Raw genomic sequence first — 57,671 nt, 5'->3', positions numbered from 1 at the left:
GGAAAAAGCGCACGGGGATTACTCTACGAATATGGCGATGCAGCTTGCGCGCGTGGCGAAAAAGGCACCTCGCCAGATTGCGGAGCAGCTGATCGAGAACTTCGATAAAAGCAAGGCATCCATCGAGAAAATCGAAATCGCCGGACCAGGATTCATCAACTTTTACATGGATAACAGCTATTTGACGGACTTGATTCCGGCAATCCTTGAAGCAGGGGACAATTATGGTGAATCGAATGTAGGAAACGGACAGAAGATCCAGGTCGAGTTCGTTTCTGCCAACCCGACTGGCGACCTTCACCTTGGCCATGCGCGCGGCGCGGCTGTCGGTGATTCACTGTGCAATGTGCTTGCCAAGGCTGGATACGATGTATCCCGTGAATATTACATCAACGACGCTGGAAACCAGATTAACAATTTGGCTCTTTCTGTTGAGGCACGTTACTTCCAGGCGCTTGGCATGGACAAGCCGATGCCTGAGGATGGCTATCATGGTGCTGATATCATCGGGATCGGGAAAACCCTAGCTGAAGAGTACGGCGATAAGTATGTGAATGTTCCTGATCAGGAGCGCTTCGATGCTTTCCGTGAGTACGGCTTGAAATACGAAATGGAAAAGCTGAAGCAAGACCTTGAGAACTTCCGTGTTCCGTTCGATGTTTGGTACTCAGAAACTTCTCTATATCAAAATGGAAAAATTGACGTGGCACTTGATGCATTGCGTGCGAATGGCCATATCTATGAAGAGGATGGCGCAACATGGTTCCGTTCATCTGAACTTGGTGATGACAAAGATCGCGTACTGATCAAGCAGGATGGCTCTTATACGTATTTGCTGCCGGACATTGCCTACCATAAAGACAAGCTTGAGCGTGGCTTTGAAAAGCTGATCAATATTTGGGGAGCGGACCACCACGGTTATATCCCTCGCATGAAGGCAGCGATTGAGGCGCTTGGCTACGGACGTGACGCGCTTGAAGTCGAAATCATCCAGCTCGTTCACCTGTACAAGAACGGCGAGAAGATGAAGATGAGCAAGCGTACAGGAAAGGCTGTCACAATGCGTGACCTGATTGATGAAGTTGGCCTGGATGCAGTTCGTTACTTCTTCGCGATGAGAAGCGCGGATACTCACATGGACTTCGACCTTGATCTGGCGGTTTCCCAGTCCAATGAAAACCCAGTATTCTACGCACAGTATGCACATGCCCGTATTAACAGCATCCTGCGTTCTGCAGCAGAGCAAGGCTTGATTTTCGACATCGAGGCAGATTTCAAGCATATCCAGTCCGAGAAGGAAATCGACCTGCTGAAAAAGCTTGGCGAATTCCCGCTGGCGGTTGCAGAAGCAGCACAGAAGCGCATGCCACATCGAATCTCTAACTACATTTTCGAATTGGCTTCCGTATTCCACAGCTTCTACAACGCTGAAAAAGTATTGGATCTGGACAATAAAGAAAGAACAGGGGCACGCCTGTCGCTGATCAAGACAGCGCAGATCACTTTAAAGAATGCGCTTGAGTTGATTGGGGTTTCGGCTCCGGAGAAGATGTAAAAAACTTAGGCATAAGCTCCTCAAACAAGGGGCTTATGCTTTTTTATAATAGAATCGTCATTAACCCGGAAAGAGCAAGGAAGAGAAATAAAGTTCCTGGTCCTCCTAGTAAAACGATGATGAGGACAACTTCAAATACCTTGTTAAGTTTAAAAGCAAAATAACTTCTCCCGGCTATTTTTTCCTTACACAGGAACCAAAGTGTTTTTAAGCTTACTAATCCCAGGAATAAATACAGTCCGATTAACAAGAAGTCTATTAAAATTTCAAAGCCTGAAATGATAATGGGATTCCATCCTTTTTTTACAAAAAGTTCTCCTCCCCCTCCTCCTTTAATCCAGCCAATTAATAAACCAACAATGGCAATGGGAATAACAAAAGCCAGGTTATATAAAATGTCGCTTATTCTTTCCCGGAATGTACGTGCTGGGCCTGGGTCCTTAGCTGTTTTTACCACGCTATAATTCCCTCCTAAAATCAGGGTAATAATCTAATATTACCATTTTTTTCATTCAGTGCGCTTTGACTTATGTAAAACACACTAAAAAAGGAAATAAATACCTGTAAATACTCTGATTTTTTATATTTCCAATAATTTGTTAATAGCTTACTATATCAATATATTCAACATATTGGGAGTTGGGGGAAATTAATATTTTACACAAAGAATATGTCTGTCCTGACTGCAGTTCAGCTATCCCGTTCAATAAAGGCTACATTTCATGGTGCGATTGCGGATATAACATGGATCACTCACCATCAGAAAAGACGGACTCAAAATTAAGTGCTTTATATGAAAAACTGGGAAATAAACGGGGTCAAAGAGTTTTTCAAGAACTGGTTTCCCAACAGGAATTTCGGCAGGGGATATCTTTTTCAAAAAGCTTAGCTTTCATGGCAGCCACAATTGTGCACTTAATTAGCATCAATTTATTTTTACTGGGTTTATACTTGCTTATTTTTCAAAACGATCATTTCATGTTCATAGGTGCAGGGCTAATTCTTTTGGGTATAGCCTGGCTGGCCAGGCCAAGAGTACCAAAGCTGGACAAAGATGAGCATTTGATTTCCCGTCAGGAATTTCCGTTTTTATTCGAGGCTGTGGACCAATTAGCTGATGCTATGCAGGTAAAAAGGATTGATGGAATCATTATTGATGATGAATTCAATGCATCAGTAGCACAAATTGGCTGGAGAAGAAGGAAAATCATTAAGATAGGGTTGCCGTTATTTTCTATTTTGGAGCAGGAAGAGCAGCTGGCAATTCTTGCGCATGAATTTGGCCATATATCAAATGGGGATTTAACCAGATCATTTTATATTGGAACAGCCTTATATACGCTGCAGACATGGTATGAGCTTTTATATCCTGTGCCAACCGATGAATATGACAGCATGGGCTTTTTTGAAATACCTGTATATTATATTATGGCATTTCTCTCATTAATCCCTTACTCACTATTCTTATTACTAGTACACCTGTTATTTGACGATTCCCAGAAGGGTGAGTATTTAGCCGATGAAAGGGCTGCAAAAGCAGCAGGCTATAAATCGTTAATCTCGTCAATGGAAAAATTCCAATACGCTGATACCTTTTACCTAAAGGTAAGGGAAATAGCGGTGCGGAAAAACACAATCAATTTATTTCATGCTGTTCATGAACAAATAAAAGTCATGCCAGACCGTGAGAAAGAGCGGCTCTCCCGGCTTGCACAACTTGAGACATCTAAACTGGATTCGACTCACCCGCCAACAGCCTACCGCATCAAGCTGCTTGAAAACTTGAAAGCTTCTCCTTCTTCTATAGCTGTAGGCAAGGGTACTTTAGCAATGATGCAGAAAGAACTTGAAACGCAGCAAACCAGGATTCAAGAGGAAGTAATCGAAAATTACCGGTATGTTTTGAATATGTATTAATAAAGGCTGCTGGATGGTCCAGCAGCCTTCAGCTTATTTCCACTCCAATACAGCTCCGCCAATCCGTTTCACACCGCGGATTTTAGCCAAATCCTCAACGAGTTTAAGCGCTGCTTTATCTTTTGCTTTAGCTTCAATCATGAAATCGACGTCCTGGCCGATTCCCCGCAAGATTTCTATCAATGGCAGGATGAATTCTGGGTCAACATAATCGGCGTGTGATCGATAAGCTTTTTCAGATTTAGGAGAGGAGATATGAATCTTAGGCTTCAATCCAGTCCGTTCCCAGGTTGCGAAGCCGTCCGGGAGTAATTTTTCCAAAGACTCATCACAAAGATTCGCCATGTGGTGGTGATAATCGAACATGAAGGGGACCTCTTCTTTCAAACAGGCAGTGAGTGTTTCTACTGCATTGTACGTTTTATCATCATTTTCAAGCGTGGTGATTTTTTTGATATGCTCTGGCAGTTTGGCGAAGTTTTCATGAAAGCGCAATATCGTTTCTTCTTTGTTACCGTATGCCCCGCCAATATGGATGTTGATGAGCGCTTCGGTTTCCAGTCCCATTGCTTCGAGCATGCCATAATGATATTCCATATCGATGATTGCATTAGCCGTCACTTCCTCCCTCAGAGAAGTGAACAGCGTGTATTGATTTGGATGAAAACTTGTCCGGATTCCATGGTTTTTCACCAATGCACCGATTTCGAGCCATTTGTCGCGGAACGGCGTGACATAATCCCACTTGACCTCCGGGTGGGTCGCCAGCGGCGCAATCGAGCTTGAGAAACGATACAAAGGTATATCGTGGGCGATATTGTAATGAATCATTCTTTCTGTATTCACAAGGTTCTGGTAGGTTACGGAAAGCAGCTTTTCACGCCGTTCGTCTTCAGGCAGCTGTCCATAACGGGCGAATGTAAGTGCCTTGGATGGAGAAGCATCCCACAGGCTGATGGCGGTGGATACATAGCCCAACCGAATAATCATAGCGACACTCCTTTATTGTCGAGCAGGCCGGGGTATCATAAAAAATAGGAAATGGTACTCGCGGCTTTTTCTTTCAGGAAGGAACGGTTAAAGTCATCCAAAGCGGCCTTCCTTGAGTTCAAGATATCTTCTGTCAGGATTAGCTTAATTTTTTTGATAAAATCATCATCATAAATCAGGCAGTTCAATTCATAATTCAAAAACATGCTTCTTTTATCAAAATTGGCGGTACCAACGTCACAAACCTCATCATCCACGAGGAGGACCTTGGCATGGTAAAAGCCATTCAAAAACTGGTAGACTTCGGCTCCATCCTTGATCAGAGTCCTCAGATAAGGATAGGACGCTTCTTTAACAAGGGCATGGTCGGAAACGAGCGGAACAAGGACCGTAACTGAAACACCTCTTTTAATCGCATCCCGCAATAAGTTGAATACCCTTTTGCTCGGAATGAAGTAAGGCGTCCCGATAAAAATCGAGGTCTTCGCATTGCTGATCAGATCTGACATCATTTCCTCAAGCAGGATGCCTTCGGTAGGAACGATCTGATGCCGAATAGCTCCTTTTTTTAGCGCAGGGAAATAGCCTATGTTTTGCAGCAGATTGACTTTTGCCGCTGCATGCCAATCCTCAAGGAACTCTGACTGCAGATCACTGACTCCTTCACCCGTCATTTTCAGATGGTAATCGCGCCAAGGAGAAAGTTTCGGATCATGATTGTTGTATTCTTCGCCGATATTAAAGCCGCCAAGATAGGCGGTGTTGCCGTCAATCACGGTGATTTTCCGGTGATTGCGCACCTGAGAAGAATAAAACAGGAAAGGCAATTTAGGCATTTGGGAATAGGCGAACTCCACTCCGGCAGCCTTCAGCGAGTTAATTGTCTTTCGCTTCAATCCGCTGCCGACCCAGTCGACCATAAGGCGCACCTCGACCCCGTCTTTACCCTTTTGTTTTAAAATGTTGAGAAATTCCTGGCTGATTTTATCATCCTGGACGATGTAAAACAAAATATGAATGTGCTGCTTTGCATTTTTTAGTTCCGAAAAAAGGTCATCGAACAATTTAGGACCTTCCGCAAAAATGGCAAGGTTGCTTTCCCGGACCGGCAGTGTATTCGTTTTGGCGCTTGCCAGATGCTTCTTTCTGCCGAACATGAAATCAACGTAGACCCAGAGGACAAGGCCAGCTATTATTGCAATCAAAATCCATCCAAAATCCATAGCGATCCGGCTCCCTCAAAAGTATTTCCTTTATTTTTGCCGAAATCGCTTCATATATGTTAAGTTCCTGTAAAAGAGGAAGTGTAAACAATTTTCAGAAATGAAAGGAAATGAGTTGACTGAATGCTCATTCATTATATAATGTAGTTAAAGGTATATTCAGAAAATTTGTTTGGTTAAAAAATTTTCATCCAAAAATCAGCATCGAAAGGGGTAAATGATTTTTATGAACGGTCTGCTATGGATTAATCTTATCGCGTTCTTACTTGTAACCACTTACGCTGTCAGCTTGTTTGTTTACGTGGTAAAGACGAGAATCGAGTACATCAAGCTCGGCAAGAAATCAGAGTTTGATGATGATATCAAGGATCGCTGGAGAAGAATCCTTGTCCATGTATTTGGCCAGAAAAGGCTATTGAAGGACAAGAAAAGCGGTGCGATACACGTTATGTTTTTCTATGGATTTCTTCTTGTCCAGTTCGGGGCAATTGATTTTATCTGGAAGGGAATCAAGCCTGGCTCTCATTTGCCATTAGGTCCATTATATCCAGGTTTCACGTTTTTTCAGGAGCTCGTTACGCTGACAATTCTAGTAGCGGTAGTATGGGCTTTTTACCGCCGTTATGTTGAAAAGCTTGTCCGCCTGAAGCGCGGCTTCAAGAATGGGCTTGTTCTACTATTCATCGGCGGATTGATGCTATCTGTATTGCTCGGAAACGGAATGAGCATGATCTGGCACGGCCATGAAGGAACATGGACTGAACCGGTCGCATCTCTTATTGCGGCAGCATTCAGCGGAATTCCTGAGGCAGCAGCCATCACGATTTTCTATATCGTATGGTGGATTCACCTCTTGTTCTTGCTTGCATTCCTGGTATACGTACCGCAATCCAAGCATGCTCACTTGATTGCTGGACCAGCCAATGTTTATTTAACAAGGGTTGATGCACCAGGGAAGATTACAAAGATCGATTTTGAAGATGAAACACAGGAAACATTCGGTGCCGGTAAAATCACTGATTTCAATTATGAGCAGATGATCGACTTCTATGCTTGTGTAGAATGCGGTCGCTGTACGAATATGTGCCCGGCAACAGGGACTGGGAAAATGCTGTCGCCAATGGACCTGATTGTAAAACTGCGTGATCATCTGACGCTTCACGGTGCCGCTGTCACTTCCAAGCAGCCTTGGGTTCCGACATTTGCCTTTTCCAACACAAAGGGCAACCAGATCGCTTTAGCGGCAGCGGGCCAGGGTGCAAATGAAGCTGCAGCAGGCCTTGCATACAGTCCGAGCATGATCGGCGATGTCATCACAGAAGAAGAGATCTGGGCATGTACTACTTGCCGTAACTGTGAAGACCAGTGTCCGGTTATGAACGAGCACGTTGACAAAATCATCGACCTCCGTCGTTATCTAGTTTTGACTGAAGGTAAGATGGACGCTGACGCACAGCGCGCGATGACAAATATTGAGCGCCAGGGCAACCCTTGGGGCTTGAACCGTAAGGAAAAAGAAAACTGGCGCGAGCTTCGCGATGATGTAGTCATTCCTACGGTAAAAGAAATGAAAAAGGCAGACGAAGAATTCGAATACTTATTCTGGGTTGGTGCGATGGGTTCATTTGACAACCGCAGCCAGAAGATCGCCCTTTCGTTTGCTAAGTTATTGAACGAAGCAGGCGTCAAGTTCGCGATCCTTGGAAACAAGGAAAAGAACTCCGGCGATACACCACGCCGCCTTGGTAACGAGTTCCTATTCCAGGAACTTGCGACAAAGAATATCGAAGAATTCGAGAAAAATGAAGTGAAGAAGATCGTGACAATCGACCCTCACGCATACAATATCTTTAAGAACGAGTATCCTGATTTCGGCTTTGAAAGTGAGGTTTACCACCATACTGAGCTTCTTGCACAATTAGTGAAAGAAGGAAAGCTGGTTCCGAAGCATGCAGTGAACGAAACGATCACTTTCCATGATTCCTGCTACCTTGGACGCTATAACGAAGTATATGACGCACCGCGTGATATCCTTAAGGCGATTCCTGGTGTGGATCTGAAGGAAATGGAACGTAACCGTGATACAGCAATGTGCTGTGGCGCTGGCGGCGGCTTGATGTGGATGGAAGAAGAAACAGGACACAGAATCAATGTTTCCCGTACAGAACAGGCACTTGCAGTAAACCCATCCGTCATCAGTTCCGGGTGCCCATACTGCCTGACAATGCTCTCTGATGGAACGAAAGCGAAGGAAGTAGAAGAAAACGTCGATACACTAGACGTTGCTGAACTACTTGAAAAATCCGTTTTCGGTGAAATCAAACCGCTTGTATCTTAATACAAATTAATACTTAAAACATGAATAGTAGAAGTTGACTCACAGTAAAAATTCGACATAAGACAGAATTTTTAGCAAAGTGTTTCAATTTCTACTATTTTTAAAGTAAAATGAATAGTATGATAAAGCGCTTACATTATTCTTCAGCAAGAAACGACCTTAGAACCTCACAGAATCAAATGCTTGCTTATTTTTTAGGACCAGTTTCGAGCGAGCGTTCAGTCAATCAAAAAAGACTGGATTGAGATTTATTTTTCATTTTCAAAATTAATAGATTGAAAGGGAGAGATGACAATGGGGAAGACAGTCATTTTAGCAGGAGCCAGAACACCATTTGGCAAGCTTGGCGGAGCTTTGAGCGGATTCACGGCTAGCCAGCTTGGAGGAATTGCGGTAAAAGAAGCAATGGCACGCGCGGAAGTAAAGCCAGAAGAAATCGGTGAGGTCATTCTTGGCACAGTATTGCAGGGAGGCCAGGGACAGCTTCCTTCACGCCAGGCTGCAAGAGAAGCTGGAATCCCGTGGGAAGTTAAAACGGAAACAATCAATAAGGTTTGTGCATCAGGCATGCGCAGCTTGACACTCGGAGACCAAATCATCCGCGCAGGAGATGAGGAAGTAATTGTTGCCGGCGGAATGGAGTCAATGAGCAACGCTCCATATATTCTTCCGAAAGCACGCTGGGGCTTCAGAATGGGCGACGGCCAGGTGAAGGATTTGATGATCCATGATGGATTAACTTGCAGTTTCAAGGGAGTCCACATGGGCACTTACGGTAATGAAGTAGCGAAAGAATATGAAATCAGCCGCGAGGAGCAGGATGAATGGTCATACCGCAGCCACCAGAAGGCGATTGAAGCGATAGAATCAGGCAAGCTTGCTGAGGAAATCGTTCAAGTTGAAGTGCCACAGCGCAAGGGCGACCCAATTTTGGTCCAGCATGATGAAGCACCAAGGAAGGATACATCAGTAGAAAAGCTAGCTAAGTTAGGCCCAGTTTTCAACTCAGATGGCACGATTACTGCCGGTAACGCACCGGGAATCAATGACGGCGCGGCGGCCCTCGTGCTGATGAGTGAAGAGCGCGCACAGCGTGAAGGCAGGACACCGCAGGCAGTCATCCTTGGGCATGCAGCCATTGCAACAGAAGCGAAGGACTTCCCGAAGACACCTGGAATTGTAATCAATGAATTGTTGAAAAAGACCGGCAAGTCGCTGGATGAAATTGATCTTTTTGAAATCAACGAAGCTTTTGCTGCAGTCGCATTAACAAGCGGGCGCATTGCGAACCTTGATCCGGAAAAAGTCAATGTGAACGGCGGTGCGGTTGCCCTTGGCCATCCTATCGGAGCCAGCGGGGCACGCATCATCCTTACTTTGATGCATGAACTCAAGCGCCGCGGCGGCGGGGTCGGCATTGCGGCAATCTGCTCGGGCGGAGGCCAGGGAGACGCAGTGATGATTGAGGTTCCTAAGCAATAAGGATAGACGGGAGGGCAAGACATATTGCCCTCCATAGAAATAAATTTTATAGGAGGAGATAAAATGAGTGTGAAAAAAATCATGGTAATTGGCGCAGGACAAATGGGCTCAGGTATCGCCCAGGTATGCGCGCAGGCAGGATACGATGTGTTTTTGAATGACCTGAAGCCAGAATTTGTTGAACGCGGTCTTTCAGGCATCAAGAAAAACCTCGGCCGCCAGGTAGACAAAGGGCGAATGACAGCTGAACAGCTTGATGTGATTGTCGGCAGAATTACTTCCTCTTCAGACCTGGAGGATGCCAAAAATGCAGACCTCATTATTGAAGCAGCGGTTGAAAATATGGACATCAAGGCAAAAATCTTTGCCCAGCTTGATGAAATTGCACCTGAACATGCAATCCTTGCTTCCAATACATCTTCATTACCGATTACCGAAATCGCTGCAGCGACAAAACGCCCGGAAAAAGTCATTGGCATGCACTTCATGAATCCGGTGCCGGTCATGAAGCTTGTTGAAATCATCCGTGGGCTTGCGACTGCCGATGAAGTTTATCAAACAATCGAAGACATCACTAAAACATTGGAAAAAGTTCCTGTTGAAGTGAACGACTTCCCAGGCTTCGTTTCTAACCGTATTTTGATGCCGATGATCAATGAAGCAATCTACACCTTGTACGAGGGAGTAGCAACCAAGGAAGCGATTGACGATGTTATGAAGTTAGGCATGAACCACCCAATGGGACCGCTGACTCTTGCAGACTTCATTGGCCTTGATACTTGCCTCTACATTATGGAAACACTTCACGAAGGCTTTGGCGATGACAAATACCGCCCTTGCCCACTATTAAGGAAATATGTAAAAGCAGGCTGGTTAGGCAAAAAATCAGGCCGTGGTTTCTACACATACGAGTAATTATTTTTCGTTAATCCGTCCTTGCAAAAATTTTTGTCTGGACGTGGGGAGGGTTAAGAATGAATCTGAGATTTACAGAAGAGCAGGAAATGATGCGCAAAATGGTGCGGGATTTTGCACAAACCGAAATCGCTCCATTTGTTGAAAAAATGGAAGAGGGCGAGTTCCCGAGGGAGATTTTAAGGAAGATGGGCGAGCTTGGCCTGATGGGAATCCCGGTTCCCGAAGAGTATGGCGGATCGGAGATGGATTTCATCTCCTACATCATCGCGATCCATGAAATATCGAAGGTCAGCGCCACGGTTGGCGTCATCCTTTCTGTCCATACTTCAGTCGGTACGAACCCGATCTTGTATTTTGGAACAGAAGAGCAGAAGGGAAAATATGTGCCTAAGCTTGCTGCAGGTGAATATCTCGGTGCATTCTGTCTGACAGAACCAAGTGCCGGCTCTGATGCTGCAAGCCTGAAAACACGAGCGGTCAAGAAAGATGGACACTATGTGTTGAACGGCTCGAAGGTGTTCATCACCAACGGCGGCGAAGCGGATGTGTATATTGTTTTCGCTTCTACTAATCCGGAAGCTGGTACGAAAGGCGTTTCCGCTTTTATCGTCGAGAAAGACACACCGGGCTTCATCGTTGGCAAAGATGAGCACAAAATGGGACTTTACGGTTCACGCACGGTACAGCTGACATTTGAAGACATGAAGGTACCAGAAGAAAACCTGCTTGGTCAGGAAGGCGAAGGGTTCAAAATCGCAATGAGCAACCTTGACTCTGGACGCATCGGCATCGCGGCACAGGCCCTCGGTATTGCAGAAGCTGCATTGGAAGCAGCGACTGACTATGCAAAAGAAAGAGTCCAGTTCGGCAAGCCAATCGCTGCCCAGCAAGGCGTCGGATTCAAGCTAGCAGACATGGCAACATCCGTCGAAGCTGCAAAACTATTAATCTATCGAGCTGCCCAGTTACGCTCAGAGGGCCAAAAGTGCGGAATCGAAGCCTCCATGGCAAAGCTTTTCACATCACGCACAGCAGTAGAAGTCACCACAGAAGCCATCCAGGTATTCGGCGGCTACGGCTATACAAAAGAATACCCAGTCGAACGCTACTTCCGCGACGCAAAAGTAACTGAAATTTACGAGGGTACGAGCGAGATACAGAAGATCGTTATTAGTAAGCAGTTGTAAGGTCTGTATTATGACAGGTTTGGCAGAGGAATCCGAAAAGCTGTCAAGAAAAGGCCGGAATCGTGACAGGTTAGGTAGTGAAGGCCGAAAAGCTGTCAAGAAAAGCCCGTAATTATGACAGGTTTGGCAGAGGAATCCGAAAAGCTGTCAAGAAAAGGCCGGAATCGTGACAGGTTAGCCTGTGAAAGCCGAAAAGCTGTCAAGAAAAGCCCGGAATCGTGACAGGTTAGGCTGTGAAAGCCGAAAAGTTGTCAAGAAAAGCTCGGAATTGTGACAGGTTGGGCTGTGAACGCAGAAAAGCTGTCAAGAAAAACCCGGAATCGTGACAGGTTGGACAGTGGAAGCACAAAAGCTGTCAAGAAAAGCCTGTAATTATGACAGGTTGGACAGTGAAAGCCGAAAAGCTGTCAAGAAAAGTCCGGAATAGGTTTGGCAGCGGAAGCCGAAAATCTGTTAATAAAATTATCTTTTTCCAGGTTTTAAAACCAATCATCAATCTACACACAAGATGGATGTAACTTCAAACTAAATAATCCAATTAAACAGTAACGGAGGAAACAAAAATGAATTTTCGATTATCCGAAGAACATGAAATGATTCGAAAAATGGTCCGTGATTTTGCGAGGAATGAAGTGGCTCCAACAGCTGCAGAGCGTGATGAAGAGGAACGCTTTGACCGCGAGATTTTTGATAAGATGGCTGAACTTGGCCTGACTGGAATTCCATGGCCGGAAGAGTACGGCGGTATTGGCTCTGACTATCTTGCATACTGCATCGCGGTTGAGGAATTATCCCGTGTTTGTGCGTCCACTGGCGTAATGCTGTCAGCACATACATCACTAGCAGGCTGGCCGATCTACAAGTTCGGAAACGAAGAGCAGAAGCAAAAATACTTGCGTCCAATGGCTGAAGGAAAAAGCATTGGCGCATACGGCCTGACTGAGCCAGGAAGCGGTTCAGATGCGGGTGCGATGAGAACGACTGCAAAGGAAGATGGCGACCACTACGTGCTTAATGGTTCAAAAATTTTCATCACAAATGGCGGTGTAGCGGATATCTATGTTGTGTTCGCATTGACTGATCCAGAAAGCAAGCATAAGGGAACGACAGCGTTCATCGTGGAGAGCGACTTCGCTGGATTCTCTGTCGGCAAGAAGGAGAAAAAGCTCGGAATCCGTTCATCTCCTACAACGGAAATCATCTTTGAAGATTGCCGCGTGCCAAAGGAAAACATCCTTGGTGAAGTTGGCGAAGGATTCAAAATTGCAATGATGACGCTTGATGGCGGTCGTAATGGAATCGCGGCACAAGCAGTCGGAATCGCGCAGGGTGCTCTTGATGCGGCTGTCGATTATGCAAAAGAACGCCAGCAGTTCGGCAAGCCAATCGCTGCAAACCAGGGTATCGGCTTCAAGCTTGCTGATATGGCAACATCTGTTGAGGCTTCAAGACTATTAACCTACCAGGCGGCATGGCTTGAGTCTGAAGGTCTTCCATACGGCAAGGAGTCTGCGATGTCCAAATTATTCGCTGGCGATACGGCGATGAAGGTGACAACTGAGGCTGTACAAGTATTCGGCGGCTACGGATACACGAAGGATTATCCAGTGGAACGCTTCATGCGCGACGCGAAAATTACGCAAATCTATGAAGGAACACAGGAAATCCAGCGTCTTGTTATCTCCAGGATGCTGACGAAATAACAAGGCGGGTAGATGTTGATGAAAAAGCGAGAAGTGCAGGCGTCGGTAAAAGATGAGCGACTTGTGAAAAAAAGGCGCGACCAGATGATAAAAGGGGCCGTTACCCTTTTCAAGCAGAAGGGCTTCCACCGCACGACGACCAGAGAGATTGCCCGGGCTTCAGGCTTTAGCATCGGCACCCTTTATGAATATATCCGCACGAAGGAAGATGTGCTCTATCTTGTCTGTGATAGCATCTATGACGAGGTTCGCGATCGCCTTCAGGAAAATCTCGACACCAATCAGGGGACGCTTGAGAGCCTGAAGGTAGGGATTGCGAATTACTTCAAGGTTATGGACGACCTGCAAGACGAAGTGCTCGTCATGTATCAGGAAGTGAAGTCGCTGACAAAGGATGCCCTACCTTACGTGCTGAAAAAAGAGATTGAAATGGTGGGAATGTTTGAGGATGTCATCCAGCGCTGCGTCGAAAACGGCGAGCTTGATTTGGATGAAAAACATGTGAAGATCATTGCCCATGATATTTTCGTCCAGGGGCAGATGTGGGGATTCCGCCGCTGGGCGCTGCAAAAACTGTATACACTCGAAGAGTATACGGAACTGCAAACCGAACTGCTTTTTAAGGGGATCAAGGGGTCGGAAATGAAATTAGGAACAGGGGGAACAAAATGAGTATGCAGGAAACATATAAGCCAAAAAATCATATTCGCTTTGTGACAGCTTCAAGCTTGTTTGACGGCCATGATGCCTCAATCAATATTATGCGCAGGATTATCCAGTCATTGGGTGGCGAGGTCATCCACCTAGGACACAACCGCTCCGTTGAGGAGGTCGTCAATGCCGCGATCCAGGAGGATGCACAGGGAATTGCAATCTCTTCCTATCAGGGCGGGCACGTTGAATATTTTAAGTATATGTATGACTTGCTGAAGGAAAAAGGCGCTTCCCATATCCGCATTTATGGCGGTGGCGGTGGTGTCATCATTCCTCGGGAAATAAAAGAGCTTCATGAATACGGAATTGCGAGGATTTTTTCTCCAGAAGACGGCAGGAAATATGGCCTTAACGGCATGATCGAGCAGATGATCAAAGAATGTGATTTCCCAACCGTAACTCCAGAAGGCGTCGAGGAGATCGAAAAGCTTGAGGCTGGAGACCCGAATGCCGTTGCTAAGCTAATCACGCTTGCCGAGCAGCATGTCGGTTCGGAAAAAGAAACAGCAGCAGCTGTTGAAACACTGTTGGAAAAAGTAAAGACATTGTCAAAATCCGTTCCGGTTGTCGGTATAACTGGTACCGGCGGAGCAGGGAAAAGCTCATTGACAGACGAACTGATCAGGAGATTCATCAATGAAATTCCTGAAAAGCGGGTAGCGATTTTGTCAGTAGATCCGACAAAACAAAAAACAGGCGGCGCACTTCTCGGCGACCGTATCCGCATGAACGCGATCTTCTCTCCACGCGTTTATATGCGAAGCCTGGCAACAAGACAATCTAGGTCCGAACTGTCGCTGGCAATTAAAGATGCGATTGATGTTGTCAAAGCAGCAGGCTTCGACCTCGTCATCGTCGAAACAAGCGGAATCGGACAGGGCAATGCGGGAATCACTGATGTTTGCGATGTTTCAATGTACGTGATGACGAGCGAATTCGGCGCGCCGTCACAGCTTGAGAAAATTGACATGATTGATTACGCTGATTTGATTGTGATCAATAAATTTGAGCGCAAAGGCTCTGAGGATGCAAAGCGCCAGGTACAGAAGCAGTACCAGCGCAGCCATCTGTTCTGGGACAAAGAACTCGACGAAATGCCTGTCTACGGCACGATCGCCAGCCAGTTCAATGACCCGGGCACGAACGCGTTATTTGCAGCCTTGGTCAATAAAATCAATGAAAAAGCAGGGACGGATTGGACGACATCTTTCTCTACTAATGCAGTGGTTGAAAAACAGAATGTCATCATCCCGAATGACCGCCGCTATTACCTGCGTGAAATCTCCGAAACGGTCCGCGGCTATCATAAGCTTGCTGCGGAGCAGGCAGACCTTGCGCGCAGATTGTTCCAGTTGGAAGGAACAATCGAGGTGGTTAAAGAACGTGAAACAAACAGCGAAGTGCTATCTTCTCTTCAGGTGTTAAAGGAAGAAGTAGAGAAAAAGCTGACGCCAGAATCGAAACATATTATCGAAAACTGGGAAGCGTTGAAGGAAAAGTACAGTGCAGACCAGTTCGTAACGAAAATCCGCGATAAGGAAATTGTCACTGAGCTAAGAACTAAGAGTCTTTCAGGTTTGAGCATCCCAAAAGTGGCATTGCCAAAGTACAAGGATTACGGCGAGATTTTGCGCTGGGTATACCTTGAGAACGTACCAGGAAGCTTCCCTTATACAGCGGGCGTTTTCCCATTCAAGCGTGAAGGCGAGGATCCAAAGCGCCAGTTTGCTGGTGAAGGGACTCCTGAACGCACAAACCGCCGCTTCCATTACCTGTCCAAAGACGACACTGCAAAGCGTTTGAGCACAGCCTTTGACTCTGTTACTTTATATGGCGAAGATCCTGATTACCGTCCAGATATTTACGGTAAGGTCGGGGAGAGCGGCGTCAGCGTATGTTCGCTTGATGACATGAAAAAGCTTTATGCAGGCTTTGACCTTTGCCATCCATCAACATCTGTTTCGATGACAATCAACGGACCGGCACCGATCATCCTGGCGATGTTCATGAACACAGCAGTTGAACAGCAGGTAGAAAAGAAAGAACAAGAGCTTGGCCGCAAATTGAATGAAGAAGAATTTTCACAAGTGAAGGAAATGACTCTCCAGACAGTCCGCGGTACAGTCCAGGCAGATATTTTAAAAGAAGACCAGGGTCAGAATACTTGTATCTTCTCAACCGAATTCGCACTAAGAATGATGGGCGACATCCAGCAATATTTTATTGATGAGAAGGTCCGAAACTACTATTCTGTTTCGATTTCCGGCTATCATATTGCCGAAGCAGGAGCAAACCCGATTTCCCAGCTGGCCTTCACGCTGTCAAATGGCTTCACGTATGTTGAATACTATTTGAGCAGAGGCATGAACATCGATGATTTTGCACCGAACCTGAGCTTCTTCTTCTCGAACGGCCTTGATCCTGAGTATTCCGTGATTGGCCGCGTTGCCCGCCGCATCTGGGCGACAGTCATGAAAAACAAGTACGGCGCAAATGAGCGAAGCCAGAAGCTAAAGTATCATATCCAGACATCTGGCCGTTCACTGCACGCGCAGGAAATCGACTTCAACGATATCCGTACTACGCTTCAGGCTTTGATGGCATTGCACGATAACTGCAACTCGCTTCATACAAATGCTTATGACGAAGCCATCACAACGCCGACGGAAGAATCTGTTCGCCGCGCGATGGCCATCCAGATGATCATCACGAAGGAGCACGGATTGACAAAGAACGAGAATCCGCTTCAAGGCGCATTCATCATTGAAGAGCTGACAGATTTAGTAGAAGAAGCAGTCCTTCAGGAATTTGAGCGGATCAATGACCGCGGCGGCGTGCTTGGTGCAATGGAAACACAGTACCAGCGCGGAAAAATCCAGGATGAGTCGATGTACTACGAGATGAAGAAGCATTCAGGAGAGCTGCCGATCATCGGTGTGAACACCTACCTGAATCCAAACCCTCCATCCGAGGAAGAAATCGACAAGATGGAGCTTGCACGTGCGACGAAAGAAGAAAAAGAAACCCAGATCCGTAACCTTGAATCCTTCAAAGGCAAAAACAAGGATCAATCCGAAGAAGCACTTCAGCGCCTGAAAGAAACAGCAGTCAGCGGCGGCAATATTTTTGCAGAGTTGATGGAAACCGTCAAATATGCGAGCCTTGGCCAAATTACCCGGGCGCTATATGAAGTAGGCGGCCAGTTCCGCAGGAATATGTAGGGTATCAATTTTTCAAAATTGTAGTAAGTATTGTTTAAAAACAAAAGCGATGGTGTATACAGGTAGGACGTGGCATTAGAGCTTTTGGCAATGGATCTAGATTGGGCAAGGTGGCTTGTAGGAAAACTATGAGCCATCTTGCATTTTGTTATGCGCTTTTCGTAAAATAGCATTAGCCTATTAATAATCATTAATAGATCCAGCTTCTATGAAGAGAGCACGAATATGAGATGAGATTTGGGTCAAAAGCAACTTTTATAGAACTTTTCATATCTTTTACCAAATAATCTTATATAATCTAGATATCAGCTAATACATACGACCTACTTCAGGATGTGAAATTTGTGAGATCGGTGTTATTAACGGCAGGGGCTGTTATGGCAGCTGCAGCCATGTATTATCTATACCAGCGACAGCTCGGGGCGATATCTTTTTTCATTCTTTCGATTGTCTTCTTTTTCATGGCTTATACCCAGCTTAAAAAGAGAAAAAGGACTGGCAGCAGGAAAGGTGATAACGAAAGCGAAAAAAGGCGAGAAAAGGACAGATAAAACTGGCATAAAGGTTTAGAATTTGTTTATAATGTAGAATATGCATTCTGGGATATTTTCCTTGTTTTCGGACGCAAGGCCGGGTAAGGCCTGGAATAGAGAAAGGAAGTGCGGAGATTGAGTTTAAAACAATACTCAAAAGAAGAGCTTCAAGAAATGTCAATGATTGAAGTTGCCTTTGAAATTTTAAAAGAGAAAAAGCAGGCTGTTACATTTCAAGACCTTATGACGGAGATCAAGAAGGTCATGAAATTGGACGAGGCCGAAGTAACTGAAAAAATGGTTCAGTTCTATACAGATATAAACATAGATGGACGTTTCATGTCCCAGAGCGAAAGCCGTTGGGGACTGCGCGTTTGGTATCCTGTTGACCAAATGGAAGAAGATAATGTCACGACAGTCAAGCCGAAGAAGAAGAAAGCCAAGAAGGCTGTCGATGAGGATGACCTCGATCTTGACGAATTCGATGAAATCGATGAGGAAGATCTTGACTTCGATGATGACATCGACGAATTTGATGAAGATGACGACGATGATCTCGATGATGACGATGATGATGAAGACTTCGATGAGGATATTGAAGACACTGATGACTTCGAAGACGAAGATGAGTTATTAGAAGACGAAGAAGAAGATCTTCCACTCGAAGACGAAGATGCGGAAGAGGACGAAGAACAGTAATTAACAGCTTGACTTTTACCAGGACCGGCTGTAGAATACTTTTTGGGCTCCTTAAAAAAGGACGATTATGTAAAACATTTACAAAACGCTCCCCATACTCTGTATGTGGGGCGTTTTTTTTATTTTGTCCAGATAGCTGAAAAACCCCTAATGGAATAGGTTTGCATGCGGTAATGCAGGCCGATGAAACAGTTAAAAAATTTATTAATAAATCAATTAAACAGGTACATATTGTACAAACTGTTTGATGAGGGGGATTACACAAATGGCAAAGTATATTTTTGTAACAGGCGGCGTAGTTTCGTCATTAGGTAAGGGGATCACGGCAGCATCTCTTGGAAGATTGCTGAAAAACAGGGGCATGGACGTAACGATCCAGAAATTCGATCCATATATCAACGTGGACCCAGGGACTATGAGCCCTTACCAGCATGGTGAAGTATTCGTTACAGACGATGGAGCTGAAACGGATTTGGATCTTGGCCACTACGAGCGCTTCATCGATATTAACCTAAATAAGTACTCAAACGTGACCACAGGAAAAATCTACTCGACTGTCTTGAAAAAAGAACGCCGCGGTGACTACCTTGGCGGAACAGTTCAGGTTATTCCGCATATCACGAATGAAATCAAAGACCGTGTATTCCGTGCTGGCAAAGAAACGGGAGCAGACGTGGTCATCACCGAAATCGGCGGTACAGTAGGGGACATCGAATCATTGCCTTTCCTTGAAGCAATCCGTCAGATTAAGAACGATGTTGGTCGTGACAATGTCATGTATATCCACTGTACGTTAGTTCCTTACATCAAGGCTGCAGGCGAAATGAAGACGAAGCCAACCCAGCACAGCGTAAAAGAACTTCGCAGCCTCGGCATCCAGCCAAACATCATCGTTCTTCGTACAGAAATGCCGATTTCACAAGACATGAAAGACAAGATTGCTCTTTTCTGTGACATCGATAAGGAAGCGGTAATCGAAGCGGCAGATGCGGATACATTATATTCAATCCCACTTGCCCTGCAGGACCAGAAGATGGATCAGCTAGTTTGCGATCACTTCAAGCTAGATTGCGGCGAAGCGGACATGACAGAATGGAATGCGCTAGTTGAAAAAGTAACGCATCTTTCAGGTAAAACGAGAATTGCTCTTGTTGGTAAATATGTTGAGCTTCAAGACGCTTACATTTCAGTAGTTGAATCATTGAAGCATGCTGGATACGCATTTGACAGTGATATCGAAATCAAGTGGGTCAACTCTGAGGAAGTTACAGAAGAAAATGTCGTTGAATTGCTGAATGACGTAGACGGAATCCTGGTTCCAGGCGGATTCGGTGACCGCGGTATCGAAGGGAAAATTCTTGCGACCAAATACGCTCGTGAGAACAAAGTGCCGTTCTTCGGTATTTGCCTGGGCATGCAGCTTGCATCCGTTGAATTTGCACGCCACGTACTTGGCTTGAAAGACGCTCACTCTGCGGAAATCATGCCAAGCACGCCATACCCGATCATCGACCTTCTACCAGAACAGAAAGATATCGAAGATCTAGGCGGAACTCTACGTCTTGGACTATATCCATGTAAGCTTGGTGAAGATACAAAAGCCTTCGCTGCGTACAACGACGATTTGATCTATGAGCGCCACCGCCACCGCTACGAGTTCAACAATGAATACCGCCAGGCAATGGAAAAAGAAGGATTCATTTTCTCTGGGACTAGCCCCGATGGCCGTTTGGTGGAAATCATCGAGCTTAAAGATCACCCATGGTTCCTTGCATCTCAGTTCCACCCGGAATTCACATCAAGACCAACACGCCCGCAGCCATTATTTAGGGACTTCATTGAAGCATCAATCAAGTCAAGTAAGTAATAGGCGGGAAAATAGCAAAAAGCCGGTAAAAAATCACCGGCTTTTTTGCGTTTATATGGATTTTTTAAGAGAGCCAGTTCAGTTAGTACTCCTCTAAAATTTCCTCTATCGTGAACTTCAAGCCGAAGAAAATGTATAATGCGACGATGGAAGTAGGATAGCCGACTCTGTTGCCCATTTCATCAGGCAGAAGTCCTTTTTTCAATCTTAAATCGATGTGTACGTCAGCCAGAGTATTCAGGCCTGCGGCTTCATTTTCACCGCGGACCGTGGAGATAGCCACGAATGGAATCCCTTTTTCCTGCAAATCACGCGCTGCTCCGACAGCCTCTTCGTCATCTGCATAACGGCTTACAACCAGAACTCGGTCAGCAGCCTCAAGTTCCACGTCCTCTGTGAAAATCGCCGCAGATTGCAATGGTTCCTCACCATAAACCGCTTCAAGGGCTACAGCCTGCATCTCCTTCGTACCGAAAATATAAACAGTTCCCTCGCCAGCTGCAGCCTGTGCAAGCAGACGCGCTCCGTCCTCTATCGAAAATTCTTCTTTTTCCTGAAGTCTGTTGAACAAACCTGTCAGCTGTGTCGAAAACATTTTTAACATAACAGCACCTCCGTTTTTGCCAATACTGATTATAAGGTACTACAATGGAAATGAAAAAGCATCTGTCGAAAAATAAGTTTGAAAATATGGGAGGAATTTCAAGCTTTTTAACGAATTGTGTAAATGGGGATAAGACGAAACCATTTCCTGTATAAACACATTTAACAATATACTACATTTATTAGGGGGAAGAGGCGGCATGAAAGAAAAAATACTAATTGTAGACGACCAGTTTGGCATCAGAATTCTACTTAATGAAGTGCTGCAAAAAGAAGGTTATCAAACGTATCAAGCTGCAAATGGCGTCCAGGCCCTGGATATCGTTAAAAAGCATCCACCAGATCTAGTTCTTTTGGACATGAAGATCCCTGGTATGGATGGAATTGAAATTTTAAAAAGAATGAAAGTAATCGACCCTGATATCCGCGTCATCATCATGACCGCTTACGGCGAGCTTGATATGATTCAGGAAGCCATGGATCTGGGTGCGCTGACCCACTTCGCAAAACCATTCGATATTGATGACATTCGTGCAGCAGTTAAAAAATATTCGCAAACCGTTTCTTAAATTAAAAACAGCTTACATAGAAATGTCCTCTCGAATTTTCGGAGGGCATTTCCTTTTAAAAAGCAGGTAAAAACTGAGTTTACAGACTAGTTAAATTATTGGTAACGCTTGCTTTATAGCATTTTTATGACACTTTTAAAAACAAGGCTTGAACAATGGTAATTCTGATTTTCTTTTGGTATGATACTTATGAATTCCACAGGATCATTCGTTTTGATGAATGCCATCTCGGGTACATAATCAAAAGCAGAGAAGGAAAACCTTTAAAATGGTAGCATTGTCAAAATGAAAATTGATCATAACGAAGGAGGAAAAAATATGCCTTTAGTTTCAATGACTGAAATGCTGAAAAAAGCGAATGCGGAAGGCTACGCTGTTGGGCAATTTAACTTAAATAACCTTGAATTTACTCAAGCGATCCTTCAGGCTGCAGAAGCTGAAAAATCGCCAGTTATCCTTGGTGTTTCCGAAGGCGCTGCACGTTACATGGGCGGCTTCAAAACAGTAGTGAAAATGGTAGAAGGATTGATGGAGGACTACAAAACAACAGTTCCTGTCGCAATTCACTTAGACCATGGTTCAAGCTACGAAAAATGTAAAGAAGCTATCGATGCAGGTTTCACATCTGTTATGATCGATGCTTCACACGGTCCTTTCGAAGAGAATGTTTCAACAACTTCAAAGGTTGTAGAATACGCTCATTCAAAAGGTGTTTCTGTCGAAGCTGAATTAGGAGTAGTCGGAGGACAGGAAGATGATGTCGTTGCTGATGGCGTTATCTATGCTGATCCTAAAGAGTGTGAAGAACTTGTTCAACGCACTGGCATCGACTGCCTGGCTCCTGCACTTGGATCTGTACACGGCCCTTACAAAGGCGAACCAAACCTTGGTTTCAAGGAAATGGAAGAAATCAACAAGACTGCTGGCGTACCATTAGTATTGCACGGCGGAACTGGAATCCCTACAAAAGACATCCAGAAAGCTATTTCTTTCGGTACTGCTAAAGTAAACGTAAATACTGAAAACCAAATCGCTTCTGCTAAAGCAGTTCGTGAAACTCTTGCTGCAAAGCCTGAAGAATACGATCCACGTAAATACCTAGGACCAGCTCGCGACGCGATCAAGGAAACTGTCATCGGCAAAATTCGCGAATTTGGTTCTTCTAATAAAGCGTAATAGCATTAAAATTTTGTTATAATTAAAACCGCCTTACAATAAGGCGGTTTTTGTCCATTTATATCAGACTGAAAATTTTGTCGACTGGAGGCGTTTACAAATGAAGTTTTTTATCGATACTGCGAATATGGAAGAAATTCGTGAGGCCTATACACTGGGAATTTTATCAGGGGTTACAACGAATCCTTCACTAGTAGCAAAAGAAAAGAATGTAAAGTTTGAAGACCGCTTGAAGGAAATCACTGAATTAGTTCCTGGTTCCGTCAGCGCAGAAGTCATCGCACTAGATGCAGAAGGCATGATCAAAGAAGGGAAAGAGCTTGCTGCAATCGCTCCAAACATCACGATCAAAGTTCCGATGACCCCAGAAGGGTTGAAGGCCGTTTCGGTATTCTCAAAAGAGGGAATCAAGACGAATGTAACATTGGTCTTCAGTGCGAACCAGGCTTTACTTGCAGCCAGAGCAGGAGCTACATACGTTTCCCCATTCCTGGGCCGCCTGGATGATATCGGCCATAACGGACTCGACCTGATTTCAACGATTGCCGAAATCTTCACCATCCACGGAATCGACACAGAAATCATCGCCGCGTCCATCCGCCATCCACAACACGTAACAGACGCAGCACTAAGAGGAGCACACATCGCAACAGTACCATTCAAAGTAATCCAGCAAATGTTCAACCACCCACTAACAGACAAAGGAATCGAAGCATTCCTGAAAGACTGGGAATCACGCGGACAGTAATTTTTCCTTCTTTTAAGGAATGGGAAAAGCAAATTAATGATTTAAATCCAGTTGATTGAAGTGGAAGGCGCGCAGACTCCTCCGAAAATGCTAACGCATTTCCATCGTGCGTGGGCGAACTCGGATGAAGCCTATTCAAAGTCCTGCGGGATCAGCGGGACAGGTGAGACCCCGCAAGCGCTTTAGCGCTGAGGAGGCTCCCCGAGCTGCCCTAGGAAGAATTCGCTCATGAAAAAGCCGGCAGTTGGGCTTTTTCATAATTCTTCCCGCGGAAAGCGAAGCGCCTGGAACGGAAATCAACGACTAATTTCGGAGAGTCATTAATTTAAAATAATAGCTCTGAGATTCAGACGTCAGTGGGATTTACACAGAGATGGTCTCGGCAAACTGAGACCATCTTTATTAGGAAGTTTTACCCAATTTAAACTTTTTTGCATTTTATTACATGAATTTGGGAATATCGTGTAAACTAAAGGAATAGAAAACTCCCGGAATCTGAGTATTTTTAATGGAAAAATGTTCCTTATCGATTTCGGTAATTTAAATCTAAGTAGAGCCTATATCGGTCTTAGCTGTAATTGTTTGCAACTCCAGCTTGACCTTAATACATCACGGCTTAGAAGGGAGTCAAAAATGGAAAAGCTTAAGATTGCAGGCGGCTATCCTTTAAAAGGGACTGTTCGGGTCAGCGGTGCAAAAAACAGCGCAGTGGCCTTGATCCCAGCAACGATTTTAGCTGAATCGCCTGTGACCATTGAAGGTTTGCCGGATATTTCCGACGTTCATATGCTCAAGGACTTAATGGAGGAGATCGGCGGTTCTGTTGAATTCTCGAACAATGAAATGACGGTAGATCCGTCTTCCATGATTTCCATGCCTTTGCCGAATGGAAAAGTGAAAAAGCTGCGAGCTTCATACTATTTAATGGGAGCGATGCTGGGCCGTTTCAAAAAGGCTGTCATCGGACTGCCGGGCGGCTGCCATTTGGGCCCAAGGCCGATCGACCAGCATATAAAAGGATTCGAAGCGCTTGGCGCAAGCGTGACAAACGAACAAGGCGCGATTTACCTGCGTGCCGATGAGCTTCGCGGTGCCAGGATTTATCTTGACGTCGTAAGCGTTGGAGCAACAATCAACATCATGCTTGCCGCGGTCCGTGCAAAAGGGCGCACAATCATTGAAAATGCGGCAAAAGAGCCGGAAATCATTGATGTAGCGACCTTGCTCACAAATATGGGAGCGAAAATCAAAGGCGCAGGAACGGATGTCATCCGGATCGATGGCGTCGACGAGCTTCACGGCTGCCGTCACACGATCATTCCTGACCGCATCGAAGCAGGGACGTACCTTATTCTTGGTGCTGCCATTGGTGAAGGTGTAACAATAGATAATGTGATTCCGCAGCATATTGAGTCACTTGTGGCCAAGCTGAAGGAAATGGGTGCTCATATTGAAGCAAGTGACGAGCAAATTTATGTCGCACCAACTGAACGATACAAAGCAATCGATATTAAGACACTTGTTTACCCTGGTTTCCCAACCGATTTACAGCAGCCATTCACAGCGCTGCTGACAAGGGCAGAGGGCTCAAGTGTCGTGACAGATACGATTTATGGCGCCCGCTTCAAGCATATCGACGAGCTTAGAAGAATGAATGCCAATATTAAAGTCGAAGGCAGATCGGCAATCATCAGCGGTCCTGTCAAGCTGCAGGGAGCTAAAGTAAAGGCTAGTGACCTACGCGCCGGAGCTGCGCTTGTCATAGCCGGGCTGATGGCGGAAGGCGTCACCGAAATCACTGGTGTCGACCATATCGACCGCGGCTACAGCCATATTGTTGAAAAGCTAAATGGACTAGGTGCCACAATTTGGCGTGAAGATATGACATCTGAAGAGCAAGAAGAAGTGAAAAAATCATAAAAAGTATAGTACAATAGAGCTGTACAATACAAATAGTGGTGCTAATGCATATCAGAATCGCGAAATAGTATAACTTATTCAACTATCGATCAGCCAAGTATGGCAGTATCAAAGTTTCGCATCTTAAGTGGATCCGGAGACATAATCGACTAACGAGGAGAAAGTTGATTTGTGGTAACAGATTGGTTGAGAGGAACGCATTTTCGATAGGCATTAGCATCTTTCATGATTAGGGGATGATCATATGGAACGTAGCTTAACGATGGAACTGGTCCGCGTGACAGAGGCGGCGGCGCTTGCTTCAGCCCGCTGGATGGGACGCGGTAAAAAAGACGAAGCTGACGATGCTGCAACGTCGGCAATGAGAGATGTGTTTGACACCATCCCGATGAAAGGTACAGTCGTTATCGGTGAAGGGGAAATGGACGAAGCGCCGATGCTGTATATCGGTGAAAAGCTTGGGACAGGCTATGGCCCGCGTTTGGATGTCGCTGTCGATCCTTTGGAAGGAACGAACATTGTCGCATCTGGCGGCTGGAATGCCCTTGCAGTCCTTGCTGTGGCAGATAACGGTAATCTGCTTCACGCACCGGACATGTACATGGATAAACTTGCGGTAGGTCCTGAGGCTGTAGGAATGGTCGATATCAATGCTTCTGTTCTTGATAATCTGAAGGCCGTAGCAAAAGCGAAGAACAAGGATATTGAAGATGTTGTGGCTACGGTATTGAATCGTCCTCGCCATGAACATATCATTGCCCAGCTTCGTGAAGCAGGTGCAAGGATTAAATTGATCAATGACGGCGATGTAGCTGGCGCGATCAATACAGCGTTTGATACTACCGGCGTGGATATCCTGTTCGGTTCAGGCGGAGCACCTGAGGGTGTAATTGCAGCAGTAGCTCTGAAAAGCCTCGGCGGCGAAATCCAGGGTAGATTGCTACCGCAAAATGACGCAGAACTCGAGCGCTGCAAAAAAATGGGCATCGATGTCAATAAAGTCCTTCTTATGGAAGATTTCGTCCGCGGTGACGATGCAATTTTCGCTGCAACAGGCGTAACCGATGGTGAGTTGCTTAAAGGAGTCCAATTCAAAGGCTCTTACGGCTCAACCCATTCAGTCGTCATGCGTGCAAAATCAGGCACAGTCCGCTTCATTGAAGGACAGCACAGCCTAAAGAAAAAGCCGCACCTGGTAATGAAATAATACTTTTTTTATAAAAATTGAGTAAACCCTTACAAACATGCTCCCTTCACCGCATTCTATAGGTAAAGGGAGCTAATAAATAAAATGATTGATTATTTTTCCTATTTAAGGGTAAAATGAAAATTGTTTTAATAATCTTGTTGATTTAGATTAGGCACAAATAAGTTGTACACCTTCATTAATTCCTTCTTACAACCTTCAAAGGAAACTCATTTCTTCTTTTTCCATCCATACGCATTTATTCTTAATACATTTTTTTATGGGGGAAATCGAAATATTTTAAGGCGTGGTGACATTATGGAAGTAAATATTTCAAGCTTAGAAAATATGAAATTAAAAGAGCTTTATGAACTGGCAAAGGAATATAAAGTCTCTTACTACAGCAAATTATCGAAAAAAGAACTTATTTTTGCAATTCTTAAAGCTCGTGCGGAACAACAGGGTTATTTTTTCATGGAAGGTGTCCTGGAAATAATCCAGTCTGAAGGCTTTGGCTTCCTGCGCCCAATCAATTACTCGCCAAGCTCTGAGGATATCTATATCTCGGCTTCGCAGATCCGCCGTTTCGATTTAAGGAATGGGGATAAAGTATCGGGAAAGGTCCGTCCTCCTAAAGAGAACGAACGTTACTTCGGTTTGCTCCAGGTAGAGGCAGTCAATGGTGATGACCCTGAATCGGCGAAAGAAAGGGTTCACTTCCCGGGTTTGACTCCATTATATCCTGACCGCATGATGAAACTGGAGACAACCCATAAACATGTATCAACAAGAATCATGGATGTTATCGCTCCAGTCGGATTTGGCCAGCGCGGCCTGATCGTTGCACCGCCTAAGGCTGGTAAGACGATGCTTTTAAAAGAAATCGCCAACAGCATCACGACGAATCATCCTGAAGCAGAACTGATCGTGCTGTTGATCGATGAACGTCCGGAAGAGGTAACAGATATCGAACGTTCCGTTGCCGGTGATGTTGTCAGCTCAACTTTTGATGAAGTGCCTGAAAACCACATCAAGGTTGCCGAGCTTGTGCTTGAGCGTGCGATGCGCCTTGTTGAACATAAGCGTGATGTCATCATCCTGATGGACAGCATCACTCGTCTGGCTCGTGCGTACAACCTTGTCATCCCGCCAAGCGGACGTACATTGTCAGGTGGTATTGATCCTGCGGCATTCCACCGTCCGAAGCGCTTCTTCGGTGCTGCCCGTAATATCGAAGAAGGCGGCAGCTTGACGATCCTTGCGACTGCGCTTGTTGATACAGGATCACGTATGGATGATGTCATCTATGAAGAGTTCAAGGGTACAGGAAACATGGAACTACATCTTGACCGTTCACTTGCTGAAAGAAGAATCTTCCCTGCGATCGATATTCGCAGATCTGGAACTCGTAAAGAAGAACTTCTTATTCCCAAAGACCATCTGGACAAGCTATGGGCAATCCGCAAATCGATGTCGGATTCACCAGATTTCGCTGAAAAATTCCTGCGCAAGCTAAGGCTGTCCAAGTCAAATGAAGACTTCTTCGCCGTTCTTGGCGAGGAAATGAAGAGCAATAACAAGCGATCTTAATTCCAAATTATGGTTGTAAAATCTAACTTGAAATATACAGTTGGACTTGTTATAATGAGTGCAGTGTGTTTTTCCAATAACGGCCTAAGCCGTTGATTATAACTCTGTTTCGGATATGATTCAGGGCGGAAGGAGATGAAAAGAATGAAATCAGGAATTCATCCAAACTACAAAACAGTTAAGGTGACTTGCGCATGCGGAAACGAATTCGAAACTGGTTCTGTTAAGAACGAGATTCGCGTTGAAACTTGCTCTGAGTGCCACCCATTCTATACTGGACGTCAGAAGTTTGCTGAAGCTGGCGGACGTGTTGACCGCTTCAACAAGAAATACGGTCTTAAAAACAACCAGTAATAGTAATATAAGAAACGACCAAACAGGCAAGAAGCTTTGCGACTTGCCTGTTTTTTATTTTGCATTTTTTAAAAAAATTGCCTCTGTTTTGGGTACATAAATTTATTTTTGTGAACTTTATTAATGTGTCTGGATTCAGCATCTTTTTTTGTTATAATGGAAAAAGCTGAAAAAAGTGTCGAACTTTTAACCAGGCTTTTTTCGTACCTTTATGGCATGAAGAAGCCGTAAAAATACGAAAAAAGCTTACCTAGTAAGGTTATATGTATTAACCTTTGCTAGAAGTCTAGCTACAGCGCCTAGCCCCTCGAGTTGCTTCGGTCCGCCCAATGAAGTCAAAGAACGACTTCACCTGTCGGCCCTCCAGCGCTTGTCGGGGCTGAACAAGGCGCTTTCGCTATCTATTTTTCCAGCGAGGAAGGAGAGGCCGACCATGTACGTTATGAAACAAAGCGGTTGGATTGAATTGATCTGCGGCAGCATGTTTTCCGGTAAATCCGAAGAATTGATCCGCCGCGTGCGCAGAACTCAATTTGCCAAGCAAAAAATTGCTGTATTCAAGCCTGCGATTGATAACCGCTACAGCGAAGAATCGGTTGTATCACACAACGGAACTGCAGTTACTGCAAAGCCTATTGCCAACTCTATTGATATTTTCAAGCATATCAACCCTGAAATTGATGTCATTGCCATTGATGAAGTGCAATTTTTTGACAATGAAATCCTGCAGGTGATCCAGCATCTTGCAGACAGCGGCTACCGCGTCATCGTTGCAGGACTTGACCAGGATTTCCGCGGAGAGCCATTCGGCCAGATGCCTGCGTTGATGGCCGTTGCAGAAAATGTGACCAAGCTTCAGGCTGTGTGTGCGGTATGTGGCTCGCCATCTAGCCGAACACAGCGTTTGATCAACGGCAAGCCAGCCTCTTATGATGATCCAGTCATTCTCGTTGGTGCGTCCGAATCGTACGAGCCACGATGCAGACACCATCATGAAGTTCCAAAATCACCAAATGAGCTTAAGATCGAGAAAACGACTGAAAGCTTAACATAATGTAGTTGAATCCTCCCGAGTGCGGGGGGATTTTTTTGTTGTCTTGCAGGGTTAACAATTCCCTGATATTGGATGAACGTGCAATTACGTCATATAATGGTGCAATTATGACAATGGACGGTGCAATTAATGCTTCCTAACGTGCAATTATTACTCTTGAATGTGCAATTGGAGGGGCTGAGTAAGAGAATAATTTTTCCAGTTGCTGATTTTTCTTGAAAAATGTTGATTTAGAAGCTCAACAATACTGTTTCGATGCATTTCAACAGCTTTTTGGGGCAACCTAACAGCGGGAGGTGCCATAATTTGAAAAAATTACTCATGTTGTTTGTGCTTGCGATGGTTATAGTTTCAGGATGTGGCCAGGATAATACAGATTCAGTCTATGATAAGGATGAAGACCAGGCTGGCGTGGACCTGAATAGGGATCATGACGGTGTCCGCGAAGGAGATGGCCCCAATTTCACGAGGGATCAGGATGACGGCATGACAATGACCGATCAAAACCCGAATTTGCTGAATACCGATAACGAAAACCACCATAGTTTTTCCCAGGATGTCCAAAAAGCAAAGGACGTCATTTCTGATGCTGGCTATGAACCGGGCTCCATCTGGATCAACGGCGGCGAAATGAACGTAACCGCACAACTTCAAGGGCGCGTAACCAGAAAAGACCGTGAAAACGCCCAAAAGACATTGCAGGAAAAGCTGTCAAGAGCATTGCCACGCTATGATATTAATGTTGATATTGAATAAAGTTTTTGCAGCTCCACAGCATGCTCATTAAAGGGCATGCTATTTTTCTTTATACATACGATGTCTGCACCAGTCGCTTGCGAAAAGATTGTTAAGCTTATTGAGTCTATCTACAGCGCTAATCGGGGCTGAACAAGGCGCTTCCGCTTTTCTATTCACAATGGCTTTGACTGAGGGTGTCACCTATACTATAATTAGAATGTTATGCTATGTAATCATACTTATTGAATTAACGAGCCTGTTGCGGAAATACACAGGTGAAAATAGAGTAAATAAAACTTTTTTAATCCATTTTAGAGGATATTAAAATAGAGGTGAGTGTCCGTGTTTGATCGTCTTCAAGCAGTTGAGGATCGTTATGAAAGATTGAATGAGCTATTGAGTGACCCGGAAGTTGTCAATGATTCCAAAAAGCTACGCGAGTATTCAAAGGAGCAGTCTGACATCCAGGAAACAGTCATGGCTTATCGTGAATATAAGGAAATTAAAGAACAGCTGACAGAAGCAAAAGCGATGCTCGAGGATAAGCTTGATGCTGACATGCGCGAGATGGTAAAGGAAGAAATTTCTGAGCTTGAGCCACAAATCGAAGAGCTTGAAGCTCGCATCAAGCTTCTGCTTATCCCTAAAGACCCTAATGATGACAAAAACGTTATCATGGAAATCCGTGGCGCTGCAGGCGGCGATGAAGCTGCACTGTTTGCCGGGGACCTTTACAGGATGTACAGCCGTTATGCTGAATCACAGGGCTGGAAAACAGAAGTCATTGATGCCAGCACGACAGGCGTAGGCGGTTTTAAAGAAATCATCTTTATGATCAATGGTAATGGCGCTTATTCTAAAATGAAGTTCGAAAACGGCGCACACCGTGTACAGCGTGTTCCGGAAACAGAATCTGGCGGCCGCATCCATACTTCCACAGCTACTGTTGCATGTCTTCCTGAAGCTGAGGAAGTAGAAGTCGAGCTGCACGATAAAGATATCCGCTTTGATGCATTTGCATCCAGTGGTGCCGGCGGACAGTCTGTTAACACGACAATGTCAGCTGTACGTCTGACGCATATTCCTACTGGAATTGTTGTATCGTGCCAGGATGAAAAATCACAGCATAAAAACAAAGACAAGGCGATGAAAGTACTTCGGGCCCGTGTTTATGACAAGTTCCAGCAGGAAGCACAGGCGGAGTATGACCAGGTCCGTAAATCAGCTGTAGGTACAGGAGACCGCTCAGAGCGGATTCGTACGTACAACTTCCCGCAAAACCGCGTGACCGATCACCGTATCGGCCTGACGATCCAAAAGCTTGACCAGATCCTACAGGGCAAGATGGATGAGATCGTCGAAGCGCTAATTATGGAAGATCAATCTCAAAGACTTGAGAGTGCGAACAATGATTAATGTGAAAATATTTGAAGCCCTCAATTGGGCTTCTTCTTTTTTAAAAGAACATAATCGTGAGGAGTTTGCCGGTGAGCTTATGCTGCGGCACCATTCTGGCCTGTCCCGTACATCAATGCTTGCGATGATGCGCGACGATCTTGATGGCGAGGTGTGGATCGAGTTTCAGGCTGCTGTAAAAAGGCATGCAGATGGCGAGCCAATACAATATATCATTGGCTCAGAGGAGTTTTACGGCCGCCGCTTCAACGTAAATGAGCATGTGCTGATTCCCCGGCCGGAAACGGAAGAACTTGTTTATGGAACCCTGCAGCGACTGGATAGGCTTTTTGCGGAGAGTGATCAAATAGACCTTGTTGATGTCGGCACCGGGAGCGGTGCAATATCGATAACGTTGAAGTTGGAAAAATCGGCTCTAAAGGTGACAGCTACCGACCTATCTGATGATGCCCTTGAGATGGCGCGGAAAAATGCCAGCGAGCTTGGCGCGGAAATCGAATTTATTCAGGGCGACCTTTTGCAGCCGCTTATTTTACAGGGCAAAAAGGTTGATGCCGTCATTTCCAACCCTCCATATATCCCGGTTGCTGATCAAGAGTGGATGTCCGATATCGTGACGGAACACGAGCCTCATATGGCGCTTTTTGCAGGCGAAGATGGACTGGACCTGTATCGGCGGTTCATGGAGGAACTTCCAATGGTATTGAAGGAGAAGGCATTGGTCGGCTTTGAAATCGGCGCTGGCCAGGGCGAAGCAGTACGTTCGCTTCTGGAAAAAACCTTCCCGCATGCCAAGGTAGAAGTTGTTTTTGATATTAATGGCAAGGACCGGATGGTGTTTGCGGAAATGGACTCCTAAAAAAGGGGTCCAATTTTTTTCAAAATTACTAGTTTAAGAATCTATCAATCTGTCCACACTGTGACTAGTGAAGGGACGGTGCGAAAGATGATGATGAAAAAATCAGCAGCTATTTTATACATATTCTTATTATGTGCAGGTACTATTTTAAGTTTATATACACCAAAAAACGAAGTGACCGCGAAGGAAGCGATGGTCATCCCGAACGAGGCGATTCGCCTGAGGATCCTTGCTGACAGCGATCTGGAAAAGGACCAGAATATCAAACGCCTGATCCGCGACGAAGTGAATAAAGAGATCACGAAATGGGTCCAGGAGCTGACTTCAATCGAGGCTGCTCGGGAAGTCATCAAATCCAAGCTCCCAGAAATCCAGGCAATCGCTGAAAGAGTTGTCGCAGCTGAAGGTTCTAATCATTCTGTCAAAACTGAGTTTGACAAAGTGCAATTTCCTACTAAATTATATGGTCAGCTTCTCTATCCGGCAGGCGAGTACGAAGCGATCTTGATCACGATTGGTGAAGGCGAAGGCGCGAACTGGTGGTGCGTCCTGTACCCGCCACTATGCTTCCTTGATTTCTCAAACGGAGAAGCAACAAGCGAAGGCTTCGATGAAAACGACGACAAAGGCGATGTAAAAGCTGACGCTGAAGACGAGTCGGCCGATTCCAAGCTTGATGATGAAGAAAAAAGCAAAAAAGGCAAAAAAACAGTGTATGAAGGCGGCGAAGAAGAAGAAGTTGAGGTAACATTCTTCCTCGTCGAGATTTGGAATCGGATTTTCGGATAAAATAAGCCCCTGCACAGGTTGCAGGGGCTGTTTTTAGCTTAAAAATGGAATTATATTAGCGAATTTAAAGATAATTCGACCACATTTTAAATTATTCTGGCGGATATTTAAATAATTCAACCACATTTTGAATTAATTCGACCACTTTATCGAATAATTCGACCAACTGAGGATTATCCGCTCATGTTTGAGCTTCTATCGAGATGCTTGCGATTAATACGCTGCGATTAAATATTCTGCGCAAATCTTTCATCCGGAATCTTGTTGAGCATCACATAAAGTGTGACTGGCTCTGATCCAGTGTTTTTATAGGAAAGCTCTTCTGTTCCGCTCACATGCACGGTTTCGTTCGTTGCAGCTACTACTTCTTCACCGTCAATGGTAAAAGTGCCTTCGCCTTGCATCGTTAAAATGAACACTTCTGTACCTGGATGCGTGTGCTTTGGCAGCTCCTGGCCTGGCATGAAGTTCAGCAAAAACACTGTGCTTTCACCTTTTTTAAATATGATCCTCTTTGTAAAACGTTCCTCGCTGAATTCCTGGTATTGTGTTAATGACTGTTTTTCCATCATAAATTCCTCCTTATTGTCTGTTAATCATAATGGGTGCAATCTGGCTCAAACGCTCGAACAGGGCCTTTCCACCCTCAGTTTCGATTAAACCTGTTTCCGTAAGTGTTTCGTGCATCAGCTTCAGCCATGCCTGGGCGCGCACCGGTGTGATTTCGAATGGCATATGTCTCACTCTCATATTAGGCGGTCCAAATTCGTCGCTGTAAAGCGCGCCTCCGCCGGTCAGCTGCGTGAGGAACATCCACTGCTTCCGCTTGATTTCATCTATATCACCTTCGAACAACGGGCTGAGCTCCTCATTTTCATAAACCTTTGGATAAAATGTATCAACAATCTTGCGGATTGATTCATCTCCGCCAATCCGGTCATATATTGTTTTTATTTCCATGCCGTTCCCCCTTTTGAGAAAGGTTTTCAATTACTTGATTTTATTATACCCACATAAAATAAGCAGGATAGTGACTTAAATCACTCACTTATGAATTTTTCACTATGAGAAGCTAGGAAACATTAGCTAGCTTGTCTTAAGAAATACTTGGTAAAGAAGGAAAAATGACTGTGGGAATTTCCAAAAATATTACATTGTAGGAACAAGCATATTACATTCCCTTGATACTAGTTTTAGGTTAGGAGATTTCGGATATTCAAGGTAGTGTAACATCAAAACTTAGATTTCAAGGAGGATGAGTAAAATGGCTAAAAACAATAATAATGATAAGATGTCACGTGAAGAACGAGGACGCATGGGTGGCGAAGCTACAAGCCAAAACCATGGCAGCGATTTCTATCAGGAAATCGGCCGTAAAGGCGGCGAAGCAACTTCCAACAATCACGATCAAGATTTCTATCAGGAAATTGGCCGCAAAGGCGGAGAGGCTACTGCTGAGAGCCATGACAGCGAATTCTACCAGGAAATCGGAAAAAAAGGTGGCGAATCAACCTCTGAAAGCCACGACAAGAACTTCTATCAGGAGATCGGCCGCAAAGGCGGAGAAGCGACTTCTGAAAATCATGACCGCAGCTTCTATGAAGAAATCGGTGAAAAAGGCGGCAATGCCCGCAACAACAATAACAAATAATATGGCTTAGAAAGCCAGGATTTAAAAGGTGCACGGCAGCTTTCATTTAATGAAGGCTGCCGTGTTTTCTTTTTCTTTTTAAGTTCTACTTTTTCATATCTCTCATATTTATTTACTAGAATCTTATTTTTGAGGTGATAGATATGACATGGAAAATCAGAAGTGCGAATCTAGAGGATCTGCCAAAGTTGGAGGCATTTTTAACAGAAGCAGGAGTAAGCCCTGAAGGATTGAATGACTCCATCCAAAACTTTTCTTTGATGGAAAGTCAGCAAGGAGAGCTTAAGGCGTGCCTTGGAGTAGAACCGGTGGATAAAGCAGGACTGCTTCGCTCGTTTGTCGTTTCCCCGCAAATTGGCCAGCCTGATTTGATGCTTCTTTTTAAACGGGCATTCCTGACCGCGAAAACCCAGGATTTGGACGAGCTTTACCTCGTTACTAACAAGATGAGCGCGGTCTCATTTTTCTCAAGTCTTGGTTTTGAGCTGGTTAACCAATCAGAGCTTCCAGATTCTCTTCTTGAAAAAAGCCATTTAAAACAAGTTCTAACTGTGGATAACTCCGCAATTATGAAAATAATTCTGTGAATTGTGGATTAATCCACAAAGTTATCCACGGTTTCGTTAAAATTATACACAATTTGTGGATAAAAACTTGTGTTCGCATGATTCTTCTTTTATACTTTCATAGAAATATACTAGTTTAGCGAGAATTAAAAGGTGGATGTACATGCAAACACAAATGTGGACAGTGGATAAGAATGTGGATAATTTAAAAACATATCCACATATCATCGAAGCTGCACAAAAACTGAAGCAAAATGAAGTAGTAGCTTTTCCGACAGAAACGGTTTATGGCCTCGGCGGCAACGCAGAAAATGATGAAGCCGTCTTGAAAATATTCGAAGCAAAAGGAAGACCTGGGGATAACCCGTTGATCGTGCATATTGCAAATCGTGAGCAGATTCATTCTTTTGTAAAAAAAATCCCTGATCAGGCAGCGGTTTTAATGGATGCCTTTTGGCCGGGACCATTGACGATTATCCTTGAAAAGAAAGAGGGTGCGCTTTCTGAAAAAGCAACTGCTGGGTTGTCCACAGTTGCCGTCAGGATGCCCGACCATCCGATAGCACTGGCGATTATCGAAGCATCCGGTTTGCCTCTGGCAGCCCCGAGCGCAAACCTGTCAGGCAAGCCGAGCCCGACGACTGCGAATCACGTTGCCGATGATTTGACGGGACGGATTTCCGGAATTGTCGATGGCGGAGCGACCGGAGTAGGCCTTGAATCAACAGTTGTTGATTGCACTGGTGAAATTCCTGCGATTTTAAGACCGGGCGGCGTAACAAAGGAACAACTCGAGGAAGTAGTTGGTGTAGTCACCGTCGATCCAGCCCTGAAAGATTCAAACCAGGCGCCAAAATCCCCGGGAATGAAATATCGTCACTATGCACCGAATGCACCATTTTATCTTGTTGAGGGAACTAGAGAAGAAATCCAGCAGCTTGTGAATGAAAAGCGGATGGAAAGCCTGAAAGTCGGCGTGATGACAACGAAGGAAAACCTTGAGTTTTATGATGCTGATATTGTGATACCCTGTGGCGAAAGAGCAAGACTCGAAACAGTCGCCGAAGCGCTCTATGATACACTCCGGGCCTTCAATAATGAAAATCTCGATATCATTTTCGGCGAAGTTTTTCCAGAACAAGGCGTAGGCCAGGCAATCATGAACCGGCTGTCAAAAGCCTCAGGACTTCCGATTATTGAAAAATAATATTTTACAGAGAAGCGCTTCAGTTGTTGGAGCGCTTTTTTTAGATTGAAGAACATTCTTAGTTTGAGAAAGACACTAGTTGAACTGAATTTAATTCCAGCTGAAGCAAATGACACTCCCTGAAAATATTCTTGTGGACAAAACTTCAAATCATTTCGAAACCTGAAAATTCCATACTTCTAAATCCCTTTGGACGTGCATATGCTGAATTAGCAAGTCCGAGGGGGCGAAGACATGACAGCAATAGCCGGCGAATTATTCACACTTATGTTGATGGCATTCGCGTTGGGAATGGATGCCTTTTCCGTTGGTCTCGGGATGGGCATGTTCAGACTGACGAAAAGGCATATATTTAAAATTGGCGTCACGATTGGTTTATTCCATGTGTGGATGCCGCTGCTTGGAATGGTGGCTGGGAGATTTTTGTCCGAGCAGTTCGGGGCAATAGCTGGATATATTGGCGGCCTGCTCTTGATCGTGCTGGGTGTCCAGATGATCTGGGCAAGCTTCAAGGAAGATGAGACAAGCGTGATTACCCCGGTTGGCAAGGGTTTATTTATTTTTGCCCTCAGCGTCAGCCTTGACAGTTTTTCAGTAGGACTGACACTTGGCATTTACGGCGCAAGGACACTCCTTGTACTGATTTGTTTCGGTGCAGCGGCAATGGTCCTTACGTGGGCGGGCCTCCTGGTTGGAAAAAGAGTGCAGGGTTGGCTTGGTACATACAGTGAGGCATTGGGTGGCAGTATCTTGCTCGCTTTCGGGCTGAAATTGCTTCTTCCTCTATAAAACTTTTTTAAGCACCTGCTCGTCAGGTGTATTTTTTATATAAAACTTTCATGCACCTGTCAGATGTTTTTTTTATATAGAACTTCCATGCGACAGCTCGTCAGGTGCATTTTTTATATAAAACTTTCATGCAACAGCTCGTCAGGTGCATTTTTTTTATAAAACTATTATGCACCTGCCAGGCAGGTGTATTTTTTCCTGTCTAGCAAAAATGAAAATGCTGAAAAATTATCATATAATGGATGAAAAGTTATTCACAGGAGGGACAAGCATGGCGCGGATCTTATTTGTATGCACCGGAAACACATGCCGCAGCCCGATGGCGGAAGCGATTTTAAAAAGCAAACAGCTGCCAGGAGTCGAGGTAAAATCGGCAGGAGTATATGCCCCGAATGGTGCGGAGGCTTCTGTCAACGCGAAGACCGTGCTCGAGGAAAACGATATCAGCCATGATCATCGCTCCTCGACGTTAACAAGGGAAGATATTGACTGGGCAACCCTTGTTCTGACGATGACACAGAGTCATAAAGGCTTAATCTTGAGCAATTATCCAGACGCTGCGGATAAAACTTTTACATTAAAAGAATTTGCTGATGAAAAGGGAAACCTGGATGTGGCAGACCCATTTGGCGGCAATGAACATATTTATCGAGAAGCTTTTAAAGAAATTCAAAAAAGTATCGAAAGAATCTTAGATAAAATCCGATAATACTCTTGAGGAAGTTTTTATTAATTTTCAGGGGGATTATCAGTGGGGTCTAAACGCAGCTACAAAATGGGATTAAGAAAGAAAATGGTCATGCTGACGACTGTGTTGGCGATCATCACTTATTCAACAAGCGCATTTTTTATTTATTTCCTTTATCCTTTTGTTCAAAATTTTTTAGAGATCAATTCGGTCGTTTATACGGTTGCCGTTCTAGCTATGGGGATTTTCTGGTCAGGCCTGCTTGCATATATGGCTGCCGGTTTGATTATCAAGCCGATGCAAAAGCTCGAGCAGTCTGCAATAAAAGCAGCGCAGGGCGAAATTGGCGAGGATGCGGAAGTTTCGAAATCAGATGACGAGATTCGCTCTTTGGGACTGGCTTTCAATAATATGCTCGCAAACCTGCGTGAAATGGTCAGCCAGATTGATAGTAACTTCAAAGAAACAAATGAAAAAGTCATCCAGATTTCCGGGCAATCAGCGCAAGCATCTGAGCAGGCGTCCATCATCTCGACAACGATCAAGGAAATTGCCGCTGGAGCGGATTCTTCGGCATTATCTACACAGACAACAGCTGAGTCTGTAGATGAAGTCATCCGAATTGCCGAGGATGTTCAGGAAAAAGCAAGGACATCTGAATTAATTTCAGTCGAAATGGTCAAAGACTTGCAGGAATCAAAGAATGCGATCCATTCACTGATTTCCGGCATCGAGACACTGGCAAATGACAACCGTGAATCACTTGGTACGGTAAAGCGATTGGAAGAGAACGCGACGAAAGTAGAGCAAATTATCCAGCTTGTTGGCGATATCGCTGCGCAAACGAATTTGCTCGCATTGAACGCATCGATTGAAGCAGCACGGGCTGGAGAGCACGGAAAAGGCTTTGCAGTCGTTGCTGAAGAAGTCAGGAAGCTTGCTGACCAGAGTGCTGGCGCGGTCCAAGGTATTTCAGAACTGATCCAGAACATCCAGTCTGAAGTCCAGAATGTGGTCGGCCAGATCAGCAGACAGGTTGAAACGGCGAACGGAGAAGCGAAAAAAGGCGAGAAAACGAACCAGGTTATCGACGCGATGACCTCAACGATTCATGAGATGGCAGACGTCATCCATACGATCGCCGCCCTTGTCGAAACACAAATGGAAACGATCCAGCACACATCAACCCAATCGCAGGAAATGGCAGCAATCGCAGAAGAAACATCCGCCGGAGCGATCAGCGTAGCATCAGCGGCTGAACAGCAGGCAGAAGTTATTTCTAATGTAGAAGACCTTGCTGTGGAATTGAAGAATCAAGCTGAAAAATTAAAAGGTACGATTACGAAGTTTTCGTTATAATTGTTGGACCACAGCTGGATGATGCTGTGGTTTTTAATTTTTTTACTGGAAAAAATGAAGCGGAATTTCCAGTTTGCTATAAAAACCAGAATTTCGCTATTAAAATGAAAAATTCGCTATAAAAAATGATTTTTCGCTATAAAATTTCAAATTTCGCTATTAAAAAGTTATTTTCGCTATAAAAACTAATTCCTTGCCAGAATTTATGGGACATAAGTGGCGGGATGGCAAAATATGACCCGTTTTCTTTATAAATTGAAGCGAATATGAGAAAATAACGGTAGATTTGATCGCCCCGCAAGCCGGGAATACATAGGAGGATTTTACAATGAAAGTTGCTATTGCTTCAGACCATGGCGGAGTGAATATCCGAGAAGAAATTAAGAGTTTGATGGACGAAATGAATATCCAGTACGAAGATTTCGGCTGCGAATGCGGTACATCTGTTGACTATCCGGACTATGCCCTTCCGGTTGCTGAGAAAGTGGCGAACGGAGAGTTCGATAAAGGAATCTTGATCTGCGGAACGGGCATTGGCATGAGCATTGCCGCAAACAAGGTAAAAGGCATTCGCTGCGCGCTCGTGCATGACCTATTCAGCGCAAAAGCGACACGCCAGCACAATGACAGCAATGTCCTTGCAATGGGCGAACGAGTAATCGGACCGGGACTGGCGCGAGAAATCGCAGCAGTTTGGCTTTCAGAAGAATATGAAGGCGGCCGCCACGAAAACCGCGTCGGTAAAATTAAGGAGTATGAAAATAAATAACTTCCAACCTAAGGACTATCAAATACCAATGTAATGGAGGCGTTACAACTGTCTATCGAACAATGGAAAGCAGAATTGAACTCCATCCTTACTGAATTTAATGAACAGGTGCAGCTAAAAAAAGGCCAGCTGCTGGTCGTCGGCTGCAGCACGAGTGAAATCATTGGCAAGCGGATAGGCACAGCTGGTACAGATGAGGTTGCGGAAATGGTCTTCAGCCAGCTCCGTGAACTGCAGGGGAAAACTGGCGTCCAGCTGGCCTTCCAGTGCTGCGAGCATTTGAACCGCGCGATTGTCGTCGATAGGGAAACAGCAGAACAGAAGCAGCTGGAAGAAGTGACGGTCATCCCGGTGAGGAACGCGGGCGGCGCGATGGCAGCTTACGCATATAAAAATCTCAAGGATCCTGTGGTTGTCGAGTTCATCAAGGCTGACGCAGGCATCGATATCGGCGACACGCTGATCGGCATGCAAATGAAACATGTTGCAGTACCAGTGCGTGTTCAGCAAAAAAGCATCGGTCATGCGCATGTTACTCTGGCGAAGACGAGGCCGAAGCTGATCGGCGGCGCCCGCGCCGTTTACGAGCAAACGATAGAAAACGAGTCTTGCTGACAAAATTGGGAAACTAGGTTTTACTGACAGAGGAAAGGCAATGAAGGAAATTGCAGCCCTGATATTCAGATCTACGTTTACCTTCAGCCTTTCCTTTCATTATAATATCGGCTAAAATAAGAATGAATTTTCTAATAAATGAACAAGGGAATACATAAAAGAGGGGGAACTTAAGTGAAGCACTTGTCACAGCAGGACAGCCAGCTATACGCTGCAATGCAGGATGAATTGAAACGTCAGCGTACGAAAATTGAATTGATCGCATCAGAGAACTTTGTCAGCGAAGCGGTAATGGAGGCACAGGGGTCTGTACTTACGAATAAGTACGCAGAAGGCTATCCGGGCCGCCGCTATTATGGCGGATGCGAATATGTTGATGTTGCAGAAAATATTGCGCGCGACCGCGCGAAGGAAATCTTCGGCGCAGAGCATGTCAATGTCCAGCCGCACTCAGGAGCGCAGGCCAATATGGCTGTTTATTTCACGATTCTTGAGCAAGGAGACACTGTGCTTGGGATGAATCTTTCCCACGGTGGCCACTTGACTCACGGAAGTCCGGTAAACTTCAGTGGCGTCCAGTATAATTTCGTTGAGTATGGAGTTGACGAAGATACACATAGGATCAACTATGATGTCGTTCTTGAAAAAGCTCGCGAGCACAAGCCGAAGCTGATCGTTGCCGGTGCAAGTGCCTACCCGAGAGCGATCGATTTCAAGCGTTTCCGTGAAATCGCTGATGAAGTGGGCGCTTATTTGATGGTCGATATGGCGCATATCGCTGGTCTTGTCGCAGCTGGCCTCCACCAGAATCCGGTGCCGTATGCTGACTTTGTTACAACGACAACTCATAAAACTCTTCGCGGCCCGCGCGGCGGAATGATTCTCTGCAAAGAAGAATTCGCGAAGAAAATCGATAAATCTATCTTCCCTGGAATTCAGGGCGGCCCGCTTATGCACGTCATTGCTGCGAAAGCAGTAGCATTTGGCGAAGCGCTCCAGGATTCTTTCAAAGAATACGCACAAAATATCATTTCGAATGCAAACCGTCTTGCAGAAGGCTTGAATAAGGAAGGCATCGACCTTGTATCTGGCGGTACAGACAACCATTTGCTATTGGTTGACCTACGTTCACTTGGCCTGACTGGAAAAATCGCAGAAAAGGTGCTTGATGATATCGGTATCACCGTTAATAAAAACACGATTCCATTCGATCCAGAAAGCCCATTTGTAACAAGCGGAATCCGCATTGGTACAGCTGCAGTTACAAGCCGTGGCTTCGGGCATGAAGAAATGGACGAAATCGCTTCAATCATTGCCTTCACATTGAAAAATCACGAAGACGAGGCGAAGCTGGAAGAAGCAAGCAAACGCGTCGAAGATTTGACAAGCAAGTTCGAACTATATCCTGAGAGATAAGATTTTACCCGGCGGCCCTCCATGAATGAGGGCCGCTTTTTCAGGAAAAAATGATTACGCTGTAGCGGTTGCTTGTATAGAGGTTTTTCTGTAAAATTATACGAAGTGTGATTCAACAGATCTTACATATAACAGACAGGTGTTCACAACTCATTTACCTTTAAAAGGAGCGATACACATGGCAAAAGTATACGTATTTGACCATCCATTGATCCAGCATAAACTTACTTATATCCGCGAAAAAAGCACAGGCACGAAGGAATTCCGCGAGCTTGTAGATGAAGTAGCAACGCTGATGGCGTTCGAAATCACGCGTGACATGCCGCTTGAGGAAATTGAAATTGAAACACCAGTCGAAAAGACAAAATCAAAAGTTCTTTCAGGCAAGAAGCTTGGCATCATCCCGATTCTTCGTGCAGGTATCGGAATGGTCGATGGCATACTGAAGCTGATCCCGGCTGCGAAGGTCGGACATATCGGACTTTACCGTGATCCAGAAACATTATTGCCGGTTGAATACTATGTAAAACTTCCAAGTGACGTCGAAGAGCGCGATTTTATCGTTGTTGACCCAATGCTTGCGACAGGCGGATCTGCAGTCGAAGCGATCAACTCTCTTAAAAAGCGCGGCGCGAAGCATATCAAATTCATGTGTTTGATTGCAGCACCAGAAGGGGTAGAAACGGTAAAAGAAGCACACCCTGATGTAGATATTTATATCGCTGCACTCGATGAAAAGCTGAATGACCACGGATATATCGTACCTGGACTAGGAGACGCAGGAGATCGTTTATTCGGGACAAAATAAGATTTAGCTGAGGTACCTCTTTAAATAGGGGTGCTTTTTTTAATTATGGGATTAGAATTATTCTAGTTCGCGGAATTAAAGCATGTTTTCGCGGAATTATGGAACTTTTTCGCGGAATTCAATACTTTTTTCGAGGAATTGCTCAGCGTTTTCGCGGAATAAATGTAATCTGAATACAAAACTCCCTTAAATGAAACGCTAAGTTAAAAAGGGAGGGGCTATTTTTCATGAAAAAGCGTAATTTCTTCTTAATTCTTCTATCAATAGCAATCCTCACTGCATTCAAACCGCAAAAACTGGAGCTCCCGCCGATTCCTCAAGAAGATCCGCAGACTGAAAAAGTTGCTATCGTGCTGACGGAGCAGCCTGTGGAAGAACAGCAAATCAAAAATCAGTTAAAAAACCTAAAAAACACAAAGCTCCGCCGCATCTTCACGCATGCGGTCAATGGATATTCCGTTAAGGGTCCTAACTCTGAGCTTCAACAGCTTGAAAAATCTAATGACATCCAACTATTATCCGAAGTAAACACGTACAAGGTGGAGAACTCAGCCCATCTGCCAAATCGATACAAACCAAGCGAAAGCTTTATCGATAATTTTGAATTGATTGGAACGGAAGCAGTCCGCGGAATTCTTGATAAAAAAGGCAATCGCCTGACGGGGAAGGGTGTGACGATCGGGGTAATCGACACGGGGATCGATTATGAGCATCCTGACTTGCGGAGAAGTTTTTCCGGGGGGCATGACCTGGTCGATGGCGATGATGATCCGATGGAAACGAAGGGGGCCGGCTTTAGAAGCACCCTGCACGGAACGCATGTGGCAGGTGTCATCGCGGCAAATGGAAGAATGCGAGGGATGGCTCCCGATGCGAAAATTGTTGCCTACCGTGCGCTGGGCCCAGGCGGAAGCGGAACTACTGAACAGGTCATAGCTGCTATAGATGAAGCGATAAAAGACAAAGTGGATATCCTGAATCTTTCGCTCGGAAATGATGTGAATGGTCCGGACCTTCCTATCAGCCTGGCGCTCAATAAGGCAGTGGATGAAGGGATCGTCGCTGTTACTTCATCCGGGAATTCGGGTCCGAACCGGTGGACTGTAGGGTCACCTGGCACAGCTTCAAAGGCCATCTCAGTAGGGGCCTCGACACCTCCAATGCAGGTGCCGTATCTCAACGCCACGGGATTATCTGAAGAAATAAGGCTTGAACTTTTACAGGGCTCGGACAGTTGGAAAATTACCCAAAGTGAACAGCTTGTTTTTGCAGGACTTGGAACGATAGAAGAAATGAAAGGTGTAAGGGATAAGCTCGTGCTAGTCGAACGGGGTAAGCTTACCTTTACCGAAAAAGCGAAGAATGCACTTGAAGCGGGTGCGATCGGCGTGATTATCTATAACAACACAAAGGGAACATTCTTTGGAAACCTAGAAGAGAACTTGCCTATCCCAGTGGCCGCGATTAGTAAAGAAGCAGGATTGGCGCTAAAAAAACATCTCAATAAAAACTCGATGCTGATTCGCATGAATTTAATAGAAGAAAAAGATATACTTGCTGACTTCAGTTCCCGCGGTCCGGTGACTGTCACATGGGAAATCAAGCCAGACATCGTCGCTCCCGGCGTTGCGATTAACAGTACGATTCCCGGGGGCTACCTCCCGCTTCAGGGTACGAGCATGGCCGCCCCCCATATTGCAGGAGCAGCAGCACTGATCAAGCAGGCCCATCCAGATTGGTCCCCGGCTGAAATCAAGGCGGCAATAATGAATACTGCCAAGGATATTAGCGACCGTGACGGCAAGAGGTACCGGACATTCGAGCAGGGAGCAGGAAGGATCCAGCTGGAGGCAGCGATCAATACGGAGAGCCTGGTCATTCCAGGGTCGCTTCAATTCGGAAAATTCCAGCTTGCCGATAATATGCATCGCCATAGTGCAAAGCTTACAGTCAAAAATACAGGTTCAGCCACTAAAACTTATTCATTTTCCATTCCAAAAAAAGAGCAGGGAATAGAATGGGAGCTTCCAATGAGCTTTTCGCTGAAACCGAATGAAGCGAAAAACTTGGAGCTAGCGATGCAAGCCTCTCCGGATTTGTTAAAAGATAAAATCCATGATGGCAGCCTCGTTATGGATGATGGGAAAAACAAGATAAGGATTCCATACTTGTATGTTCTGGAAGAACCGGATTACCCACGGGTGATGGGCTTCGACTTCGCGCCGGCAGATAACGGTAAGGCTTATCGCTATGAAGTCTATTTGCCGGGAGGAGCAGACGAATTTGGCATCGCACTTTTTGATCCGGATCAATACCGCTTCGTCGGATTCCTTGATTGGGGAAGAAAGCTGGAAAAGGGAATGGTAGGAAAGGAAATACCTTTGGAAAAATTGCCGAAAGAAGGCCTGTACCTTGCCAAGGTATTCGCAAAGAAAAAAGGGCGAGAGAGCACGATAGACGCGATGATTTTTATAGGTAAAAATACAAGGACGGGAGAGCACGATTGAAGCAGTAGTTTATAAATAATGCAAGGGCCGGAAAGGTAATTCCTTTCCGGCCCTATATTATTCTCAATAAACTATTTGTGTTCTCCCAGTATCTCTGTCACACCTCAAAAACGGCATTAATGGAAAAAAACACTGAGAAAATTCAGGCAAAAATAAGCTTTTATAATATAATACTAACATAGGGTTATTGGTATATATTTTAAGTGAAAACTTTGTGAATTTTTTCACCGCTATGGATTGACATTGACAATAGCCTATTGTATGCTTACAAAGGGCATAAAATGATAAGGTTTTCAATGTTGATATGCAAGCTTTTTTTGTGAAAATATTGTTTTTTCGAAAAATGATTTTTCACCCCCTGAAGCTCCCATTCTCAAAAGTGAGGATGCGTTTTTTATGCGCCGAAACAACCGCCACCCTTTTCAAGCGATGGCACTCATGTCCGCTATACTATCTCAACTGGTAGGCTCCATTTTAATTGGCATTTTTTCCGGAAGATGGCTGGACCAAAATCTTGGTACAGAGCCACTTTTCTTAATATTCGGATTGCTGATCGGATTGGCGGCAGGTGTTTATGCCATGCTCCGCCTCATCCAACACTTCTTTTCGGGAGACTAGCCATCTATGGAAATTCAGGACTTGTTTATTCGCCAGCGCAAATACATATTCACCTTGTTGTCTTTATACGTACTCGGGTACGGCTTTACAAGCTATCAATCTGTTTTTGCAGGGTTGATCTTTGGTACAAGCCTGAGCCTTTTTAATTTATGGCTCCTTGCGAGGAAAATGAACAACTTCGGGGATTCGGTTGTACAGGGGAAGAAGGTGCGCTCGCTCGGCTCGTTGTCGAGACTTGCTACCGGAGCACTTGCTGTAATCGTTGCGATGGAATACCCGGATCGCATAAACCTTATGTTTACAATTTTGGGATTAATGACAGCTTACATTGTCATTATGATAGATTTTTTTGTCCAGTCTTTTCAATCACGTAAATAGCGGGGAAGAGAGGTGAATAATTGATGCATCATGAAGCTCCTTTAGTTCCATTTTTAGGACTTTATTTTAACCTGGCAAACATGCTGATGATTACAGTAGCAAGTGCTATCGTCTTCATCATTGCAGTACTTTCCACTCGTAAGCTTGCGATGAAGCCGACAGGAATCCAGAATTTCATGGAATGGATCATGGATTTCGTAAAAGGAATCATCAACAGCACGATGGACTGGAAAGATGGAGGAAGGTTCCATGTACTAGGAATCACATTGCTAATGTATGTGTTTGTTTCCAACATGCTGGGACTGCCGTTCTCTGTCGTATACGACAACTACTTATGGTGGAAATCACCGACAGCTGATCCAGTCATCACACTGACTCTTGCAGTCTTGGTAGTAGGGCTTTCCCATTATTATGGCGTCAAGCTTAAAGGGACAGCTGAATACGGCAAGGAATTCTTTAAGCCATTTTGGTTCATGTTCCCGATCAAGATCATTGAAGAGTTCGCGAACACGCTCACTCTTGGTCTTCGTCTTTACGGTAACATTTACGCAGGTGAGATCCTGTTGGGTCTGCTTGCAGCCAGCCTCGCTACGGATGCTGTCGGACACATAGCCGCAGCTTTACCAATGCTTGTATGGCAAGGTTTCTCCGTTTTCGTCGGAGCAATCCAGGCATTTATCTTCACAATGTTAACGATGGTTTATCTCTCTCATAAAGTGAGCCATGACCATTAATATATACCTGTTCATTTAATGGACAAAACTTAAAAAAACATTTTTTCATACATTAAAGGAGGAACTTTATAATGGGTCTTTTAGCAGCAGCAATCGCAATCGGTTTGGCAGCACTTGGTGCAGGTATTGGTAATGGTTTGATCGTATCACGTACAGTAGAAGGTATCGCTCGTCAGCCAGAAGCTCGGGGTATGCTTCAAACTACAATGTTCATCGGGGTTGCATTGGTTGAAGCGATTCCTATCATCGCTGTAGTTATCGCGTTCATGGTTATTGGTGGTTAATTCATTATAAGAATTTAAGATGGCGAAGATCATTCCGCGCGAACCTTCGCCTTTCTACTATGTAGACTTTTTGCGGGATTATATCGGCAGGGGTCGACCTGAATTTGAATGCAAGCAATCGTTTGAAATAAAATCGGGCAAGCCTGGGATTTGGAACGGGTAGCCTTATGCGTTGGCTACTAGCCGTAGGCTTTTAGTGAGATGACGCATGTTGGACCTTTTTAATCATGGTACAACTCTTGAAGGGAGTGAATCGAGGGTGTTAACAATGAATTTTGTATTGGGAGCGGCAACCGGCCTTAACACGGGCGATATCTTGTTCCAGCTTTTTATGTTCCTTGTTTTGTTAGCATTGCTTAAGAAGTTCGCTTGGGGTCCATTGATGGGCATCATGAAGGAACGTGAAGAGCATATTGCTGGCGAAATCGGAGCGGCTGAAAAAAGCCGTGCTGAAGCACAGAAACTTTTGGAAGAACAGCGTGACATGCTTAAGCAGGCACGCACAGAAGCACAGGGCCTAATTGAAAACGCAAAGAAACAGGGCGATGTACAGCGTGATGAAATCATTGCATTGGCACGCACTGAATCTGACAGAATCAAAGAATCTGCGAAGCTTGAAATTGAACAGCAGAAGGAGCAGGCTGTTGCGGCAATCCGCGAACAAGTGGCTTCACTTTCTGTATTGATTGCTTCTAAAGTAATCGAGAAGGAAATCTCTGCGGCTGACCAGGAAAAGCTCATCAATGAATACATTCAAGAGGCGGGTAATGCCCGATGAGCAACTCGACAGTAGCAAAACGCTATGCCCTGGCACTTTTTCAACTCGCTTCTGAAAAGCAGGCTCTCCCGCAGGTTGAGGAAGAGCTTCGCGCTGTAAAAGAAGTTGTTGTGAACAATCCTGAATTGACTGCCTTTTTAAAGTCTCCAAAGCTTCCGAACGAGAAGAAAAAAGAGGTTTTAAAGACAGCTTTCGGTTCAGTAAGCACATATGTCCTTAATACTCTGATGATTTTGGTTGACCGCCACCGCGAAGACCAGATCGCAGATGTTGCTGACCAGTTCATCGCCCTTGCGAATGACGCAAAAGGCGTGGCTGAAGCAAAAGTCTATAGTGTCCAGCCTTTGACGGCTGAGCAGGCTGAAGCAATTTCAGCTTCGTTCGCGCCTCAGGTTGGCAAACAGTCACTTCATATTGAAAATATTGTAGATTCCAATTTGCTTGGAGGCGTAAAGCTTCGCATTGGAAACCGCATTTTTGACGGCAGCTTGCGCGGCAAGCTAGATCGTTTAGAACGTAAATTGCTAGGCTAAGATTCGTAGATAGGGGTGAAACTCATGAGCATCAAAGCTGAAGAAATCAGTGCGCTGATAAAATCGCAAATCGAAAATTATCAGTCGGAAATTCAAGTGAGTGATGTGGGTACAGTTATCAGTGTTGGTGACGGTATCGCCCGTGCTCATGGCCTCGACAATGTCATGGCTGGAGAACTTGTTGAATTTTCAAACGGCGTTATGGGTATGGCACAAAACCTGGAAGAAAATAACGTCGGTATCATCATTCTTGGACCTTTCACGGACATCCGCGAAGGCGACGAGGTACGCCGTACGGGCCGCATCATGGAGGTTCCTGTAGGGGAACAGCTTATCGGCCGCGTCGTAAACCCTCTTGGACAGCCAGTCGATGGCATGGGTCCAATCAATACAACTAAAACTCGTCCAATCGAATACGGTGCACCAGGCGTTATGGATCGTAAATCCGTTCATGAGCCTTTGCAGACTGGTATCAAGGCGATCGACGCTCTTGTTCCAATCGGACGCGGACAGCGTGAATTGATCATCGGTGACCGTCAGACTGGTAAAACATCTGTAGCGATCGATACAATCCTTAACCAAAAAGGCCAGGACATGATCTGTATCTACGTTGCAATCGGACAAAAGGAATCAACTGTACGTAACGCAGTTGAAACTCTCCGTAAGCACGGCGCGTTAGATTATTCTATCGTTGTTACAGCATCTGCTTCCCAGCCAGCACCACTTTTATACCTTGCTCCTTACGCTGGTGTAACGATGGGTGAAGAATTCATGTACAATGGCAAGCACGTTCTTGTCGTATATGATGACCTTTCAAAACAAGCGGCAGCATACCGTGAACTTTCCTTGCTGCTTCGCCGTCCTCCAGGTCGTGAAGCTTACCCAGGGGATGTATTCTACTTGCACTCACGCTTGCTAGAGCGTGCTGCTAAGTTGAGCGACGCTAAAGGCGCAGGTTCAATCACAGCACTTCCGTTCATTGAAACACAAGCAGGCGACGTTTCTGCTTACATTCCAACGAACGTTATCTCAATCACAGACGGACAGATCTTCTTGCAGTCTGACCTATTCTTCTCTGGCGTACGTCCAGCGATCAACGCAGGTCTTTCTGTATCCCGTGTAGGTGGATCCGCTCAAATTAAAGCGATGAAGAAGGTATCTGGTACACTACGTCTTGACCTTGCTTCATACCGTGAATTGGAAGCATTCGCACAGTTCGGTTCTGACCTTGACAAAGCAACTCAGGCAAAACTTAACCGCGGTGCCCGTACGGTAGAGGTTCTTAAACAAGATCTTAACAAGCCGCTTGCTGTTGAAAAGCAAGTAGCAATCCTATATGCACTTACTCGCGGCTTCCTTGACGATATTCCATTGCAGGATATCCGCCGCTTCGAAGGTGAATTCCTTTCATGGTTAGACCACAACCATACAGAAGTGTTAGATCATATCCGTTCGACGAAGGAACTTCCTTCTGATGATGATATGTCTGCTGCACTAAACGCTTTCAAAAAGACGTTTGCAGTATCTGAGTAATCTTGAATAAGTAGCAGCGCCAGCATTCCTTTTTTAAAAAAGGATCTGGCTCCTGCTTACACTTGGACTAACAATTCTTTTGTAAAAGGGTGGTGAGAACCGAAATGGCATCTTTACGCGATATAAAAAACCGTATTACTTCGACTAAAAAGACGAGCCAGATTACCAAGGCAATGGAGATGGTATCCGCAGCTAAATGGAACCGTGGAGTCATGAACGCGAAAGCTTTCGTTCCTTACATGGAAAAAATCCAGGAAGTGACTGCCTCAATCGCAATGGGCAGCAAGGATTCCAACCACCCAATGCTGAACAGCCGTCCAGTCAAGAAGACGGGATATCTAGTGATTACATCTGATCGCGGACTTGCAGGTGCTTACAACAGTAACGTCCTGCGCCAGTTGTATCAGACAATTCAGCAACGCCATAAATCAAATGACGAGTTTGCGATCATCGCGATTGGGCGTGTCGGCCGTGACTTTTTCCAGAGCCGTGGCATGAACGTTGTCCTTGATATCGTAGGCATCGCTGACCAGCCGTCTTTCGCGGAAATCCAGGATATCGCCAGCAACACAGTTGGCATGTTCTCGGACGGAACATTTGATGAATTATATATTTACTATAGTCATTACGTCAGCGCGATCGCTCAAGAAGTAACAGATAAGAAGCTGCTTCCGTTAACGGATATTGGCGGAGCATCAACAAAGCTTACCTCTTATGAATTTGAGCCGAACGCTGAAGAGATCCTGGAAGTTCTCTTGCCGCAATACGCAGAAAGCTTGATTTACGGAGCACTGCTTGATAGCAAAGCAAGTGAACACGCTGCTCGTATGACAGCCATGAGAAACGCAACGGACAATGCGAAAGAGCTGATCAATTCCCTCAGCTTGAGCTACAACCGCGCGCGTCAGGCTGCTATTACCCAGGAAATCACCGAAATCGTCGGTGGAGCTGCAGCGCTCGAATAAATTTGTCAGGTAAAAACAGGGGATGTGGCTTGATGCCGCATCCCATCATGATGTATATATTTCAACTAGTACGATAGGAGGGAACAAGATGAACAAAGGACGCGTTCTCCAGGTTATGGGTCCGGTTGTTGACGTTAAGTTTGAAAGCGGCAATCTTCCAGAGATCTATAACGCTTTGAAAATTGTAACAAGCGATGCGGATGTGACCATCGAGCTAACTCTTGAGGTAGCCCTTCACTTAGGTGATGACACAGTTCGTACAATCGCGATGTCTTCCACAGACGGCCTTAAGCGTGGCGTCGAAGTATTAGATACAGGTGCTCCAATCTCCGTTCCGGTTGGGGACGTAACACTAGGACGTGTATTCAACGTATTGGGTGAGTCAATCGATCTTGACGCTCCAGTTGCAGCTGATTCACGCCGCGATTCAATCCACAGGGAAGCTCCAACATTCGAACAGCTTTCAACTGAGGTTGAAATCCTTGAAACAGGTATCAAGGTAGTTGACCTTCTTGCTCCATATATCAAGGGTGGTAAGATCGGATTGTTCGGTGGTGCCGGTGTAGGTAAGACCGTATTAATCCAGGAATTGATCAACAACATCGCTCAAGAGCACAGTGGTATCTCCGTATTCGCAGGTGTTGGTGAGCGTACACGTGAAGGTAACGACCTTTACCACGAAATGACTGACTCTGGCGTTATCAAGCAAACAGCGATGGTATTCGGACAGATGAACGAGCCGCCAGGAGCACGTATGCGTGTTGCCTTGACTGGTTTGACAATGGCTGAATATTTCCGTGATGAGCAAGGACAGGACGTTCTTTTCTTCATGGATAACATCTTCCGTTTCACGCAAGCAGGTTCTGAGGTTTCCGCGCTACTTGGCCGTATGCCATCTGCAGTAGGTTACCAGCCAACTCTTGCAACTGAAATGGGTAAATTGCAGGAACGTATCACATCTACTAACGTAGGTTCTGTTACTTCCATCCAGGCGATCTATGTACCAGCCGATGACTACACTGACCCGGCTCCGGCTACAACTTTCGCTCACTTGGATGCAACAACGAACCTTGAGCGTAAGCTTTCTGAAATGGGTATCTACCCTGCGGTGGATCCACTTGCTTCGACTTCACGTGCATTGACACCTGAAATCGTTGGCGAAGACCACTATTCAGTAGCTCGACGCGTGCAGCAAACATTACAGCGTTACAGAGAACTTCAGGATATCATCGCGATCCTTGGTATGGATGAGCTTTCTGACGAAGATAAGCTAACTGTACACCGCGCTCGCCGCATCCAGTTCTACCTGTCACAAAACTTCCACGTAGCCGAACAGTTCACAGGACAGAAAGGTTCTTACGTGCCAGTTAAAGAAACAGTTAAAGGATTCACAGAAATCCTTGACGGCAAATATGACCACCTTCCAGAAGATGCATTCCGCCTAGTTGGCCGAATCGAAGAAGTTATCGAGAATGCAAAACGTATGGGTGTAGAGGTCTAATAACGGACCAGGAGGGTAAAAAATGAAGACGATTAAAGTCAGTGTTGTTACTCCCGATGGGCCGGTGTATGAATCAGATGTTGAAATGGTAAGCACAAAAGCGAGCACAGGCGAACTTGGAATCTTGCCAGGCCACATTCCTATGGTTGCACCGCTACAAATTGGCGCTGTCCGTTTGAAAAATGGCAGCAAAAACGAGTTCATTGCAGTCAGCGGCGGCTTCCTCGAGGTCCGTCCTGAGCAGGTAACCATCCTTGCTCAATCTGCAGAACAATCATCTGAAATCGATCTTGAACGTGCACTAAAAGCAAAAGAACGCGCTGAGCAGCGCCTGCATGAAAGAAAGCAGGAGAACATCGACTTCAAGCGTGCAGAACTTGCCCTGCAACGTGCAATCAACCGTATTTCAGTTGCAGAACGCAGAATTTAATTTTAAGATTAACACCCTCCGGCGCTGCCGGGGGGTGTTTTATTGTGTTGAGTGAGAGGCGTGGCGGTGGATTGTTTGTTTTGCTTCTGCCAGATGATTTACAAATCTAGGAGCAGATTCCGTTTCGCCAATAAAGTTGTGAAAATCGCCAATAAAATCAAATTATCGCCAATAAAAAATTATTTTCGCCAATAAAACGAGATTTTCGCCAATAAAATTGTGAAAACCGCGAATAAAACAAAACACGAGCCAATTTACCCTCTGCTTTTCAAAAGAATTCTTCATCCAATCAAGGCTTTTTAAGAAAAGAAATAGAATTCCTCATCCAATTCCACACAAGTTAAGCGAAATCAGAAGAATTTAACATTCACTCCCATAATCTTTCAACAAAATGATTAGAATTCATCTTTCGATCCCCATTCTTCACAAGATTTTCATATGCTTTCCACTCTTTTCAAAAAAAGTTCGCATTCAATCTCCACTTTCGCAACCTCACGAAAATGGTCGCTAAAAACAATTCAAAATTACTCTTCCAAAACAGATTGCCACAATGTTGATAAACGTCACTGACAACTTAACCCAAAATGTATTTAATATAAAATGTAACCGATTGTCTTATTTTAGGAGCAGTGGATACCGAAACAAGGAGGCTGCACACTCCAAATCGATGCGCTGCAACGGCAATAAAAAGCCTGGAGAAAACAATGAGAATAAATTGCCTTCCATACAACTAAGTATGGAAGGGGACGACTCTTTCTTCTTGGACATCCAGACCACAATCAGAAACTATTTTTCTATTGAAAAAGGCTTGGAAGAAGGTTGCCAGATTGTACAAAGGCTTGTCGACACACTATTGCAACAATGGTATAATTGTTATCGGTTACAAGATTAAAAAGTATGAAAATTTCACAACATTGGAGGGATGGGCATGGAGCAGTTGAATCTATATCAAAATAACTATTTGATAGTCTTTGTGTTCCTATGTCTCGGGGTATTGCTTCCAATCGTAGCCTTGTTTGCGGCTAAGCTTTTGAGGCCGAAATACAAGCAGGACGAGCGGAAATATACCACCTACGAGAGTGGGATGGAACCGTTCAGCGATGCGCGGGTCCAGTTTAATGTCCGTTATTATGTTTTTGCTCTTATGTTCGTTATTTTTGATGTAGAAACAGCGTTTTTGTTTCCATGGGCTGTCGCCTATGAAAAGCTGGGAATCTTTGCATTGATCGAGATGCTGATTTTCGTCGTAATGCTTCTCATCGGACTCATCTACGCATGGAAAAAGAAGGTGCTAAAATGGATTTAAAGTTGGATGATTTCTCACCTGAAGAAGTGGCAGAACTCCAAAGGAATGTATTTGTGACAACTCTTGAACAGGTAAAAGGCTGGGCACGTAGCAACTCGATGTGGCCAATGACTTTCGGTCTTGCGTGCTGCGCTATTGAAATGATGGCATCCAGTTCGGCTCACTATGACCTGGACCGTTTCGGGACATTTTACCGGAACTCACCTCGTCAGTCTGATGTCATGATTGTTTCAGGTACTGTAACGAAGAAAATGGCTCCGACTGTCCGCAGGCTGTACGATCAGCTGGCAGAACCAAAGTGGGTAATCGCGATGGGTTCATGCGCGACAGCAGGCGGTCCATATGTAAAATCATACTCAGTTGTAAAAGGTGTCGATCAGATTGTGCCGGTCGATGTTTACATACCGGGTTGCCCGCCGAATCCAGCAGCATTGATTTACGGGATTAATAAATTGAAAGAGAAAATCCGTTATGAGGCGAAAACCGGGAAGAAGGTGATCTAACCGATGAGCGGGGAAAAGGATTTAGAGCAGATAAAGAGAGAAGCAGCCCAAAAAGCAAAAGAGCTTGCGAAGCAGCGTCAGGCAGCTAAACAAGCAGGGGAAGGAAACGACCCGAAAGAGGTTGCCGACAAAGTCGCAGAACCTGAAGTGAAAGAAACCGAGACAAAGGCAGAAGCACCAGCAGGTGAGGATGCTGAACTCGCTAAAAAGAAAGCCGCCGCAGCAGCGAAGGCAAAGGCAGCTGCACTGGCGAAAATGAAAGCGAACGCTCAGTCAGAAGAAGCACAAGAACCGAAAAAAGAAGTATCGGCTCCGGTAGAAGGTCAAGACGCTGAATTAGCTAAGAAAAAAGCAGCTGCAGCAGCAAAAGCGAAAGCAGCCGCTCTTGCAAAAATGAAGGCAACTGGCCAGGTGGAGGAAAACGCTGAAGTGGAAACTCCAGCAGCCACTGAAGCTTCAGCGGGCGACGATGATGATCTTGCTAAAAAGAAAGCCGCAGCCGTAGCGAAAGCAAAGGCAGCAGCGGCAGCGAAAAGAAAAGCACAGGCAGAAGCAGGCGGAGAAGCAGATGCTCCTGCAGGCGATGACGATGACCTGGCGAAAAAGAAAGCCGCGGCCGTAGCAAAGGCAAAGGCAGCAGCGGCAGCAAAAAGGAAAGCTCAAGAGGCAGGCGGAGGAGCAGACGCTTCAACCGGCGACGACGATGATCTTGCTAAAAAGAAAGCCGCAGCCGTAGCAAAAGCTAAGGCGGCAGCAGCAGCGAAAGCAAAAGCCGCAGCCGGCGGTGGATCCGCTGACGATGAAAAGGCGAAAGCGATTGCAGCAGCGAAGGCAAAAGCAGCCGCAGCAGCAAAGGCCAAGGCAGCAGCTGGCGCAAAGGCAGGAGCAGAAGAGCCTGTTGAAGAAAAGAAGCCATCTCCAAACCAGCCTTACTTAGATAAATATGTAAAAGCGATTACCGACAACCTTGGTGATGATATTCTGGAAGATTCGTATATTAACTCTCTTTCAAAAGATGTCCCGACGCTTGTCGCAAAGAAGGAATCCTATTACCGACTGGCTGAATTCCTGAAGTACAACGAACTATTAGGCTTCGATTACCTGTCAGAGCTGCACGGAACTGATTTCCAGACACATATGGAAGTGTATGTTCACTTGTACTCATACAAAAACAGGCAGTCAGTTGCGTTGAAGGTCAAGCTTGACCGCGATGCCCCTGTTACCAAATCGGTACAGCCTCTATGGGCAGGAGCCGATTGGCCGGAGTGTGAAGCTTACGACTTGCTTGGCATCAAATTCGAAGGCCATCCAAACCTCCATCGCATCATGCTTGGTGAAGACTGGGTCGGCCACCCATTAAGAAAAGACTATGAACCGTATGATGTGGAGGTGTAGCCCGTGATACGCACAGAAGAAATGCTCTTGAACGTGGGCCCGCAGCACCCTAGTACACACGGTGTATTCCGCCTCGTTCTGAAAATTGACGGTGAGATCATCGTTGAAGCAAAGCCGGTCATCGGTTATTTGCACCGCGGGACTGAAAAGCTTGCCGAAGACCTGCAATATACACAAATCATTCCGTATACAGACCGGATGGACTATGTATCGGCAATGACGAATAACTATGTAATCGTCCATGCAGTCGAAACGATGATGGGCTTACAGGTGCCTGAACGCGCGGAATATCTGAGAATCCTGGCGATGGAATTGAACAGGGTTGCCAGCCACTTGTTGTGGTGGGGAACATTCATCCTCGACTTCGGTGCGACAAGCCCATTGCTGTACGCATTCCGTGACCGCGAGATGATCCTGAACCTGTTGAATGAACTGTCTGGTGCTCGTCTGACGTTCAACTACATGCGTGTAGGCGGCGTAAAGTGGGATGCTCCTGAAGGCTGGATTGAAAAAGTGGCAGATTTTGTCCCTTACTTGAGAGGCCAACTGAAAGGCTACCATCAGCTGGTATCTGGAAACGAAATCTTCCTTAACCGTACAAAGAACATTGGTACTTATTCAAAGGAAGACGCAATCAATTACTCATTGAGCGGCCCGAACCTGCGCTCTACAGGCGTGAAATGGGATTTGCGCAAGGATGAGCCGTATTCAATCTATGACCGCTTCGACTTCGACGTTGTCACTCGCGAAGAAGGCGATGCGCTTGCCCGTTACCATGTAAGGATGGGTGAAATCGTAGAATCGCTTAAAATCATCGAACAGGCTGTGCAGCAATTCCCGAAAGATGGAGAAATCATAGCCAAAGTTCCAAAAATCATCAAGGCTCCAAAAGGGGAAGCGTTTGTCCGGATCGAAGGCTCCCGAGGCGAGATCGGCTGTTACATATCAAGCGATGGCAAAAAAGAGCCATACCGTCTTAAGTTCAGACG

The 57,671-nt window shown here is 45.2% G+C and carries 55 protein-coding genes (2 of these 55 cut by a window edge); 49 read left to right on the top strand and 6 right to left on the bottom strand.

Annotated elements, in window-relative coordinates:
* Positions 1–1,555 carry the 3' portion of an arginine--tRNA ligase gene (gene argS / locus TY49_RS04210; RefSeq protein WP_041964648.1) on the top strand. The gene continues 116 nt to the left of window position 1, outside the view, so 1,555 of the gene's 1,671 nt are visible here — the last part of the coding sequence; the start codon falls outside the window, past its left edge; it ends in the stop codon at positions 1,553–1,555.
* A 43-nt stretch (positions 1,556–1,598) separates the two neighbouring features.
* Here the strand turns inward: argS and TY49_RS04205 are convergent, their stop codons facing one another.
* Entirely contained in the window at positions 1,599–2,012 is a 414-nt protein-coding gene (locus TY49_RS04205) for a hypothetical protein (protein WP_041964647.1), read from the bottom strand.
* A 494-nt stretch (positions 2,013–2,506) separates the two neighbouring features.
* Between TY49_RS04205 and TY49_RS04200 the strand changes: the two genes are divergently transcribed.
* On the top strand, positions 2,507–3,472 hold the full coding sequence (locus TY49_RS04200; RefSeq protein ID WP_198135583.1) for a M48 family metallopeptidase: 966 nt from the start codon (positions 2,507–2,509) through the stop codon (positions 3,470–3,472).
* Positions 3,473–3,505: 33 nt separating this feature from the next.
* Here TY49_RS04200 and uvsE read toward each other — a convergent pair whose 3' ends face one another.
* The gene (gene uvsE, locus TY49_RS04195) at positions 3,506–4,462 is read right to left on the bottom strand and encodes a UV DNA damage repair endonuclease UvsE (protein ID WP_041964645.1); all 957 of its coding nucleotides are present in this window, start codon (positions 4,460–4,462) and stop codon (positions 3,506–3,508) included.
* Between the two features lie 35 nt (positions 4,463–4,497).
* Positions 4,498–5,685 (bottom strand): cardiolipin synthase, encoded by a 1,188-nt coding sequence (cls, locus tag TY49_RS04190; protein WP_041964644.1) that lies wholly within the window; start codon positions 5,683–5,685, stop codon positions 4,498–4,500.
* Between the two features lie 226 nt (positions 5,686–5,911).
* Between cls and TY49_RS04185 the strand changes: the two genes are divergently transcribed.
* The 10 genes from TY49_RS04185 to pyrG all read left to right on the top strand — a co-directional run bounded on the left by TY49_RS04185 (position 5,912) and on the right by pyrG (position 20,347).
* Positions 5,912–8,023 carry a (Fe-S)-binding protein gene (locus TY49_RS04185; RefSeq protein WP_041964643.1) on the top strand — a complete coding sequence of 704 codons (2,112 nt, stop codon included), beginning with the start codon at positions 5,912–5,914 and terminating at the stop codon, positions 8,021–8,023.
* A gap of 294 nt (positions 8,024–8,317) precedes the next feature.
* On the top strand, positions 8,318–9,505 hold the full coding sequence (locus TY49_RS04180) for an acetyl-CoA C-acetyltransferase (RefSeq protein ID WP_041964642.1): 1,188 nt from the start codon (positions 8,318–8,320) through the stop codon (positions 9,503–9,505).
* A 63-nt stretch (positions 9,506–9,568) separates the two neighbouring features.
* On the top strand, positions 9,569–10,420 hold the full coding sequence (locus TY49_RS04175; protein ID WP_041964641.1) for a 3-hydroxybutyryl-CoA dehydrogenase: 852 nt from the start codon (positions 9,569–9,571) through the stop codon (positions 10,418–10,420).
* Positions 10,421–10,479: 59 nt separating this feature from the next.
* Positions 10,480–11,610 carry an acyl-CoA dehydrogenase gene (locus tag TY49_RS04170; protein WP_041964640.1) on the top strand — a complete coding sequence of 377 codons (1,131 nt, stop codon included), beginning with the start codon at positions 10,480–10,482 and terminating at the stop codon, positions 11,608–11,610.
* 563 nt (positions 11,611–12,173) lie between these two features.
* Positions 12,174–13,313, top strand: a complete 1,140-nt coding sequence (locus TY49_RS04165) for an acyl-CoA dehydrogenase (protein ID WP_041964639.1) — start codon at positions 12,174–12,176, stop codon at positions 13,311–13,313.
* An 18-nt stretch (positions 13,314–13,331) separates the two neighbouring features.
* Positions 13,332–13,985, top strand: coding sequence for a TetR/AcrR family transcriptional regulator (locus tag TY49_RS04160; protein ID WP_041964675.1), 654 nt, complete (start codon positions 13,332–13,334; stop codon positions 13,983–13,985).
* 2 nt (positions 13,986–13,987) lie between these two features.
* Entirely contained in the window at positions 13,988–17,248 is a 3,261-nt protein-coding gene (gene icmF, locus TY49_RS04155) for a fused isobutyryl-CoA mutase/GTPase IcmF (protein WP_041964674.1), read from the top strand.
* A gap of 344 nt (positions 17,249–17,592) precedes the next feature.
* The gene (locus tag TY49_RS24530; RefSeq protein WP_041964638.1) at positions 17,593–17,799 is read left to right on the top strand and encodes a hypothetical protein; all 207 of its coding nucleotides are present in this window, start codon (positions 17,593–17,595) and stop codon (positions 17,797–17,799) included.
* A 108-nt stretch (positions 17,800–17,907) separates the two neighbouring features.
* Positions 17,908–18,480, top strand: a complete 573-nt coding sequence (rpoE, locus tag TY49_RS23815; protein ID WP_439646152.1) for a DNA-directed RNA polymerase subunit delta — start codon at positions 17,908–17,910, stop codon at positions 18,478–18,480.
* Between the two features lie 265 nt (positions 18,481–18,745).
* A complete protein-coding gene (pyrG, locus tag TY49_RS04140; RefSeq protein ID WP_041964636.1) occupies positions 18,746–20,347 on the top strand; it encodes a CTP synthase in 1,602 nt (533 codons plus the stop codon).
* 82 nt (positions 20,348–20,429) lie between these two features.
* Here the strand turns inward: pyrG and TY49_RS04135 are convergent, their stop codons facing one another.
* Positions 20,430–20,951 carry a DUF2529 domain-containing protein gene (locus TY49_RS04135; RefSeq protein WP_041964635.1) on the bottom strand — a complete coding sequence of 174 codons (522 nt, stop codon included), beginning with the start codon at positions 20,949–20,951 and terminating at the stop codon, positions 20,430–20,432.
* Positions 20,952–21,150: 199 nt separating this feature from the next.
* Here TY49_RS04135 and TY49_RS04130 point away from each other — a divergent pair, with 199 nt between their 5' ends.
* From TY49_RS04130 to spoIIR, 12 genes are all read left to right on the top strand, one after another.
* Positions 21,151–21,519, top strand: coding sequence for a response regulator (locus tag TY49_RS04130; protein WP_041964634.1), 369 nt, complete (start codon positions 21,151–21,153; stop codon positions 21,517–21,519).
* Between the two features lie 318 nt (positions 21,520–21,837).
* Positions 21,838–22,695 (top strand): class II fructose-bisphosphate aldolase, encoded by an 858-nt coding sequence (locus TY49_RS04125; RefSeq protein WP_041964633.1) that lies wholly within the window; start codon positions 21,838–21,840, stop codon positions 22,693–22,695.
* A 100-nt stretch (positions 22,696–22,795) separates the two neighbouring features.
* Positions 22,796–23,443 (top strand): fructose-6-phosphate aldolase, encoded by a 648-nt coding sequence (gene fsa / locus TY49_RS04120; protein WP_041964632.1) that lies wholly within the window; start codon positions 22,796–22,798, stop codon positions 23,441–23,443.
* 633 nt (positions 23,444–24,076) lie between these two features.
* Entirely contained in the window at positions 24,077–25,363 is a 1,287-nt protein-coding gene (gene murA, locus TY49_RS04115; RefSeq protein ID WP_041964631.1) for a UDP-N-acetylglucosamine 1-carboxyvinyltransferase, read from the top strand.
* Positions 25,364–25,607: 244 nt separating this feature from the next.
* Positions 25,608–26,570 (top strand): class II fructose-bisphosphatase, encoded by a 963-nt coding sequence (glpX, locus tag TY49_RS04110; RefSeq protein ID WP_041964630.1) that lies wholly within the window; start codon positions 25,608–25,610, stop codon positions 26,568–26,570.
* A 297-nt stretch (positions 26,571–26,867) separates the two neighbouring features.
* Positions 26,868–28,139, top strand: a complete 1,272-nt coding sequence (gene rho / locus TY49_RS04105; protein ID WP_041964629.1) for a transcription termination factor Rho — start codon at positions 26,868–26,870, stop codon at positions 28,137–28,139.
* Positions 28,140–28,283: 144 nt separating this feature from the next.
* Positions 28,284–28,493 carry a 50S ribosomal protein L31 gene (rpmE, locus tag TY49_RS04100; protein ID WP_041964628.1) on the top strand — a complete coding sequence of 70 codons (210 nt, stop codon included), beginning with the start codon at positions 28,284–28,286 and terminating at the stop codon, positions 28,491–28,493.
* Between the two features lie 433 nt (positions 28,494–28,926).
* Positions 28,927–29,547 carry a thymidine kinase gene (locus tag TY49_RS04095; protein ID WP_041964627.1) on the top strand — a complete coding sequence of 207 codons (621 nt, stop codon included), beginning with the start codon at positions 28,927–28,929 and terminating at the stop codon, positions 29,545–29,547.
* A gap of 306 nt (positions 29,548–29,853) precedes the next feature.
* Positions 29,854–30,303: a hypothetical protein gene (locus tag TY49_RS23810; protein WP_052442081.1), complete on the top strand. Its 450-nt coding sequence runs from the start codon at positions 29,854–29,856 to the stop codon at positions 30,301–30,303.
* A gap of 324 nt (positions 30,304–30,627) precedes the next feature.
* Complete coding sequence (gene prfA, locus TY49_RS04085; RefSeq protein WP_041964626.1) at positions 30,628–31,701, top strand: peptide chain release factor 1; 1,074 nt, start codon at positions 30,628–30,630, stop codon at positions 31,699–31,701.
* Complete coding sequence (prmC, locus tag TY49_RS04080; RefSeq protein ID WP_269745708.1) at positions 31,694–32,560, top strand: peptide chain release factor N(5)-glutamine methyltransferase; 867 nt, start codon at positions 31,694–31,696, stop codon at positions 32,558–32,560. The genes prfA and prmC overlap by 8 nt, the downstream gene beginning before the upstream one ends.
* Before the next feature lie 90 nt (positions 32,561–32,650).
* The gene (gene spoIIR, locus TY49_RS04075; RefSeq protein WP_198135584.1) at positions 32,651–33,349 is read left to right on the top strand and encodes a stage II sporulation protein R; all 699 of its coding nucleotides are present in this window, start codon (positions 32,651–32,653) and stop codon (positions 33,347–33,349) included.
* A gap of 227 nt (positions 33,350–33,576) precedes the next feature.
* Here the strand turns inward: spoIIR and TY49_RS04070 are convergent, their stop codons facing one another.
* Together TY49_RS04070 and TY49_RS04065 are read right to left on the bottom strand one after the other, a co-directional pair.
* Positions 33,577–33,921, bottom strand: coding sequence for a cupin domain-containing protein (locus TY49_RS04070; protein WP_369389250.1), 345 nt, complete (start codon positions 33,919–33,921; stop codon positions 33,577–33,579).
* A 10-nt stretch (positions 33,922–33,931) separates the two neighbouring features.
* Positions 33,932–34,309, bottom strand: a complete 378-nt coding sequence (locus tag TY49_RS04065; protein ID WP_041964624.1) for a globin domain-containing protein — start codon at positions 34,307–34,309, stop codon at positions 33,932–33,934.
* 304 nt (positions 34,310–34,613) lie between these two features.
* Between TY49_RS04065 and TY49_RS04060 the strand changes: the two genes are divergently transcribed.
* From TY49_RS04060 to TY49_RS03935, 25 genes are all read left to right on the top strand, one after another.
* Positions 34,614–35,000 (top strand): KGG domain-containing protein, encoded by a 387-nt coding sequence (locus tag TY49_RS04060; RefSeq protein WP_041964623.1) that lies wholly within the window; start codon positions 34,614–34,616, stop codon positions 34,998–35,000.
* A gap of 143 nt (positions 35,001–35,143) precedes the next feature.
* Positions 35,144–35,587: a GNAT family N-acetyltransferase gene (locus TY49_RS04055; RefSeq protein ID WP_041964622.1), complete on the top strand. Its 444-nt coding sequence runs from the start codon at positions 35,144–35,146 to the stop codon at positions 35,585–35,587.
* A gap of 142 nt (positions 35,588–35,729) precedes the next feature.
* Positions 35,730–36,773 (top strand): L-threonylcarbamoyladenylate synthase, encoded by a 1,044-nt coding sequence (locus tag TY49_RS04050; RefSeq protein ID WP_041964621.1) that lies wholly within the window; start codon positions 35,730–35,732, stop codon positions 36,771–36,773.
* 234 nt (positions 36,774–37,007) lie between these two features.
* A complete protein-coding gene (locus TY49_RS04045) occupies positions 37,008–37,562 on the top strand; it encodes a manganese efflux pump MntP (protein WP_041964620.1) in 555 nt (184 codons plus the stop codon).
* 271 nt (positions 37,563–37,833) lie between these two features.
* A complete protein-coding gene (locus TY49_RS04040) occupies positions 37,834–38,271 on the top strand; it encodes a low molecular weight protein arginine phosphatase (protein WP_041964619.1) in 438 nt (145 codons plus the stop codon).
* 42 nt (positions 38,272–38,313) lie between these two features.
* On the top strand, positions 38,314–39,609 hold the full coding sequence (locus TY49_RS04035) for a methyl-accepting chemotaxis protein (RefSeq protein ID WP_041964618.1): 1,296 nt from the start codon (positions 38,314–38,316) through the stop codon (positions 39,607–39,609).
* 328 nt (positions 39,610–39,937) lie between these two features.
* Positions 39,938–40,378: a ribose 5-phosphate isomerase B gene (gene rpiB, locus TY49_RS04030; RefSeq protein WP_041964617.1), complete on the top strand. Its 441-nt coding sequence runs from the start codon at positions 39,938–39,940 to the stop codon at positions 40,376–40,378.
* A gap of 33 nt (positions 40,379–40,411) precedes the next feature.
* On the top strand, positions 40,412–40,993 hold the full coding sequence (locus TY49_RS04025; RefSeq protein WP_041964616.1) for a TIGR01440 family protein: 582 nt from the start codon (positions 40,412–40,414) through the stop codon (positions 40,991–40,993).
* 174 nt (positions 40,994–41,167) lie between these two features.
* Positions 41,168–42,409 (top strand): serine hydroxymethyltransferase, encoded by a 1,242-nt coding sequence (glyA, locus tag TY49_RS04020; RefSeq protein WP_041964615.1) that lies wholly within the window; start codon positions 41,168–41,170, stop codon positions 42,407–42,409.
* Between the two features lie 178 nt (positions 42,410–42,587).
* Positions 42,588–43,217 carry a uracil phosphoribosyltransferase gene (gene upp, locus TY49_RS04015; protein WP_041964614.1) on the top strand — a complete coding sequence of 210 codons (630 nt, stop codon included), beginning with the start codon at positions 42,588–42,590 and terminating at the stop codon, positions 43,215–43,217.
* A gap of 227 nt (positions 43,218–43,444) precedes the next feature.
* Positions 43,445–45,724, top strand: coding sequence for a S8 family serine peptidase (locus TY49_RS04010; protein ID WP_041964613.1), 2,280 nt, complete (start codon positions 43,445–43,447; stop codon positions 45,722–45,724).
* Between the two features lie 396 nt (positions 45,725–46,120).
* A complete protein-coding gene (locus tag TY49_RS04005; RefSeq protein ID WP_041964612.1) occupies positions 46,121–46,342 on the top strand; it encodes an AtpZ/AtpI family protein in 222 nt (73 codons plus the stop codon).
* 6 nt (positions 46,343–46,348) lie between these two features.
* Complete coding sequence (locus TY49_RS04000; protein WP_041964611.1) at positions 46,349–46,720, top strand: ATP synthase subunit I; 372 nt, start codon at positions 46,349–46,351, stop codon at positions 46,718–46,720.
* Positions 46,721–46,743: 23 nt separating this feature from the next.
* Positions 46,744–47,454 carry a F0F1 ATP synthase subunit A gene (atpB, locus tag TY49_RS03995; protein WP_041964610.1) on the top strand — a complete coding sequence of 237 codons (711 nt, stop codon included), beginning with the start codon at positions 46,744–46,746 and terminating at the stop codon, positions 47,452–47,454.
* A 71-nt stretch (positions 47,455–47,525) separates the two neighbouring features.
* Positions 47,526–47,738 carry a F0F1 ATP synthase subunit C gene (gene atpE / locus TY49_RS03990; RefSeq protein ID WP_023613579.1) on the top strand — a complete coding sequence of 71 codons (213 nt, stop codon included), beginning with the start codon at positions 47,526–47,528 and terminating at the stop codon, positions 47,736–47,738.
* Positions 47,739–47,997: 259 nt separating this feature from the next.
* A complete protein-coding gene (locus TY49_RS03985; protein WP_041964609.1) occupies positions 47,998–48,516 on the top strand; it encodes a F0F1 ATP synthase subunit B in 519 nt (172 codons plus the stop codon).
* Positions 48,513–49,049 carry a F0F1 ATP synthase subunit delta gene (locus TY49_RS03980; RefSeq protein WP_041964608.1) on the top strand — a complete coding sequence of 179 codons (537 nt, stop codon included), beginning with the start codon at positions 48,513–48,515 and terminating at the stop codon, positions 49,047–49,049. Before TY49_RS03985 ends, TY49_RS03980 begins: the two co-directional genes overlap by 4 nt.
* A gap of 24 nt (positions 49,050–49,073) precedes the next feature.
* Positions 49,074–50,582 carry a F0F1 ATP synthase subunit alpha gene (gene atpA, locus TY49_RS03975; protein ID WP_041964607.1) on the top strand — a complete coding sequence of 503 codons (1,509 nt, stop codon included), beginning with the start codon at positions 49,074–49,076 and terminating at the stop codon, positions 50,580–50,582.
* Between the two features lie 104 nt (positions 50,583–50,686).
* Positions 50,687–51,547 carry a F0F1 ATP synthase subunit gamma gene (locus TY49_RS03970; protein WP_023613583.1) on the top strand — a complete coding sequence of 287 codons (861 nt, stop codon included), beginning with the start codon at positions 50,687–50,689 and terminating at the stop codon, positions 51,545–51,547.
* Between the two features lie 88 nt (positions 51,548–51,635).
* On the top strand, positions 51,636–53,048 hold the full coding sequence (gene atpD / locus TY49_RS03965) for a F0F1 ATP synthase subunit beta (protein WP_041964606.1): 1,413 nt from the start codon (positions 51,636–51,638) through the stop codon (positions 53,046–53,048).
* A 22-nt stretch (positions 53,049–53,070) separates the two neighbouring features.
* On the top strand, positions 53,071–53,478 hold the full coding sequence (locus TY49_RS03960; RefSeq protein WP_041964605.1) for a F0F1 ATP synthase subunit epsilon: 408 nt from the start codon (positions 53,071–53,073) through the stop codon (positions 53,476–53,478).
* A 928-nt stretch (positions 53,479–54,406) separates the two neighbouring features.
* The gene (locus TY49_RS03950) at positions 54,407–54,784 is read left to right on the top strand and encodes an NADH-quinone oxidoreductase subunit A (RefSeq protein WP_041964603.1); all 378 of its coding nucleotides are present in this window, start codon (positions 54,407–54,409) and stop codon (positions 54,782–54,784) included.
* The gene (locus tag TY49_RS03945; RefSeq protein ID WP_023613587.1) at positions 54,775–55,287 is read left to right on the top strand and encodes a NuoB/complex I 20 kDa subunit family protein; all 513 of its coding nucleotides are present in this window, start codon (positions 54,775–54,777) and stop codon (positions 55,285–55,287) included. Before TY49_RS03950 ends, TY49_RS03945 begins: the two co-directional genes overlap by 10 nt.
* Before the next feature lie 3 nt (positions 55,288–55,290).
* Positions 55,291–56,682 carry an NADH-quinone oxidoreductase subunit C gene (locus tag TY49_RS03940; protein ID WP_041964602.1) on the top strand — a complete coding sequence of 464 codons (1,392 nt, stop codon included), beginning with the start codon at positions 55,291–55,293 and terminating at the stop codon, positions 56,680–56,682.
* Between the two features lie 3 nt (positions 56,683–56,685).
* Positions 56,686–57,671, top strand: the 5' portion of a protein-coding gene (locus tag TY49_RS03935) for an NADH-quinone oxidoreductase subunit D (RefSeq protein ID WP_041964601.1). 115 nt of this gene lie beyond the right edge of the window; the window shows 986 of its 1,101 coding nt (coding positions 1–986); its start codon is at positions 56,686–56,688; its stop codon lies beyond the right edge, outside the window.

It is taken from the genome of Mesobacillus selenatarsenatis SF-1 (assembly GCF_000813125.1).
GTDB lineage: Bacteria > Bacillota > Bacilli > Bacillales > Cytobacillaceae > Mesobacillus > Mesobacillus selenatarsenatis.
The sequence above is the reverse complement of the archived record's forward strand: the minus strand, read 5'-3'. Positions and strand labels throughout refer to the sequence as shown.

Coding starts and splice junctions, on each gene's coding strand:
- uvsE (WP_041964645.1), bottom strand. CDS start 4,462: ATGATTATTCGGTTGGGCTATGTATCCACCGCCATCAGCCTGTGGGAT.
- cls (WP_041964644.1), bottom strand. CDS start 5,685: ATGGATTTTGGATGGATTTTGATTGCAATAATAGCTGGCCTTGTCCTC.
- TY49_RS04185 (WP_041964643.1), top strand. CDS start 5,912: ATGAACGGTCTGCTATGGATTAATCTTATCGCGTTCTTACTTGTAACC.
- TY49_RS04180 (WP_041964642.1), top strand. CDS start 8,318: ATGGGGAAGACAGTCATTTTAGCAGGAGCCAGAACACCATTTGGCAAG.
- TY49_RS04175 (WP_041964641.1), top strand. CDS start 9,569: ATGAGTGTGAAAAAAATCATGGTAATTGGCGCAGGACAAATGGGCTCA.
- TY49_RS04170 (WP_041964640.1), top strand. CDS start 10,480: ATGAATCTGAGATTTACAGAAGAGCAGGAAATGATGCGCAAAATGGTG.
- TY49_RS04165 (WP_041964639.1), top strand. CDS start 12,174: ATGAATTTTCGATTATCCGAAGAACATGAAATGATTCGAAAAATGGTC.
- TY49_RS04160 (WP_041964675.1), top strand. CDS start 13,332: ATGAAAAAGCGAGAAGTGCAGGCGTCGGTAAAAGATGAGCGACTTGTG.
- icmF (WP_041964674.1), top strand. CDS start 13,988: ATGCAGGAAACATATAAGCCAAAAAATCATATTCGCTTTGTGACAGCT.
- pyrG (WP_041964636.1), top strand. CDS start 18,746: ATGGCAAAGTATATTTTTGTAACAGGCGGCGTAGTTTCGTCATTAGGT.
- TY49_RS04135 (WP_041964635.1), bottom strand. CDS start 20,951: ATGTTAAAAATGTTTTCGACACAGCTGACAGGTTTGTTCAACAGACTT.
- TY49_RS04130 (WP_041964634.1), top strand. CDS start 21,151: ATGAAAGAAAAAATACTAATTGTAGACGACCAGTTTGGCATCAGAATT.
- TY49_RS04125 (WP_041964633.1), top strand. CDS start 21,838: ATGCCTTTAGTTTCAATGACTGAAATGCTGAAAAAAGCGAATGCGGAA.
- fsa (WP_041964632.1), top strand. CDS start 22,796: ATGAAGTTTTTTATCGATACTGCGAATATGGAAGAAATTCGTGAGGCC.
- murA (WP_041964631.1), top strand. CDS start 24,077: ATGGAAAAGCTTAAGATTGCAGGCGGCTATCCTTTAAAAGGGACTGTT.
- glpX (WP_041964630.1), top strand. CDS start 25,608: ATGGAACGTAGCTTAACGATGGAACTGGTCCGCGTGACAGAGGCGGCG.
- rho (WP_041964629.1), top strand. CDS start 26,868: ATGGAAGTAAATATTTCAAGCTTAGAAAATATGAAATTAAAAGAGCTT.
- rpmE (WP_041964628.1), top strand. CDS start 28,284: ATGAAATCAGGAATTCATCCAAACTACAAAACAGTTAAGGTGACTTGC.
- TY49_RS04095 (WP_041964627.1), top strand. CDS start 28,927: ATGTACGTTATGAAACAAAGCGGTTGGATTGAATTGATCTGCGGCAGC.
- prmC (WP_269745708.1), top strand. CDS start 31,694: ATGATTAATGTGAAAATATTTGAAGCCCTCAATTGGGCTTCTTCTTTT.
- spoIIR (WP_198135584.1), top strand. CDS start 32,651: ATGATGAAAAAATCAGCAGCTATTTTATACATATTCTTATTATGTGCA.
- TY49_RS04070 (WP_369389250.1), bottom strand. CDS start 33,921: ATGATGGAAAAACAGTCATTAACACAATACCAGGAATTCAGCGAGGAA.
- TY49_RS04065 (WP_041964624.1), bottom strand. CDS start 34,309: ATGGAAATAAAAACAATATATGACCGGATTGGCGGAGATGAATCAATC.
- TY49_RS04060 (WP_041964623.1), top strand. CDS start 34,614: ATGGCTAAAAACAATAATAATGATAAGATGTCACGTGAAGAACGAGGA.
- TY49_RS04055 (WP_041964622.1), top strand. CDS start 35,144: ATGACATGGAAAATCAGAAGTGCGAATCTAGAGGATCTGCCAAAGTTG.
- TY49_RS04050 (WP_041964621.1), top strand. CDS start 35,730: ATGCAAACACAAATGTGGACAGTGGATAAGAATGTGGATAATTTAAAA.
- TY49_RS04045 (WP_041964620.1), top strand. CDS start 37,008: ATGACAGCAATAGCCGGCGAATTATTCACACTTATGTTGATGGCATTC.
- TY49_RS04040 (WP_041964619.1), top strand. CDS start 37,834: ATGGCGCGGATCTTATTTGTATGCACCGGAAACACATGCCGCAGCCCG.
- rpiB (WP_041964617.1), top strand. CDS start 39,938: ATGAAAGTTGCTATTGCTTCAGACCATGGCGGAGTGAATATCCGAGAA.
- TY49_RS04025 (WP_041964616.1), top strand. CDS start 40,412: ATGGAGGCGTTACAACTGTCTATCGAACAATGGAAAGCAGAATTGAAC.
- upp (WP_041964614.1), top strand. CDS start 42,588: ATGGCAAAAGTATACGTATTTGACCATCCATTGATCCAGCATAAACTT.
- TY49_RS04010 (WP_041964613.1), top strand. CDS start 43,445: ATGAAAAAGCGTAATTTCTTCTTAATTCTTCTATCAATAGCAATCCTC.
- TY49_RS04005 (WP_041964612.1), top strand. CDS start 46,121: ATGCGCCGAAACAACCGCCACCCTTTTCAAGCGATGGCACTCATGTCC.
- TY49_RS04000 (WP_041964611.1), top strand. CDS start 46,349: ATGGAAATTCAGGACTTGTTTATTCGCCAGCGCAAATACATATTCACC.
- atpB (WP_041964610.1), top strand. CDS start 46,744: ATGCATCATGAAGCTCCTTTAGTTCCATTTTTAGGACTTTATTTTAAC.
- atpE (WP_023613579.1), top strand. CDS start 47,526: ATGGGTCTTTTAGCAGCAGCAATCGCAATCGGTTTGGCAGCACTTGGT.
- TY49_RS03980 (WP_041964608.1), top strand. CDS start 48,513: ATGAGCAACTCGACAGTAGCAAAACGCTATGCCCTGGCACTTTTTCAA.
- atpA (WP_041964607.1), top strand. CDS start 49,074: ATGAGCATCAAAGCTGAAGAAATCAGTGCGCTGATAAAATCGCAAATC.
- TY49_RS03970 (WP_023613583.1), top strand. CDS start 50,687: ATGGCATCTTTACGCGATATAAAAAACCGTATTACTTCGACTAAAAAG.
- atpD (WP_041964606.1), top strand. CDS start 51,636: ATGAACAAAGGACGCGTTCTCCAGGTTATGGGTCCGGTTGTTGACGTT.
- TY49_RS03960 (WP_041964605.1), top strand. CDS start 53,071: ATGAAGACGATTAAAGTCAGTGTTGTTACTCCCGATGGGCCGGTGTAT.
- TY49_RS03950 (WP_041964603.1), top strand. CDS start 54,407: ATGGAGCAGTTGAATCTATATCAAAATAACTATTTGATAGTCTTTGTG.
- TY49_RS03945 (WP_023613587.1), top strand. CDS start 54,775: ATGGATTTAAAGTTGGATGATTTCTCACCTGAAGAAGTGGCAGAACTC.
- TY49_RS03940 (WP_041964602.1), top strand. CDS start 55,291: ATGAGCGGGGAAAAGGATTTAGAGCAGATAAAGAGAGAAGCAGCCCAA.